Raw genomic sequence first — 55,263 nt, 5'->3', positions numbered from 1 at the left:
GCCGCCCGGCGCCATCAGATGCGGATCGGAGAGCTGGATGATTTTCATGGACCTGACCGTACCCCTTCCCGCCGGCACCGCGTGGTGCCAGCCGGAAACGCAACGCCTCGACTGACCCTCTACTGTGCCGTCCAGCCGCCGTCCATCGGCAAGGTCGTGCCGGTGATCTGCCTGGCCGCATCCGAGCACAGGAACAGGGTCAACGCCGCCAGTTCCTCCACGGTGACGAATTCCTTCGTCGGCTGTGCGGCGAGCAGCACATCGTGCTTGACCTGTTCCTCGGTCATGCCGCGCGCCTTCATCGTGTCGGGAATCTGCTTTTCGACCAGCGGCGTCCAGACATAGCCGGGCGCGATGGCGTTGACGGTGATGCCGTCCTGCGCCACTTCCAGCGCCACTGTCTTGGTCAGCCCTGCAATGCCGTGCTTGGCAGAGACATAGGCCGACTTGAACGGCGAAGCGACCAGCGCATGCGCCGACGCGGTGTTGATGATGCGGCCCCATTTGCGCGCCTTCATGCCCGGCACCACTGCCTTGATGGCATAGAAGGCCGCCAGAAGATTGATGCGGATGATGGCCTCCCACTTGTCGTCGGGAAAGTCCTCAATCGGCGCGACATGCTGGATGCCGGCATTGTTGACCAGGATGTCGAGGCTGCCGAACGCCGCCTCGGCGTCATGCACCATGGCGCTCACCGCGGCGCCATCCATCATGTTGGCGTCGGAATAGCGGCACTTGACGCCGAAGTCCTTCTCGATGCCCGCGCGCTCCTGCTCGATGGCCGCAGGATCGCCGAGACCGTTGATGGTGACATTGGCGCCCTCGGCGGCAAAGGCGCGGGCGATGGCCAGGCCGATACCGCTGGTCGAGCCGGTGACGAGGGCATTCTTCGAAGACAGGGAACCCATGATGATCTCGCGAGAAGTGGGAGGGGAATGGGAGCATATAATTGTGCGTCGCAACATGACAATGACAGAGCCATATGTCGGTGCGATTACGGCCAGACGACAGCGCCGGCACGGCCTCGCCCGCTGCGAAACCATGGTCGTTTGGCTGACACGGCACTGTCATGGTGCCGTGCAACATAATCGGCTGCGCATTCGCGCGGTCATTCCTGAACGAAATCCGTCTGACAGAACCTTGGGGGTGCAGCTTGGAAATCGCCGATGTCGTGAAGCGCGCCTACGCGATGCCGCTGACCAATCCGTCCTTCCCGCCCGGGCCCTACCGTTTTTTCGACCGCGAATACATCATCATCACCTACCGCACGACGCGTGAGGCGCTCGAAGCAGTCGTGCCGGCGCCGCTGGAAATCGAGGAGCCGCTGGTCAAGTACGAATTCATCCGCATGCCTGACTCCACCGGCTTCGGCGACTACACCGAGACCGGCCAGGTCATCCCGGTGAAGTACAAGGGCCAGCATGGCGGCTACGTCCATTCCATGTACCTCGACGACGACGCGCCGATCGCCGGTGGCCGCGAGCTCTGGGGTTTTCCCAAGAAGCTGGCCAACCCCAAGATCGTCCATGAAGGCGAGGTGATCGTCGGCACGCTGCACTATGGCAGCGTCCTGTGCGCCACCGGCACGATGGGCTACAAGCATCGGGAAGCCGATCATGATTCCGTGCTGGCAGCGCTCGCCGCTCCCAATTTCCTGATCAAGATCATCCCGCATGTCGACGGTACGCCGCGCATCTGCGAGCTCGTGCGCTACTACCTCACCGACATCACGCTGAAGGAAGCCTGGACGGCGCCGGCGGCGCTTGATCTCAGGCCCCATGTCATGGCCGACGTAGCCAAGCTGCCGGTGCTCGACATCGTGTCCGCCGTCCACTTCAAGGCCGATCTGACGCTTGGGTTGGGCGAGGTCGTCCACGACTATCTCAGTGATCACAGCCGGCTCGCAACCAGCACAACCCAGCCGGAGAAAATTCGTGCTTGAACGCCACCGAAACAAGGAAGCCGCCGCCACGATCGCGGAGATCTCGGCTCAGTATGACCGCATCGCTTTGGTGTTCCAGGGCGGCGGCGCGCTTGGCGCCTACCAGGCCGGCGTCTATCAGGCGCTGGCCGATGCCGGCTGCGAGCCGAGCTGGCTGTCCGGCGTGTCGATCGGCGCCATCAACGCCTCGATCATCGCCGGCAATGAACCCAGCCGCCGCCTGCAGCGGCTCGAACAGTTCTGGCAGACGATCTCGGGCCGCAAGATCTGGTCCTATACGCCGGAAGGCGACATCTACCGCGACATCCGCAACCGCACCTCGTCCTGGATGACGATGACCATGGGCCAGCCCGGCTTCTTCAAGCCGCGCAACCCCAATCCCTGGTTCGAGCCGCAGGGCGCCGAGGGTGCGACCAGCTTCTACGACACCGCAGAACTGAAAGACACGCTGGAGAGCCTGATCGACTTCGATGTGCTGAACGACGGCAAGAAGCGGCTGAGCGTCGGCGCGGTCAATGTCCGGACCGGCAACTTCGTCTATTTCGACACCGAGAAGGTTCGCATCGGGCCTGAGCACATCATGGCCAGCGGCGCGCTGCCGCCGGCCTTTCCGTCGGTCCGCATCGAGGGCGAGTACTATTGGGACGGCGGCATCGTCTCCAACACGCCGCTGCAATATCTGCTCGACCAGGAGGAGGACCGCTCGTCGCTGGTGTTCCAGGTCGACCTGTTCAGCGCCCGCGGCGTGCTGCCGCGCAGCATGCCGGACGTGCTGTCGCGCCACAAGGACATCATGTATTCCAGCCGCACGCGCCAGAACACCGACAATTTCAAGCGCATCCATGGCCTGAAGATGCGCCTGCTCGACGCGCTCAAGCGCGTACCCAAGGAACAGCTCACGCCGGCGGAAGAAGCCTTGATCGCCGACTATTCGGACGCCGGCCTGGTCAACATCGTGCACCTGATCTACCAGCACAAGGGCTATGAAGGTCACGCCAAGGACTACGAGTTCTCCGGCACCTCCATGCGCGAGCATTGGGAAACCGGCCTGGAAGACACGCAGCGCACCTTGCGCCATCGCAAATGGCTGACGCTGCCGACCAATGCCGACGGCGTTACCATCCACGATCTGCACAGAGAAGATCCGACCTGAAATCGACAGGCTAGCGTGGGCCGCGACATTTCCTCGATTCCCTAAGACCCCAAAAGAAAACGGCGCCGCAAGCGGCGCCGTTTCTGCGTAGTGGACTGCGCCCGCTCAGAACACCTGGCGGAAGACAATGAACAGCACGAAGGCCAGCGCGATCGAGCATGGCAGGGTCAGCACCCAGGCCAGCAGCAGGTTGCGTACCGTCGACCATTGGAGGCCCGAGCCGTTGGCGGCCATCGTTCCGGCAACGCCCGACGACAGGACATGGGTGGTCGAGACCGGCAGGCCGAGCCGGTCGGCCATGCCGATGGTCACCATCGCAATGAGTTCGGCCGCCGCGCCCTGGCCATAGGTCAGATGGCTCTTGCCGATCTTCTCGCCGACCGTGACGACGATGCGTTTCCAGCCGACCATGGTGCCAAGACCCAGCGCCAGTGCCACTGCGATCTTCACCCAGAGCGGGATGAACTTCGTCGCATTGTCGACGGCCTTGTGGTAGTCGGTCACCGCCTTGAGATCGGCGGCCTGCATCGGCAGCAGCTGCTTCTTGTCGATCAGCTTGAGCGCCTCGCCGATCAGATAGATGTCGTTGCGGGCGTTGCTGACCAGGTCGGTCGGCACGGTGTCGACCGACGCATAGGGCTGCAGTCCAGCCGTCGTGTTGTGGATGTAGGTCTGCAAGGCGACAGTCGTCTTGTCGCTCCAGCTCCGGGTGCGCACGGCGTCCTGGACGGCCGCCTTGGCGTCCTTGGCATCGGTCACGGTGACGCCGGGCTTCACATATTTGCCCAGCGCCGTTTCGACATTGGCCGAAGCCGACTTGTAGGCTTCGAGATAGTTGATGTCCGGCGTGCGGTTCAGCGCATAGGCCGTCGGCACGACGCCGATCAGGATCAGCATGATCAAGCCCATGCCCTTCTGCCCGTCATTGGAACCGTGCGCGAAGCTGACGCCGGTGCAGGTGAAGATCAGCAGGCCGCGGATCCACCATGGCGGCGGCGTGTTGCCCTTCGGTGCCTCGTAGAGCGCCGGATTGCGCACCAGAAGCTTCATCGCATAGAGCAGTATGGCGGCGGCGAAGAAGCCGATGATCGGCGACACCAGCAAGGTTATGCCGACATTGGTCGCCTGCGACCAGTCGACGCCGCTGGTGGCGCTGCCAGCGGGCGCCATGAACTGGTTGGCGAGGCCGACGCCTATGATCGAACCGACCATCGTGTGCGAACTCGATGCCGGCAGGCCGAGGAACCAGGTGCCGAGGTTCCACAGGATGGCCGCGACGAGCAGCGCGAACACCATGGCGAAGCCGGAGGAGGAACCGACCTGCAGGATCAGCTCGACCGGCAGCAGCGACAGGATGCCGAAGGCGACCGCGCCGCTGGAGGTGAGAACGCCGAGGAAGTTGAAGACGCCCGACCACATGACAGCGAATTCGGCCGGCAGGGAGCGCGTGTAGATGACGGTCGCCACCGCATTGGCGGTATCGTGGAAGCCGTTGACGAATTCGAAGCCGAGCGCGATCAGCAAGGCGATGCCGAGCAGGATCCACGGCACGGTCTTGGCCACCGCCAGATCCTGGCTGAGCGCGTAGCCGACATAGACCACGCCGACCAGCACCAGCACGCCAAAGGCCGGCAGAAACCATTTCGCGCCGCCCGAACTGTCCAGCGGATGATCCGGTCTCGGAATGCCCGCCTCACTAGAAACTATGTCCACCATGTCCCACTCCTATTGCATTGCAGCAAAGAACCGGGACGAACGCTATGTCCGCACAATGAACCCTGTATGACGACACAACCTCTGGAGGATATCTCACGCGAAAAGCCGGGCGGTCGACGCTTCAGGTCCCGCTGAATCGCGTCTTCAGGATCGCCGAGAACAGCGGATCGAAGGCGCGGCTGATCGGCGCCGCGGCGGCACCCAACGCGATGGACCAGGGGTCGGTGGTGCCAAGCTGTAGGCGCGGCAGGTGCCGACCTGGCCGGTCGGCGATCGACGACAGCAGCGGATGCATCGCCTCGACAAGCCGGCGCGCCAGCGCCTCCGGCGCGCCGCTGGTCAGGATCACGGTCTGCGGATCGAAGATCGTCTCGATGAGATGCACGCTCCAGCGCAAATCATGCGCCGCCCCGTCGATCCAGGCCATCATCTTCGCATCCCCGGCCAGCACCAGGGCATTCATCTGTTCGTAGATATCGCTGTCCGCCGGATTGAGGCCGAGATGCTGGTAGAGCGAGGCCAGCGAGGCGCGGTGCTCGAGCGGCGTAGAGCCCGGGCCGGCCGGCGCCAGCAGCGCCATGCCGATTTCGCCGGCATTGCCATGGCCGCCGCTGTAGAGCTCGCCATTGAGGATCAGCCCGGCGCCGATGCCGTAGCCGACATAGAGGCAGACCGCGTGGTCGACGCCGTGCGCCGCGCCGACGATGCGCTCCGCCGTGGCGCAGGCGGCGGCATCGTTCTGCAGGCCGACATTCAGCCCCGTGCCTTTGGCCAGCGTCTCCAGCAGCGGAAATTTCTGCCAGGCCGGCATCATCCATTTGTCGTCCGAATCCTTCAGGCCGAAAGGACCGGGCATGGCAATGCCGAGGCCGACCAGCCGCTTTTCCGACTGGGCCGAAATGCCGGCCAGGTCGTGGCGCACACCAGCGATCAGCTCCAGAATGATCTCGACGCCCTTCGACGGCTCATCGAAAGGCAGGTTCGCCTCGGCCCGCGCCAGCACGCTACCCATCAGGTCGACGGCCACGGCGCGCGTCAGATGGCGGTCGATATGCAGGCCGATGGCGAAGGCGCCCTCGGGCACCAGCCGGTAGGGGGTCGAGGGTTGTCCCCTGCCCTTGCGCACCGCATCGAGTGCGACGACCAGGCCATCGCTTTCGAGATCCTCGATGATGTTGGAGACAGCCTGCTTGGTGAGCTGCGTCGCCCGCGCCAGATCGGCCCGCGACAGGGCGCCATTGAGGCGCAGCGCCTCGATCATGACCCGGCGGTTGTGTGCGCTGGTGCCTTCCTGGTTGGTGCCGCTTTTGGCGCGGATCGGGCTGATGTCGTCCACCGGCTTTTCCCCTCTTGACTCCATTAGAATATTGATCGAGTAATTAAGTCAAGCGAGTTGACTTAATGCAAACCGAATGTCCCAAAACAAGATGGCCAAGGCGCTCCGCCTGTCGCCACTGGTCAGCCGGATAAAGCATCGGGTCACGCGACATGGATCCGGGAAGACGATGCGCAACGCCCGCATCGCCGACCCGTCAACACCGGAAATGGGAGAAGAAGATGCTTAGGACAATCACCAAAACACTGGTCGGCGCGGTCTTCGCCGGCGGACTGCTCGTCCCTCACGCTTTCGCCGAAACGACGCTCAACGCGCTGTTCATGGCGCAGGCCGCCTATAGCGAAGCCGATGTGCGCGCCATGACGGACGCCTTCACCAAGGCCAATCCCGACGTCAAGGTCAATCTCGAATTCGTCCCCTATGAAGGCCTGCACGACAAGACGGTGCTCGCTCAGGGTTCTGGCGGCGGCTATGACGTCGTGCTGTTCGACGTCATCTGGCCGGCCGAATACGCCACCAACAAGGTGCTGGTCGACGTCTCGTCGAAGATCACCGACGACATGAAGAAGGGCGTGCTGCCCGGCGCCTGGACCACGGTCCAGTACGACGGCAAATACTACGGCATGCCGTGGATCCTCGACACCAAATATCTGTTCTACAACAAGGACATCCTGGAGAAGGCCGGCATCAAGACGCCGCCGAAGACCTGGGAAGAGCTTGGCGCGCAGGCCAAGATCATCCAGGACAAGGGCCTGCTGAAGACGCCGATCGCCTGGAGCTGGTCGCAGGCCGAGGCCGCGATCTGCGACTACACCACGCTGGTCAGCGCCTATGGCGGCGACTTCCTCAAGGACGGCAAGCCGGACTTCCAGAATGGCGGCGGCCTCTCGGCGCTGAAATACATGGTCGACAGCTACAAGTCCGGCCTCACCAACCCGAATTCCAAGGAATTCCTGGAAGAGGACGTGCGCAAGGTCTTTGAAAACGGCGACGCCGCCTTCGCGCTGAACTGGACCTACATGTACAACATGGCCAACGATCCGAAGGACTCGAAGGTCTCGGGCAAAGTCGGCGTCGTGCCGGCGCCGGGCGTCACCGGCATCAGCGAAGTTTCGGCCGTCAACGGCTCGATGGGCCTCGGCGTCACCGCGGTCTCGAAGCATCCGGACGAAGCCTGGAAATACATCGAATACATGACCTCGCAGGCGACGCAGAACCAGTATGCCAAGCTGTCGCTGCCGATCTGGGCCTCGTCCTATGACGACCCGGCCGTCACCAAGGGTCAGGAAGAGCTGATCGCCGCCGCCAAGCTCGGCCTGGCAGCCATGTATCCGCGTCCGACCACGCCGAAATACCAGGAACTGTCGACCGCGCTGCAGCAGGCCATCCAGGAATCGCTGCTCGGCCAGTCCTCGCCGGAAGACGCCCTGAACACCGCTGCCAAAAACAGCGGCCTCTGAGCACTTTTCTCCAGTTACGGGCGGCCTTGTGCCGCCCGTGCTATGTCTGAAACCAAGATCGCTAGGGAGAGGCTGCTCTGATGTCGAGCACCTGGATGACGACTCGTGCCTGGTTGCTGATGCTGCCGCTGCTCGTGGTCATGGTCGCCGTCATCGGCTGGCCGCTGGTCGATACGGTCGGTCTTTCCTTCACCGACGCCAAGCTGGTCGGCACCGGCGGCAATTACGTCGGCTTCGACAATTACACCAACATGCTGTCGAGCTCGAATTTCTCGCGCACGCTGGTCACCACGACATTGTTCGCGGTGATTTCCGTTGCCGCCGAAATGGTGATCGGCGTTCTCGCCGCCCTGCTCCTCAATCAGCAGTTCCACGGCCGCGCCATCCTGCGCGCCCTGATGATCCTGCCCTGGGCGCTACCGACGGTGGTCAACGCCACGCTGTGGCGGCTGATCTACAATCCCGAATATGGCGCGCTGAACGCCGCCCTGACGCAACTCAACCTCATCGACGCCTATCGCTCCTGGCTGGGGGAGCCGGGAACGGCGCTGGCCGCCCTGATCGTCGCCGACTGCTGGAAGAACTTTCCACTGGTGGCGCTGATCGCGCTCGCCGCCCTGCAGGCGGTGCCGCGCGACATCACCGCCGCCTCGCTGGTCGACGGCGCCGGAGCCTTCAACCGCTTCCGCTTCGTCATCCTGCCCTATCTCGCCGGCCCGCTGATGGTGGCGCTGGTGCTGCGCACCATCGAGGCCTTCAAGGTCTTCGATATCATCTGGGTGATGACCCGCGGCGGCCCGGCCAACAGCACGCGCACGCTGTCGATCCTCGTCTACCAGGAAGCCTTTTCGTTCCAGCGCGCCGGCTCCGGCGCGTCGCTGGCGCTGATCGTCACCTTGCTCGTCACGGTGCTCGCCGTCGCCTATGCGGCGCTGGTGAGAAAAACCGCCGGGAGTGCCGCCTGATGGAACGCAGAAGCCCCGCCTTCACCGTCTTCGTCTATGCCTGCGCGCTGCTGCTCGCCGCCGTCATCCTGGCGCCCATCGCCTGGCTGTTCATCATGAGCATTTCGCCGGCCGCCGATCTCGCCGCCAAGCCGCTGCGCTGGTGGCCGCAGGCCGCCGACTTCTCCCGCTACCAGACATTGCTGTCGACCGTCGAAAACAGCGCCGGCGCCGCCTTCACCTCGTCGCTTCGCAACAGTCTGGAGATCGCAGGCATGGCGACGCTGGCAGCGTTGGCCCTGGCCATCCCAGCCGGCTGGGCGGTGTCGCGCACGCCTGCGATCGGCTGGTCGCTGTCGATGGTCATCGCCACCTACATGCTGCCGCCGGTGGCGCTCGCCGTGCCCCTCTATATGGGCCTGTCGCACCTTGGCCTGCTCAACAATGTCTTCGGCCTGGCGCTGGTCTACCTGACCATCCTGGCACCCTTCACCACATGGCTGATGAAATCGGGCTTCGATTCCATCCCGCGCGAGATCGAGGCTGCGGCGATGATCGACGGCGCCGGCCTGTTCCAGACGCTGCGCATCATCACGCTGCCGCTCGCGGCACCCGTGATGGCGACATCGGCGCTGTTTGCCGTGCTCCTCGCATGGGATGAATTCTTCTACGCGTTGCTGTTCACCTCCGACCAGCGCGCCAAGACCTTGACCGTCGCCATCGCCGATTTGGCGGGCGGCCGTGTTTCCGACTACGGGCTGATCGCCACCGCCGGCGTGCTGGCCGCTCTGCCGCCGGTGCTGATCGGCCTAGTCATGCAGCGCGCGCTGATTTCGGGCCTGACCAGCGGCGGTGTGAAAGGATGACAATGACTGCAGAAGAACCTCGGCCCGCCGGACTGGTCGCCATCGACCGCGAGATGGCGCGCCAGCATGCGGATGCGCGTGCGTCGTTCGAGAACAACGCTGCCATGGCGGCAGACGTCGCCGCCTCGATCAGGAAGACCGGGCGCCTGCTGCTACTCGGCATGGGCGGCTCGCACGCCGTCGGGCGCGCCGTCGAGCCGCTCTACCGCGCGCTCGGCATCGGTGCGCTGGCACTGCCGCTGTCCGAACAGCTCGGCCAGCCGGTGCGGCTGGACGGCAGGACGGTGCTCGTCACCTCGCAATCCGGCGAGAGCGCAGAGGTCGTCAGGTGGTTTGCGGAAGCTGGCAGGACTGCCGATGTTTTCGGCTTGACCCTCGAAGGCGGTTCTTTCCTGGCCCGCACCGCGCCTTGCCTGGTCGGCGCCGGCGGCACAGAACAGGCCTTCGCGGCCACCCGCAGCCTGACCGTGAGCTTCGCCTTGCATCTGGCCATCCTTGCTGCATTGGGTGAGGACCCAGGCGCCGCTCTTGGCGCGCTGGATCAGCCACAGGACAACGACATCACGCTGGCACTCGCCGCTCTGGAAAAGGTGACAAGCATCGTCACCTCGGGGCGCCGGCTGCAAGGCGTGGCCGAAGCGCTGGCGCTCGGCCTGACGGAACTGTCGCGGCTGCCGTGTTTTTCCCTCGAGGGCGGCCAGTTGCGCCACGGACCGATGGAGATGCTCGGGCCGAAAATCGGCGTCATCCTGTTTCGCGGCAACGATCCGACCGCGGAGCTGGTGACAGCGATGGCCCTTTCCGTGGTCGAGGCCGGCGCGCCGCTCCTGATCTTCGACGCTTCCGGGCAATCGCCGATCGCTGGCGCGGTCACGCTCTCCTTCAAGCCGGCTACGGGTCTGGCCGCGGTCTTCGCCATGCTGCCGGTGGCGCAGCGCCTGATGATCGCCTTCGCCGACAGCCGCGTCGACAATGCCGGCACGCCCGTGCGCTCCACCAAGATCACCAGGAGCGAGTGATGCGCCCGCTTGCGGTGATCGGCAATGTCAATGTCGACTTGATCGTCGGCCCGGTCGCGCCTTGGCCCAAGGCCGGAACGGAAACCGTCGTCGACCATGACGATCTGCGCGTTGGCGGACAGGCCGGCAACACCGGGCTTGCCTGGCAGGCGTTGGGTATCGATTTCGAAATCGCCGCCAATGTCGGCGACGACCAGTTCGGCCGCTGGCTGCGTGAGGCGTTCGGTGCCCGCGCCGACAAATGGCCGGTGCGCCCGGAGAGCACGACGCTTTCGGTCGGCATGACCCATCCCGACGGTGAAAGGACGTTTTTCACCACGCGTGGCCACCTGCCGCGCTTCAGCCTAGCCGACGTATTTTCGGTGCTCGACGGCAAGCGGCTCGCCGGTGGCTATGCGTTGCTGTGCGGCTCCTTCCTCACCGATGATCTCACCCGCGACTACGAGGCGTTCTTCGACTGGGCGAACGGACACGACATAGCGGTGGCGCTGGACACCGGTTGGCCGATGGAGGGTTGGACCCCGGCCAACTGCAAGGCGGCCCGTACCTGGCTCGCGCGCTGCGACCTTGCCTTGTTCAACGAGGTGGAGACCGTGACCCTGGCCGGCCTGCCCGATCCGGTTGAGGCCGCGCGGCAAATCCAGTCCACTATGAAGAAGGGCGCGACCGCCGTCGTCAAGCGCGGCCCCGAAGGGGCGATCGCCATCGGCCCGGGCGGAGCGCTGGTCACGGCGACCGCGCCCGAAGTCAAGGTCATCGACACCATCGGCGCCGGCGATGTCTTCAATGCGGCCTTCCTGGCCGCACTGGCGCAGGACCAGACGCTGACTGCCTCGCTTGCGGCCGCGACGCAGGTGGCGTCGCGCGCCATATCAACCTTGCCCCGTCACTACGGCGAACCGATGCATCCAAGGGAAGCTACGCATGAGCGCGCTTGAAATCCGCAACGTCCGCAAGAATTACGGCAGCGTCGAAACGCTGAAAGGCATCGACATCGCGCTGCAGAGCGGCGAGTTCCTGGTGCTGCTCGGCTCGTCGGGTTGCGGAAAGTCGACGCTTCTCAACATCATCGCCGGCCTTGCCGAAGCGACGAGCGGCGACGTGCTGATCGGCGGCCGCTCGATCCTCGGCGTCCACCCCAAGAACCGCGACATCGCCATGGTCTTCCAGTCCTACGCGCTCTATCCGAACCTGACCGTGCGCCGCAACATCGGCTTCGGCCTGGAGATGCGCGGCGTTGCCGCCGACGAGCGCGAAAAGGCGGTGAACGAAGCGGCAAGGCTGCTGCAGATCGAAGCCTTGCTCGACCGCAAGCCGAGCCAGCTTTCCGGCGGACAGCGCCAACGGGTCGCCATCGGCAGGGCGCTGGTGCGCAAGCCGCAGGTCTTCCTCTTCGACGAGCCGCTCTCCAACCTCGACGCCAAGCTGCGCCTGGAAATGCGCACCGAGTTGAAGCGCCTGCACCAGATGCTGCAGACCACCGTCGTCTACGTCACCCACGACCAGATCGAGGCCATGACGCTGGCGAGCCGCATCGCGGTGATGCGCGACGGCAGGATCGAGCAGCTCGGCACGCCTGAGGAAATCTACAACGAGCCGGCAACGCTCTATGTCGCGGGCTTTGTCGGTGCGCCGTCGATGAACATGCTGCAGGCGACGGTTCAAGGGGCCATGCTGACCATCGATGGCGCCAATGCGAGCCTGCCCTTGCCCACGCGGTTCCGCAACGCGGTGCGGGACGGAGCGCGGGTCGTGGTCGGCATCAGGCCCGAAGCACTGCGGGTCGCGGCGGATGCAGCCGCGCCGTCACTGCCGGTGGAAATAGAAGTCGTCGAACTGACCGGTCCCGAACTGGTCACCACCGCGCGGATCGGCACACAGCGGCTGACGGCCTCCCTGCCGCCGGCGTCCCGCGTCGCGAAAGGCCAGGCAAGCAGCTTCACCTTCAGCGAGGACGCGCTGCGGCTCTTCGACCCCGACACGGGCAAGGCTTTTTGAGTGCAAAAACGGCGCCTGCCGGCTGAAGGCCTTCAGGATTGCGTCCCGGAGGCATGCTCGGCATCGGGTGATCCCGCGATTTCCAGCAGGGACGCCACCAGCAATTGCCGTTCGTCCTTCGACAACACGTCGGAATCGAAGAGGTTCATGCTGCGCAGCCCCTCGATGGCGAGATAACAGACCAGCAGCGATTTGAGGTCTGATGTTTCGCCCTTCAGCCGTTCGAAAAGCTGCCGCTTGTATGTCTTTATCGGCGTCATGAAATCGGGATCCTCGGCGATCGCCGAAAAGATCCACGAGGCCGAGGGTCGCTTTTCCTCGCAATCATCGGCCGACAGCCTGATATAGACGGCGAGCGGATTTTTGCCATCGTCGTTGCTGTTGGCGGTTTCCAGCGCCTGCTCGAAATCGCGCAGATAGCCTTCGACCAGCCCCTGCATCAATTTGGCCTTGGTTGGGAAATTGTAGAGCAACCCGCCCTTCGACACGCCGGCGCGGCTGGCCACCGCATCCAGCGACAGGCTGCCGGGCCCGGATTCGCGGGCAACATCAGCCGCCGCCGCGAGGATCTTCTCGCGCGAGTTCGGTCGTTGGGCTTTCATGGCGCCTCCCATCGCAAGCATAGGCCCAATTGACAAGACCGTCCAGACGGTACAGTAAAGCCGCCACTATTTGAAATCGGGACCCGCAGTCGATATGTGTCCCGATGTCCGAGCTTCGCGCCGGATTTCGACTGAGGGGAATTCCTTGTTCAAGCGCATACTTCGTATCTTTCTCGTCATCGTCGTTCTGGCTGTGCTGGTCATCGTGGTCGGCGGCATCGTCGGCTTCAACTTCCTGCGCGACAACGGCATCAAGCAGTATTTCGCCACGATGAAGCCGCCGGCGGCGACCGTTTCAACGACCATCGCCAAGCCGTCGAGCTGGACGCCGGGCGTCGAGGCGATCGGTACGGTGCGTGCCGTGCGCGGTGTCGACCTGACGGTCGAGACCACCGGCATCGTCAAGGACATCCTTTTCCACGCCAACCAGAAAGTGGCGGCCAATGCGGTGCTGCTGCAGCTCGACGATGCCGTCGAGCGCGCCGATCTCGACGCACAGAAGGCGCAGGCCGCCCTCGATCAGGTATCGCTGACCCGCGCCATCGAACTGACCAGGCGTGGCGTCGGCTCCGACTCGACGCTGGACACCGCACGTGCGGCGGCCTCGGCTTCGGCGTCCCAGGTCACCAAGCTGCAGGCCGTGCTCGACCAGAAGCAACTGACGGCGCCTTTCGGCGGCACGGTCGGTATTCCGAAGATCGATATCGGCCAGTATATGGCGCCCGGCACCGCCGTGGTGACACTGCAGGATCTCGACACGATGCGGGTCGATTTCTCGGTACCCGAACAGCAGCTCCCGCTGCTCAAGATCGGCCAGACGGTCCGACTGGGCCTGAGCGGCGCGGACATGCCGTTTGCCGGCGAAATCCGGGGCATCGACCCCAAGATCGACCCGTCCAGCCGGCTGGTGAACATCCGGGCGGAAGTCGCCAATCCCGACGGCAAGCTGACCCCTGGCCAGTTCGTGCAGGTGCGTGTCGAACTGCCCGAGGAGCAGAACGTGCTGTCGCTGCCGCAGACGGCACTGACCACCAGCCTCTATGGCGACTATATCTTCGTGGTGCAGCCGGCCAAGCCTGCCGACGCGGCCCCGGCGCAGCCCGCCAAGCCGGAGGAAAAGCCCGCTGCTGCTGCAAGCCCCAAACCGGCGGACACCAAGCCGGCGGATGCGATGAAACCGGCAGCCGATGCGATGAAGCCGGCGGCTGACGCCATGAAACCTGCAGCCGATGCTGCAAAGCCATCCGACAAGGCCGCTTCCGATGCCACCAAGCCGGCTGCCGACCCGGCCAAGCCGGCGGCGGAAGGCGACAAGCCCGCGCTGGTGCTGTCTCAGGTCTTCGTCAAGCCCGGCCGCCGCAATCAGGGCATGGTCGAGATCGTCGAAGGGCTGAAGGCCGGCGACGAGGTCGTCACCGCGGGTCAGAACCGCCTCTTCAATGGCATGTCCGTCAACGTCGACAACACGATCGACCCGACCAAATCGGCGAACAAGCAGGCCGACCAGCAATGAGCTTTTCCGATCTCTTCATTCGCCGGCCCGTCCTGTCGACGGTCCTTGGCTGCATGATCCTGCTCCTGGGTTTCCAGGGCATCTTCAACCTGTCGATCCGGCAGTATCCGAAGGTTGACGAAACCGCGATCACCATCACGACGGCCTATCCGGGCGCCAGCGCCGACCTGATCCAGGGCTTCATTTCCGCCCCGATCGCGCGCGCCGTCGCCTCGACCGAGAACATCGACTACGTCACCTCGTCCAGCCGCCCGTCATCCAGCACCGTGACGGTGCAGATGAAGCTCGGCTCCAATCCGGACGTGGCTCTGACCGAAGTGCTGTCCAAGGTCCAGGGCGTGCGCGGCACCTTGCCGGACGCCTCCAAGGATCCGGTCATCGTCAAGGGCACCGGCCAGCAGTTCGCGATGATGTACATCTCGATGCAGAATCCGAACATGACGAAGGAGCAGTTGACCGAATATATCGAGCGCGTCATCCGGCCCCGCATGTCGACGGTCGAAGGTGTCGCCGACGTGCAAATCTTCGGCGCCCAGCAATACTCGATGCGCGTCTGGATCGACCCGATCCGACTTGCCGCGCGCGGCGTGACGGCGGCGGAAGTGCTGACGGCGATCAACAATTCCAACTTCCTGTCGGCGCCCGGCAACACCCAGAACGAATATGTCGTCTCGTCGATCACCGTGCGCTCGACGCTGCAGACGCCGGAAGCCTTCGCCGAACTGCCCCTGCGCTCGACCGACGGCAATGTGGTGAGGCTGCGCGACGTGGCGCGCGTCGAACTCGGCGCGGAGAATACCGACACCAGGGTCTCCTTCAACGGCAAGCCCGGAACCTTCCTCGCCATCTTCCCGACCCCGGCGGCCAACCCGCTGACCACGGCAGCAGCGCTCACCAAGCTCGTGCCGCAGATCCAGGAAACCCTGCCGAAAGGCATGACGATCGAGGTCGTCTACGACGCGACCGGGCAGATCAGCGCCTCGATCGAGGAGGTGTTCAAGACCATCGGCGAGGCGGTTGCCATCGTCGTCGTGGTCATCCTTCTGTTCCTTGGTTCATTCCGTTCGGTGATGATGCCGATCATCACCATTCCGCTGTCGCTGATCGGCGTCTGCTTCCTGTTGTTTTCGGTGGGCTATTCGATCAACCTCCTGTCGCTGCTGGCCATGGTGCTGGCGATCGGTCTTGTCGTCGACGACGCCATCGTGGTGGTGGAGAACATTCACCGCCACATGGAAGAAGACCACATGTCGCCAATGCAGGCCGCGTTCAGCGGCATGCGCGAAATCGCCTCGGCCATCGTCGCCATGACCATGACGCTGGCGGCCGTGTTCGCGCCGCTGGCCTTCACCGGCGGCCTGACCGGCGCGCTGTTCCGCGAATTCGCGGTGACGCTCGCCGGCTCGGTCGTGCTGTCGGGCGTCATCGCCGTCACCATCACCCCGATGATGTCGGCGCGCCTCCTGAAGTCCGGCACGCCCGGCCGTTTCCAGCGCATTGTCGACGGCATTTTCGCGCGGGTCGAGCACGTCTATGAGCGGGCCGTCACCGGCTCTCTGAACTATCGTCCTTTGACGCTGATCATCGTGCTGGCGCTTGTCGGCGTGACCGGTTTCATGTTCACCAAGACCTCGAGCGAACTGGCGCCGGAAGAGGATCAGGGCTTCCTGCTCTCGCTGGTGACCGCGCCGACCTATGCGACATCGGATTACACCGAAACCTATGTGAACCAGATGCTCGGCCTGGTGAGGGATATTCCGGAAACGCGGGCGCAGTTCTCGGCGGTCGCCTTCGGCGGCTCGACGAACAGCGCCTTCGTCGGTTTTGCCTTCAAGGATTGGTCGGAGCGCAAGCGCAATTCCAAGGAACTGCAGGCCGACATCACGGCTCGTCTCGCCAAGGTGGCGGGCGTGCAGGCCTTCGTCTTCGCACCGCCGACGCTGCCGGGCTCCGGGGGCGGCCTGCCGATCGCCCTTGTGGTGCGCTCGACCGGAGATTCCGCGGAAGTGTACAAGGCGGCCGAGCAGATCAAGAACAAGGCGCAGGCCTCCGGCCGCTTCATCGTCGTGCAGAACTCGATGTCTTATGACTCGCCGCAGGTGACGGTGACCATCGACCGCGACCGCGCCGCCGCGCTGAACCTGCCGATCGCCGACATCGGCCGCACGCTGACGCTGCTGGTCGGCGGCGCCGAAGTGGCGCAGTTCGACCGCGACTCCAACAGCTATGACATCATCCCGCAGGTGCCGCAGCAATTCCGCGACAATCCCGACAAGCTCGGCGAGTATTTCGTGCGGAGCGTGACGGGCGAGATGGTGCCGCTATCGGCCGTTGTGAAGATTTCCAACAATGCCTCGCCGGCGGCGATCGAACAGTTCAACCAGCTGAATTCGTCGACCATCTCCGCGCTGCCGCTGCCCGGCGTCACCACAGGCGACGGGCTGAAGGTCCTCGAGGATATTGCCAGGGAGAGCCTGCCCGACACCTTCTTCATCGACTATTCCGGCCAGTCCCGGCAGGAGAAGGAACAAGGCAACACCATTCTGATCGCTTTCGGAGCGGCCGTCATCGTCATCTACCTGGTGCTGGCGGCTCAGTTTGAAAGCTTCCGCGATCCGCTGATCATCATGATGGCGGTGCCGCTGTCGATCTTTGGCGCCATCGTGCCGCTCAATCTCGGCCTCGGCACGCTCAACATCTACACGCAGGTGGGTCTGATCACGCTGATCGGCCTGATCACCAAGCACGGCATCCTGCTGGTCGAATTCGCCAACCAGCAGCGCGAGGCGCATGGCATGCGGCGGCGCGACGCCATCATCGCCTCGGCCAAGGTGCGCCTGCGGCCGATCCTGATGACGACGGCGGCGATGGCGCTGGGCGTCGTACCGCTGATCACGTCGAGCGGCGCCGGTGCCGCGGCCCGTTATTCGATGGGCCTGGTCATCTTCACCGGCATCCTCGTCGGCACCATGTTCACGCTGTTCGTCGTGCCGATGTTCTATACCTTCATCGCCAGCAAGGACCTGCCGCATCTTGCGGAAAAGCCAGATCCGAAGCTGATGCCGGCATTGCCGGACTGAACAGAAAAGAGGCCGGGAAAATCCCGGCCTCTTTTTTTGGCTGCGCTCTATACCGCCGGGATGTTCCGGTGGGAGTCCTGAGCGGGCGCGGCAGTCCGCCGGCCTGCCCGCAGCCTGCTACTTGACGATGACGATGCTGGTGTTGGCCGGCCCGAAGGTCTCGACCAGCTGGTAGAAATCGGCCGCATTGTCCGGGTGCAGCCGCACGCAGCCATGCGAGGCCGGCTGGCCGAGGCGCTTGATGGCATAGGTGGCGTGCACCGCGTAGCCGCCGCTGAAGAACACCGAGTGCGGCATCGGCGCGTTGTCATACTTCTTCGAATACCACATCTCATGCATGCGCGTCGGCTTGAACGAGCCCGTCGGCGTCACATGCGCCCGGTCGCCGGTGGAAACCTTCCAGGCGAAGGTCGGCCGGCCGTCGACCGAGACTTCCATGATCTGCTGCGAAAGCGAGACCCGCGCCACGATCTTGTTGGCGGCGTGCGCTGCGTTGGCGCCGAACAGAAGTGCAGCACCCGTGAGCGCGGCTGCGGTGATGTTGATGAGCTTGGCGGAAATGGTGGTGTGCATGACGTCCCCTCTCTCTGCCGGTCAGGCCGGCTCCAATTCGATGAGCGGCTTATCGATGCGGCGTGTTTCGGGGAGATTTCGCGAAATGCTCGTTTCTGTTTCGAATCTGTTTCCTCTGGTTAACAAGCCAGGCGACCACGGCGACGACGATCACGCTGGCAGACGGTGGTGAGATGCCGCACATAGGTATTCCCCGCAAAACGAAAGTTCGAATTGTTTCAATATGAAAGATCAATGGGCAATCCCGAAACCAACCGGCAACAAAGCGCGGCTTCAGGCGGCATGATCCGGATACCGGCCACCCGCAAGGTTGACGTAACGAAAGCAGACGGCAACGACCATGGGAACGAAAACGAACACGCGGTCCTGGCTCTTCAGGATCAGCATCGCGGCAGCAGTCACAGGTGGTGTCGGCACGGTTGCCGGCGGTCCGGTGGCAAGGCTGGCGGCGATGAGTTCGAGCGAAATCTCTACCCTGCACGTCGCCCTGTTTTCCGCCTCGGTCTGGATTGTTTCCAGCCTGCGCATCACCCGGCTCAAGGCCCTCTGGCGGGTTGGCCTTCGGTTGCTGGCATTGCGCGGCCCCTCCGGCAACTTGCTGCCGAGAGGACCGAAGGCCCGCGCCGCAGCGGGGGGCTCCGTGGGCGGCGCGGGCACTTCGGGAGTTTCCTGAAGCGACCCGCGACATACTACTCATTTTGAAGAATTGGCATTTCTGGGGAGTTGGAACGATGAAGACGAAATTCGCCGCCTCTGTACTTTCCGCCCTGCTCTACGCGCAGGGCCTGCTTGGCTTTGCCGCCCTGGCCACCGTGCTCCTCAAGGAGCGTGCCCACGCAAACGAATTCGTCGTGAGCAGCGACATGCCATCCGGTCCGTCGCTGCTGGTGGTGCGCTGACCGCGGGAGCATCGGCAGGAGGAAAATCCGATGCTCAGCCAGAAAGACAGCCCGGTTACGCTAAAGTCAGTCGGCGAATTGCTGCGGCGGATCGAACCTGTAGCCCGCGCCACGTATGGTGGTGATGGTCTCTGTGTCGAGCTTGCGGCGCAGCCGCACGATGCGCGAATCGATCGAACGATCGAAGGCGTCGGCGTTCTCGGCCGGTGCGGCTGCGATGATGTCGTCTCGCGTCAGCACCTTGCGGGGGCTCGCCAGGAACAGCCTGAGCAACGCCACCTGACCGGGCGAAAGCTGTTCCTCCGTACCGGAACGGTGCATGACGATGGCCGATCTCAGATCGACGGTTGCGTTCTCCAGCACGATCAGTTCCTGCGTGCCCCTGCCCCGACGCGACAGCAGGCCGCCGACCCGGGCAGCCAATTCCCTGACATTGAGCGGGCTTTCGACGACGTCGGCCGCACCCAGTTCCAGCGCCAGCACCTTGTCGACGAGATCGGACGGCCGGCAGATCAGGATGAAATCGGGCCCGTCCCGGCCGCCCTCGCCCTGGCCGCCATAACGCCTGAGCAGGTCCCGCCCTTCCGCCTGGCTGAGACTGTCACCGACGACGACGACATCGATGCCTGCGCCAGCCAGCAGCGATTCCGCCTCCCAGGGCTGTCGCGCCTGGCGCACATCATGGCCACGCCGCTCGAGATGGTCGGCAAGTTCGGTCGCGACCACGTCGGCGACGGAAACAAGTGCAATGACGGCTCGTGCAGCCATGTTTTCCAACCGTTCCCTTGCAACCCGATATGAGTGCTGGACATGATGTTTATACCCAATCTACTTTCCACTGAAAGTGGGAGCGAGAGCATCGTGCGGGCAAGAATAGTGATCGTCGAGGACGAGCCCGACCTGAGGGACGCGGTTGCCGAATATCTCGGCGCCGCCGGCTATGATGTGGCGACTGCCGAAACCGCCGCCGCCGCGCGCAGCCTGATCGAGACCCAGGCCTTTCATCTCGCCATTCTCGACATCGCCATGCCCGGCGAGGACGGGCTGTCGCTCGGCCGCTGGCTGCGCTCGAGAATGCCGATCGGCATCATTTACGCGACCGCCGCCGGCACGGCGCTCGACCGCATCGTCGGACTGGAGCTCGGCGCCGACGACTATATCGTCAAGCCATACGAACTGCGCGAAGTGCTGGCCAGGGTCCGCAGCGTGCTGCGCCGCGTGCCGCAGCCGACGGAACCGCTCGACAGGAAGACCAGGACGGACCGCCGTTCCGTCGCCTTCGGCCCGTTCCAGGCCGATCTTGACGGCAGGCTGGTCACGGGCGCCAACGGCACCGTGATCGACATGGCCAAGAGCGAATTCGACGTGCTGGAGGTTTTCCTGACCCGCGCCAACCGGCTGCTGACCCGCGCCGCGATCTCGGAGGCGATCGGCTTCACCGAGGATCCGGAATCATCGCGCGCCGTCGACATCCGCATCATGCGCCTGCGCAAGAAGATCGAGGCGGATCCGGCCAACCCGAAATTTCTGCGCACGGTGCGCGGCGAAGGCTATATCTTCTCGCTGCCGACCGGCGACAGCAACTGAGCGCCAGGGCCTGAAGGGCCTCAGGTTCACAGCCGTTGCTCGCCGGTCGAATGGGGCCGATCGGATTGGCCCGACCGAACTGGCATGATTTTGGAATAGCGGCTGAAAATGACGGGCGAAGCAACAAGCGCGGACATGCAGGGTTTCAGGCAGGGCGCGGCAATGGCGGCCGTGCGCGTCGTTCGCCGGCTGCGCGAGGCTGGCGACTGGCAGCGCGAGATGGACGGCATACTGGAAACCCTTTGCCGGGCCATCGAATGCCAGCGCGGCATCCTGTTCCGCTTGCGCGAACTGCCGGGCCAGGGTTTTGCCCAGTCGGTAGCCGCTTACTGGATCGACCCAGACTTCGGCGGCGAACTGGCCTCGCCGACCGTCATCATGCAGTCGATCGTCAATTCGGACCCGCTGCTGGAGCGCGTGGCCGAGGACGAACGGCAGGGCAAGATCTTTGCCGGGCATACGCGCAACCTCGAAGGGTTCCTGAGAACCGATTTCGAAAAGCAGAACATCAAGTCGTTCCTGTCGGTGTCGGTCTTCGCCCATGGCCATCTGTGGGGCACGCTCGCCGTCAATGACTGCGTCGACGAGCGCGAGTGGACCGACGAGGAAGAGGCGACGCTGCACATCATCGCGCTCGCCATCGGCGACGCGATCGAACATTCGCCCTCCGACGCCCACGCCAGCGAGGTGATCCGCCGCACCATGCTGCAGGCTTCGCTCGATGCCATCATCGTCATCGACGAGGCCGGATCGATCATCGAATTCAATCCTGCCGCCGAAAAGATGTTCGGCTTCCAGCGCAGCGACATCCTCGGCAAAGACCTGCTCGACACGGTCGTGCCGGAATACTACCGCAAGGGTTATTCCTCGGGCGCCGACTACATGTCGGGCCGTGGCGCGCCGATGGTCGGCCAGCGGCTGGAGACCGTGACGCAGAATGCCGCCGGCGAGGTGTTTCCGATCGAGCTGACGGCGACCGAGATGCGGGTCGCCGACCGCCGCCTGATCTTCGGCTCGATCCGCGACCTGCGCGACAGGCTGCGCGCCGAGGAAGAGATCAACCGGCAGCGCGAGAAGCTGCACCAGAACGAGAAGATGGCGGCGATGGGCTCGCTGCTTGCGGGCGTTTCTCACGAGCTCAACAATCCGCTGGCGGTGGTGGTCGCCCAATCGACGCTGCTGCACGAATTCGCCTCCGACCCGCAGACCAAGGTCCGCGCCGAGAAGGTGCGTGCCGCGGCCGAGCGCTGCGGCCGCATCGTCAAGAGCTTCCTGTCGATGGTGCGTCTGCATCCGGCGGCGCAGGCCGAGACCGATCTCAACCAGGTGATCCGCGCGGCCCTCGAAGTGACCGCCTATGGCGCACGCTCGAGCGGCATCATCATCGACACCGATTTCGCGTCCGGTCCGCTGCTGGCCATGGCGGACGCCGACCACGTGACGCAGGTGGCGGCCAATTTCCTCATCAACAGCCAGCATGCGCTGGCCGGCATTGCCGGCGACCGGCTGATCAAGGTGCGGACCTTCCGCGGCGAGCGCGGCAATCCCGGCTTCTCGGTCGAGGACAACGGGCCGGGCATTCCCGAAGCGATCCGCAACCGCATCTTCGAATCCTATTTCACCACCAAGCCGGTCGGTGTGGGCACCGGCATTGGCCTGTCGATCTCGAAATCGATCATCGAACGGCACAATGGCAATGTCTGGTTCGAGGAAGTGCAGCCCCGAGGCGCGCGTTTCGTTGTCCAGTTGCCGGCCATTTCGGCGGGCATCGCCGCTGCCGGCGAGAGCCAGCCGCGATCGAGCGGCCTGCGTCATGCCTTGATCATCGACGACGAGCCTGATGTCGCGGGCTCCTTGTCCGACATTCTCGAATTGATGGGCATCAAGTCACGGATCGCGCCGGTCTGGGAATCGGGCGCCGCCACCTTGAGCGGCCACATGCCGCCCGACATCGTCTTTTCGGACCTGCGCATGCCTGGCACATCAGGCATGGCCATCTACCGCGAGTTGCTTGCCGAGCGGCCCGAACTGGCACGGCGTTTCGTGCTGGTTACCGGCGATCTGATCGGCGCCAAGGCGGAGATCGAAGCCTTGCCGGCACCGCAGCGGCCGCAGATCCTGGAAAAGCCGTTCAGCACGCTGGACGTGCGCAGCGTGCTTTCATCCATCGCCGAGCAAGCTGCGTTGAAGGGCTAAAAAAGAAGCTCCCGGCCGACTTGCGGCGGGAGCTGAAAGGAGCGCTGGAGGGAGCGCTCGGGGAGGTCAGAGCAGGATCCCGAAAGGGAACGGTTTCGGGACCACGCTTCGACGGAAATCTAGAAAACGTTTGGCGTGTTGGTCAGCGGCGCGGCATTGGCGATCATGCGGATCGCCCGGGCCTTGTGCGTCCCGGACTGTTCGGCGATGGCGCGTAGGCAATCGATGCTTTCAGCACCCCATGCCTGCCCCTTGCAGGCGAAATCGAGCGTCGGCACCGGCAGGCGAGCGGTCTTGGTTGTCGTCGGCGCACCGTCGACCACATTGGCCGGCGGATTCAGCGAGGCGAAGGCCGGCCCGACTGTCGGCGTGAGCGCCATGCCGATGAAGGCGCAAGCAGCCAGCCCCATGAACATGGCCATGGGGTGGTCGCTGGCGCGTTGGCGTAGCGCCAGTTTCGGGCGGCGGTCAGCGCGCTCTGGAGCCTGGAGGCGGTGGTCGCTGCTGATGGTCTCGATTTTCGCATGCATTGCCTTCCCCTTCGCTGCGTTTCTTTTTGATGATGAAACGAACTTATTCGCACTTTGTAACAGCACAAAATTGGCGTAGCTCTGGCAATGTAACGAGATTGAAACGGCGCTATCGGGCAAAACCGGTCATGATCGGTCAGCCGGCTCGCCTTCGCCGATACAAGCCAACCTCAGCCCGACTCCGCCGGGCGGCCCCAACCCAAGCGCCTGCCGAACAGCAGATTGGCCAGAGCGCGGCGAGCTTTTTGCCGTTGGCAAGGCATCGTGTTCGTCAGCTTCCGCGCTTCGTGAAATGACGTGAGAACAGCATTTCGGAACCGGAGCTAACGCCCGGATTCTCCGAGATTTTCTCGGGCAGACGCCGCCTCGAATTCAGTTGCGAGCGACGCCTAGACTCAGGCCAAGAATCATTCCGTTTTTCACAAGCCATTGCATTTCAATGCAAAATATGATTTTATTGAATGATTATTCAACAAAAAGAAGAGACGTTTTATGAACCCGCACCTCCGTGACGTGGCGATCCCCAACGATTGGGACCGGCGGGGACTACCGGGCTGGAGTTACCATTCCGATGCCCTTCTCGAGCTCGAGAAGGAACATGTTTTCCGAAACCACTGGCAGATCGTCGGTCATGTTTCCGACGTCCCGAACGCCGGCGACTATCTGACCATGGACGTGGTCGGCGAGCGCGCCCTGATTGTGCGCGGCAAGGACGGCGTCGTGCGCGGCTTCAACAATATGTGCCGCCACCGCGGCAGCCGTGTCGTCGCCGACAGCCAGGGCAATTGCAAGAACGCGCTGGTGTGCCCGTTCCACGGTTGGGTCTACAATCTCGACGGCACGCTGCGGGGCGCCGCGCGCCCGCGCTCCTTCCCCGATCTCGACAAGACCGAGTTCGGCCTGATGCAGCTCGACCTGGAAGTCTGGATGGGCTTCATCTTCATCCGCTTCCGCAATGGCGGGCCGCAGCCTTCGGTCGCCGAGCTGATGAAGCCGATCGAGCCTGAATTCGCGCATTACAAGGCTGCCGACATGGTGCCGTCCTGGGGCATCTGGACCCAGAAGACCCCCGTCAACTGGAAGTCGGTGCGCGATGTCGACAATGAGGGCTATCACGTCGCCATGGCGCATCCCGCCCTGCAGGATCTCTATGGCGCGACCTATTTCGACGAGCCCTTCATCAACGGCGTGTCGCGCTCCTTCGCCACTTACAATCCGCATGCCGGCCGCCGCTGGAGCGTCAAGAACTACGTCAAGATCGCGCCCGAGCCGACGCATCTGCCGGACCATCTGAAGAAGGCCTGGGTCTATTACGGTATCTTCCCCAATGCCGTTATTTCGGTGATGCCGGAATCCGTGCAGTTCTATCAGGAGTTTCCGCTCTCGACGGGTGAAACCCTTTTGCGCGGCGCCATCTACCGCTACCGCGACGAAAGCCGCGAGCAGGCCGCCGCCCGCTACCTGTCCTTCCGCATCGACCGTGACACCATGTCGGAAGATGTCCAGCTGTCGGTGTGGTCGAACGAATCCATGCTGTCCGAAGCCTTTGAGGGCTTCTATCTCTCCGACCTCGAATATGGCGTGCGCACCCACCACGACCATCTGCGCAAGATGCTGCCCGTTCTAGGCTTGGAGACCGCGCCGGAGGAGAAGGACATGTGGAATCTGAACGACGCGCTGAGGTCGCGGTCGTAGCTTCCTTCTCCCCGTTCTACGAGAAGGAAGAAACCTCACCCTCGCCACACACCTTCACGGCGCAGATCATCCATGGTCCGCGAAATGCCCTCGCGCAAAATGCCGACCATGTCGTCGATCTGCTCGCGCGTGATGATCAGCGGCGGCGACATCACGCACATGTTGATCAGCGGCCGCACCAGCAGGCCGAGTTCATGGCAGTGGGCGTCGATGCGCTTGCCGACATCCTTGTCGAGTTGCAGCGGGTCCTTGCTTTCGCGGTCGGCGACACATTCGACGCAGCCCATCAGCCCGGCGCCGCGCACCTCGCCGACCAACGGCAGTTCTTCCAGCGTCTTGAGCTGCGCCTGGAAATAGGGCGCGACCGCTTGCGTGTGAGCGAGCACGCCCTCTTCCAGCAGGTCGAGATTTTTCAGCGCCACGGCACAGCCGACCGGATGGCTGGTGTAGGTCAGGCCATGGCCGAACATTGCGTCTGGATGGTTCGAGCGGCGCAACTCTTCCAGCAGCCGTTCCGAGATGATGACGCCGCCGAGCGGGAAATAGCCTGAGGTGACGCCTTTGGCGAAGGTGATCATGTCGGGATCGATGCCGAACACCTCGCCCGAGGCGAAGACATGGCCAAGCCGGCCGAAGCCTGTCACCACCTCATCGGAGATGTAGAGGATGTCGTTGTCGCGGCAGATCTCGCGGATGCGCTTGAGATAGCCGTCCGGCGGGATCACGACGCCTCCCGATGCCTGCACCGGCTCGCCGACAAAAGCGCCTATTCTGTCGGCGCCGACACGGGCGACCGTGTCGCGGAACTGATCGACGAGGAAGTCGGTGAAGGTGGCAACGCTCATGCCTTTCGGGCGGCGGAACGGGTCGGGCGAGGACAGCTTGATCACCAGCTCGTCGGCGCCGTCCATCCAGTCGCGGTCGCGCGGGCGGCCGTTGAGCGAGGCCGACAGATAGGTCGAGCCGTGATAGGCGCCGCCGCGCGACAGGATCAGCTTCTTTTCCGGCCTGCCGCGCACATTGTTGTAGAACTGCATGAAGCGCAGCGCCGTCTCCACGGCCGAAGAGCCGCCGGTCGTGTAGAAGACATGGCTGAGATCGCCCGGCGCATGGCCGGCGATGCGCATGGCAAGTTCGGCCGACGGCGCGTTCATCGTGTACCAGGGCGTGTTGTAGGACAGCGCCATCGCCTGATCGTACATCACCCTGGCGAGTTCCTCGCGGCGGTGGCCGACATTGACGCACCACATGCCGGCAGGCCCGTCGATCAGCCGCTTGCCGGTGTTGTCGGTGATGTAAATACCGTCGCCTTCGCCGATCAGCGCGCGGGCTTCGGCGCCGACGGAACCGGCATAAGGCCAGGGCTGAATGAGATGGCGCTTGCCCAGTTCAATGGCATCGTCGCCGCCTGCCGCCGCCATTTCGGTCGCCTTCAGATCCCTCACCGCAGCCATCGTCGTCTCCACATCTCTTTCGATTTTTTCAAGGACCTCGAATTCGGTGGCAATACCGCAGATGGCGGCTTTCTTCACCTGATTTTGAATGTCCGTTCAATCAATATCTCAGAAATAGCGCTTGATTTCAATCCACGGATGCGCGCATGATGAAAGAAAGCCGGCAAGCTAGGAACGCGACCAGCAAAAGTGGTCACCGGTTTTGCGTCCGATCGCGTTCCGAGGATAAAGTGGGAACAAACAGCCGGCGCCAGCACGATGGGATGCGCATGGCGGAACAGTCCAGGCCAGCAACCGAGATCACGCCCGGAGCCCTGCCCTCCGGAGTCTGGCAATGACGGCGGCCGTGGAAGGGTCGCCTCCATTGCGCATGACGCGGGCCAGACGAAATGCCCTTCTGCAATCCGAACCCGTCCAGGGTTTTGCCCTGATCAGCCCGACCTTTCTCTACGCCCTTATCCTTCTGGTCCTGCCGATCCTGGTGGTCATCGCCCACTCCTTCTGGACGCAGCACTATCTGACCATCGACCGCACCTTCACGCTGGAAAACTACCGCGTCGCGCTGACCGAGCCGATCTACCGCGATCTGTTGTGGCGCTCGCTCTACATCTCGCTGACGGTCAGCCTGTTCACCGTCATTCTCGCCTACCCGATCGCCTACTTCATTTCCTTCCATGGCGGCCGTCACAAGAGCCTGTGGCTGTTCCTCATCACCATCCCGTTCTGGACCAGCTATCTCCTGCGCGTGATGTCGTGGAAGGTCATCCTCGGCTACAATGGCGTCTTGAATTCCGGACTGATGGGCCTCGGCATCATCGACGAGCCGTCGACCGCACTGCTCTACAATTCGAGCGCCGTCATCATCACCCTCACCCATGCCTGGGCGGCATTCGCCATCCTGCCGATCTTCGTCTCGCTGGAAAAGGTCGACCGCACGCTGGTCGAGGCCGCCACCGACCTCGGCGACGGCCCCTTGCGCTCATTCCTGCGCGTGACCTTGCCGCTGTCGGCGCCGGGCGTCATTTCGGCGGCGCTGATCGTCATGATCCCCACCGTCGGCGACTATGTCACGCCGAAACTGGTCGGCGGCAAGGACGGCGTCATGATCGCCAACGCCATCCAGGCGCAGTTCGGCAAGGCGGCCAACTGGCCGCTCGGCGCCGCGCTTTCGGTCACCACCATGCTAATCGTGACCCTGATGGCCGGTGCCACGGTGCTGATCATCCGCGCCCTGCAGAGGCTGGCACGATGAGGGCGCGGCGCTTCCTGTCCGGCGGCTGGCTGTCCGTCTATGCGTTCCTCTATATCGTCTTCCTCTATCTGCCCGTGATCTTCCTGCCGATCTTCTCGATCAACACGGCGCCGACGCCGAAATTCCCGCTCACAGGCTTCACTTTGCAATGGTATGCGGACCTGCCGCACACGCCGGCTTTGCTCGACGCCGCCTGGAACAGCCTGAAAGTCGGCGTCTCGGCTTCGATCCTCGCTACGGTGCTAGGCATCCTCGCCGCGCGCTCCATCACCCGCTACCGCTATCCCGGCCGCCGCACCATCAACGGCCTGATCATGGCGCCGCTGGTGCTGCCCGAGGTGATCGTCGCCATCTCGATGCTGCTGGTGATGCTGCAGCTGGGCCTCAGCCTCTCGCTGTTTACCGTCGTGCTCGGCCATGTGCTGATCTGCATTCCCTATTCGATGACGGTGCTGACCTCCGGCTTCGAGGGCTTCGACCGCAGCCTGGAGGAAGCCTCCGCCGATCTCGGCGAAAGCGCCTTCGGCACCTTCCGCCGTGTGACGCTGCCGATGGTGGCGCCGGCCATCATCTCCAGCCTGCTCGTCTGCTTCACCATCTCGCTCGACGAGTTCATCATCGCCTTCTTCCTGACCGGCACCGAAGCGACACTGCCGATCTATATCTGGGGCCAGTTGCGTTTCGCCTCGAAACTGCCCGGCGTGCTGGCGCTGGGCACGCTGCTGCTCGTCGCCTCTTTCCTGTTGATGACAATCGCCGAAATCCTGCGCCGCCGCGCGGCCAGACGCACCCAGAACGAGGGAGGCCTCTATGCCTGACCAGTCGCAGATCGAGCGCCCCCAATCGGATCGGGCCCAGTCTGATCGATCCATGATCGCGATCCGCAACGTCACCCGCAGCTATGGAGCGTTCAAGGCGCTGGACGATGCCTCCCTGACCGTAAGGGAGGGCGAATTCTTTTCGCTGCTCGGCCCATCCGGCTGCGGCAAGACCACGCTGCTGCGCATGATCGCCGGTTTCGACAACCCGACCAGCGGCTCGATCGCGGTCGGCGGCCAGCCGATGGAAGGCATTCCGGCCAACCGCCGGCCGACCAACATGGTGTTCCAGAGCTATGCGATCTTCCCGCACCTCAATGTCGAGCAGAACGTAGCCTACGGGCTGAAGCGGCTGAAGCTGCAGGGCGGCGAGGAGAAGCGCCGCGTCGAGGAGGCGCTGGCGCAGGTCTCGCTGACCGGCCTCGGCAAGCGGCTGGCGACCGAACTGTCCGGCGGCCAGCGCCAGCGCGTGGCGCTCGCCCGCGCGCTGGTGATGCGGCCCAAGGTGCTGCTGCTCGACGAACCGCTGTCGGCTCTCGACAAGAAATTGCGCGAGCAGATGCAGGTCGAGCTGCGCCGCCTGCAGCGGGCGGTCGGCATCACCTTCGTGCTGGTCACCCACGACCAGTATGAAGCGCTCGCAATGTCCGACCGCATCGCCGTGATGTTCGGCGGCAAAATCGCGCAGGTCGCATCGCCCAAGGAAATTTACCAGCGGCCGGTCAACCGCCAGGTCGCCGATTTCCTCGGCGGCATGAACTTCGTCAAGGCCGAGATCGTCGAGGAGAGCGGCGCCTCATTGATTGTCGACACGCTCGGCTTCGGCCGCGTCAAGACCGACAAGCCGAAGGCCTTCGTACGCAATGGCGGCGCGGCGACGCTCGGCATACGGCCAGAACGTCTGCGCGTGCTGTGGGACAATGCCACGGCAAAATTCGAGGTCGCCGGCAAGGTGGTCGAACGCCACTATTTCGGCGAGATCACCCATCTGATCGTCGAGATACCGGGGCTCGAAAGGCCGCTGTCGGTGACCGAAACCAACGATTTCGGCGCCGACGACATTCCGGTCGGCACCCCGATCCGCCTCGCCTACGATCCCGAGGCCCTGGTGGCGATGGGCGACTGAAGCACAGCGATTATCTTTCTCGCCGCGATGCGCCCGGCGACGATCGCGCCTTCGACATAGCCGGGAAATGACGGCGACAGTTCCGAAGCGGCGAAATGCACCGGCGGCGCACCTGCAAGAATCGCCCTCTCGGCGTCCCTCGCCATCGCATCGACGATGAGGTCGCTGTAGGCGCCGCCGCTCCAGCGGTCATGGATCCAGTCGCGCTGGCTGAAATCGACACTGTCGCCTGCGCCCGGACCAAGAGCAGCCACCAGCCTTGCCGTCACTTCCGCGCGCAACGAGGCATCGCTGAGCGCACGCCATCGCAACGCCAGCGGCCCGCCGACGAAGACGACGAGCGCGGCATGCTCCGCGTCCTTGCTGGCGTCGCAGGCAAACAGCCCCGGCAGATCGCGCCACATCACCATGCCGCTCAAGCCCCGCTCGCGCCAGAACGGCCGGGGATAGCGCACCAGGATCTTGATCACCGCGCCGCTTTCCCAGACGCCAAGCGCCTTCGCGAGTATCGCCGGCAAGGTCGGCGCGAAATCGAGCTTGGCGGCCGTCGCCGGCGGCAGCGCGACCAGCAGCTGGCGGGCTTCGATCACGCCACTGCCCGTGACGGCACGAACGCCTTGCTGCCCATGCTCGACGCGCGTGACCGCTTCGCCGAGCCGGACCCGGTGGCCGAGGTCACCAGCCAGATCCTCGGCCAGCGACTCCATCGTCTCGCGCAGGAAATATTGCAGCTCCGGCACCTCGTTGGTGATGCGCCGGTCATTGTCGATCAGGTGCCAGAGCGGCACCTTGTCCATCGGCAGGCACCACAGGCCTTCGATCATCGAGCGGAAGGCGGTCTTGGCATCGATGGGATCATGCTGCTGTTCCAGCCAGGCCGCGACGCTCATGCCTTCTATCAAGGGGTCGTCCGGCTCGATGCCGTTCATGCGCTCGCGGATCGCCATCGCGCCGTGATAGGTTTGCTTGGCGTCCTTGGCCGGCATCGGCGGATGCGTGACGAAATCACCCTCGACAAAGGTTTCTACGAAGGTCTTGCCGCGCGCCTTCGCCAGCGCCATCACTTCCGGCATGTCCTCGCACAGGAACTGGCCGCCGCTGTCGATGCGCTCGCCAAGTCCGTTGCGGATCGCCTCGACCCTCCCGCCGACGCGGTCGCGCGCTTCAAGCAACAGGAAATCGATGCCGGCCTGCTTCAGTTCAAGCGCCGCCGACAGGCCGGTGAAGCCGGCACCGACGATGACGACGTCGGTTCTCTGGGTTTTATCGTTCAATATCCGGCCTTGATCTTCTCGAACTCGTCGACCATGCGCTTCTTCAGTTCGGGCGCGACCGGCTGCTGGAACAGCGTCTTGTCGAGGAACTTGTCGATGTCGTCGAAGCCGCGCTCGGCCAGCACCTTGTGGTCGATCGCGGCCATGCCGGCACTGTTGCCATGGCCGTAGCCGAACGTCGTGACCATGTATTTGGAAATGTCCGGCGCGTTGACCGCGTTCAGGAAATCATAGGCCTGGTCGAGCTTGCCCGGCGCGTCCTTCATCAGCACGTACCCGCACACCCAGGTCGACATGCCTTCTTTGGTATCGCGGTTCATGGCGACGGGAACGCCTTGCCCGCTCATCGCGATCAGCGTCTGGCCCCAGCCCCAGGCAAGGTCGACCTCATTGCCGGAAAACGCCTGGTCGATATCGCTCGAATCGGTCCAATAGAGACGGACATTCTTGTGCACCTGGCGCAGGAAATCCGACGCTTCCTTGAATTGCGCGTCGGTCATCTTGGTCCAGTCCTTCAGGCCGATGACCAGGCTCGCCAGCGCGTAGGCATCGTCGACATTGTCGCCGATGGTGACCCGGCCCTTGAATTTCGGATCGGCCAGAATCCGCAGCGACTTCGCCTCGTCCGCCGTCACATTGTCGGTGCGGTAGAGCAGCGCCGTGTTGCCCCAGTCGAACGGCATGAACCAAGCCTTGCCGTCGGCCGTGGTGGTGAGGTTCTTCATCGCCATGATGCCAGGATTGAGGTCTTTCCAGCCTGTGATCTTCGACGTGTCGAGCGGCTGCAGCAGGCCCGCGTCACGCCATTTCGCCACGCTTTGCGAACAGGGGTGCGCGATGTCGGCCTTGAAGCCCGCCCGCATCTTCTCGAAGGCTTCGTCCTCGTCGCCGAAGAAGGCGAAGGTCGGCTCGGCGCCATTTTTGGCGGTGTAGGCGGGATGCAGCAGCGGGTCCTCGTAGCCGGACCAGTCGAACACCACGAGATCGCCGCCGCCTTCCGCCCAGGCATAGGCCGCGCCGGCGCCGATCGTGCAGGCGGCGGCAAGCGCCAGGCGGCGTAGCATTGGCGTCATGGCGAAACTCCCCCATCGCGAAAAAGCTGCTGCGAGGTTAGGAGAAATCACCCGCTTTGGCGAGGCCCGTCCGCCCGCCATATCGGCGTCGGACGGGACGTCGAGACGAGATCAGTACCCGGCTTTGATCTTCTCGAATTCGGCGATCATCTTCAGCTTCAGATCGGACGGCAGCGGCGACTGGAAGAGCGTCTTGTCGACGAATTTCTGCACGTCGTCATAGCCCTTTTCCTTCAGGATCGCCGGGTCGACGCCGGCCATGCCCTTGGCGTTGGCCTGGCCATAGCCCCAGTCCTTGACCAGCACCTTGGCGGTCTCCGGATCGTTGACGGCGTTCAGATAATCATAGGCCTTGTCGACATTGCCGGGCGCATCCTTGAACAACACATAGCCGCAGACCCAGGTCGAGATGCCTTCATTGGTATCCTTTACCGACTTGATCGGCACGCCCGCCTTGACGGACTGAACCGTCGCGTCGTTCCAGGCCCAGGCGAGGTCGACCTCGCCACCGCTCAACAGCTGCACGATATCGGTGGTGTCGGTCCAGTAGGAGCGGACGTTCTTGTGCACCTGGCGCAGGAAGTCGGAGGCCTGCTTGAACTGGTCGTCCGTCATCTTGGTCCAATCCCTCAGGCCGATGGCAAGGCTTGCCAGCGCATAGGCGTCGTCGACATTGTCGCCGATCGACACCCGGCCTTTGAACTTCGGATCGGCGAACGCCTTCAGCGACTGCACGTCCTTGGCGTCGATCTTGGAGGAGTTATAGGTGAGCTGCGTGTTGCCCCAGTCCCACGGCATGAACCAAGCCTTGCCGTCATCGGTCGTGGCGAGATTCTTCATTGCCATGATGCCGGGATTGAGGTCTTTCCAGCCTGTGATCTTCGACGTGTCGAGCGGCTGCAGCAGGCCTGCCTCGCGCCACTTCGTCACGCTTTGCGAGCAGGGGTGGCCGAGATCGGCCTTGAAGCCCGAGCGCACTTTCTCGAACGCCTCGTCCTCGTCGCCGAAGAAGGCGAAGGTCGGTGAATCGCCGTTTTTCTCGACATATTTCGGATGGAAGCTCGGGTCCTCATAGCCGGACCAGTCGAACACGATCAGGTCCTTGTCGGCGGCGACGGCGAACGCTGCCGCCAAAGCCGCGAGTGCGCCGCCCAGCGCCAATGTCAATGTCAGGCGTCGGCTAAGGTTCTTCATGCTGTTCCATCCTCTTTTGGTCTTGCCGGTCTTGGCGGCCGGCTGTTGCTAACCGTAGTGCTTCGGGAAGGCAGCGGCCAAGAAAGCGTTGGCCGCCTGCAAGGCTGTTTCGCGCGTCGTGTCCTCGGTGCCCATCATCAGCCGCAGCCACAGCCCCTCCAGCATGGCCGACAGCGCCAGCGCCATCACCTGCGGCTCATAGGCATACGAGCCGCTCTGCTTGAGCGTCGCGCAGAGATCGATGAAGACCTGCTGGTAATAATTGTCGCGCGAACTGCTCAGCGCCTGATAGGTCGGCCGCGACTTGGCCTCGCCCCAGAAGGCCAGCCAGGCGGCGAGCTTGCGCTTGTTGCAGATCGAGCGGTCGAAGTCGGCCCACACCAGTTGCTGCAGCTGCCGCGCCGGATCGTCGCCAGCCTTCTGCAGGGAGGCGCGCCAATGCGCCGAATACTCGTCATACATGTGCTGCAGCGTCGCGATCAGCAGCTTTTCCTTGCTCTCGAAATGGAAGTTGACGATGCCCCGCGAGAGGCCAGCGCCATCGGCGACATCGGCCATCGTCGTCTCGGCGTAGCCGCGCTTGGCCAGCGAGTCGATCGTCGCCTCGATCAACTGCAGCTGGCGCACCTCCTTCGAAGCCTTGCGGCCACGCTTTTCGGCATCGCCCTTTTGCGCCGTTTCGGCGGGAATGTCCCTGGCCTCGGAAGTCTTCATGGGTGTGACGGTCTCCAGCATCGCCGGCTATCCAACCGGCCTCCAACCGCGCAGATGAGTGGGACGGTGCTCGCCGCTGTCAAGCACCTTCTGCATGGCCTCCCAGGTCTTGATGTTCTTGTCGACATAGGCCGCGCCGACCGCTGCCGCGGCTCGGGTGTAGAGCGGTCCCTTGAGCCGCGCGAGTTCCCCGCGCGCCACCTCCCGGTACCAGGGATTGCGGTCGCGCACGGTGATGTCGGCAAAGCCCGCCCGGCGCATCGCCTGCGCATAGCGCGCCGGCGAGGCCATGGCGAAGGACAGCCCCTCGGCGGCGACATAGGCCTTCATCTCGGGTGACGGTTCACCGTCATGCCCGATCATCCAGTTGGAGGCGGCAAAGACGCCACCCGGCTTCAGCACGCGAAAGATTTCGGCGAACAGGCGGTCCTTGTCGGGCACGTGCAGCAGCGCATCCTTGGAAAAGACGACATCGAAGGAGCGATCGGCGAAAGGCAACGGTCCGGGCGGCGCCTGGATGAATTCGACATGGTCCGAGAGCCCACGCGCGGCGGCGCGCCCTCTGGCTGCCTCGATCACCGGCTGCTCGACATCGAAGCCGGTGGCATGCGCCACGCCATGGCGCTCGACCAGATGCAGGATGATGCCGCCGGAACCGCAGCCGATATCGAGGACCGTCCTGCCCTCGAGCGAAAGCCCTTCGACCACCCGGTCGACCTCTTCGGGCCCGCCCGGCGACAGGTAGCCTTCGCCCCACAGCGCCTCGAGGAAGCGGATGGCGGTGTCGTCATACTCGGCATCTGCCGTTTCGATCATCAGCCCTCGATCCCCAATCGGCGAATGCTCAGTTCGAACGCCGCAAAGCCTAGCGCATGTCGGGGAAAACGCAATATCATTTGTTGAACATTCATTCAGAATGGCTGGACAGAATGACCGATGCCGTGCCAAATTCCGCGCATTCGGGAACAGATCACGCAAAATGAACAGCGGGTCGCACAGAGCAATTCCAGGAAAAGCGCGCGGCGCGGTCCCTTCGGAATTGCGTGGAAACAAAGAGACTGGGCCACAATGAAGGCATGGGACGCGATCATCATCGGCGGCGGCCACAACGGCCTGGTCAATGCCTGCTATCTGCAGCGCGCCGGGCTCGACGTGCTGGTGGTGGAGAAGAACGAATGGGTCGGCGGCGCGGCCACCAGCCGCGAGCTGACGCCGGGCTTCCTCTATTCCAACTGCTCCTATGTCTGCTCGCTGTTTCGCCCCGAAATCATGCGCGACCTCGAACTGCCGCGCTTCGGCCTGCAGGTCATTTCCTATGAGGGCGGCGCGGTGTTCACCAGGGATGGCGACTACCTCGCCAACTACCGCGACCATGACGCGCACCGCCGCGAATTCGCCCGCTTCTCCAGGCGCGACGCCGAGGCCTATGACCGCTACGCCCGCGACGTGACGCGGCAGTGCCGCTTTATCCAGCCGCTTTTGATGCGCACCGCGCCCGACCCGACCAGTCTCAAGCCGCGCGATCTCGGCGAGCTTCTCTACCTCGGCAAGAAATTCGCCGGCCTGTCGGCTCAGGAAATGGCGCTGACGCTGCGCTTCTGGACCATGTCGATCTCGGACTTCCTCGACGAATATTTCGAGACCGATGTCATCAAGGCCAATTTCGCTCTGTCCGGCATCATCGGCACCGCGCTCGGGCCGATGTCGCCCGGCACGGCCTATGTGCTCTTGCACCACTATATGGGCGAGGTCGACGGCTCGGTCGGCGCCTGGGGCTATGCGCGCGGCGGCATGGGCGCGGTCACCAAGGCGCTGGCCGCGTCGTTCAAGGCCTCGGGCGGCACCATCCGCACCGGCGCCGAGGTCGACCATGTGCTGGTTGCCAGAGGCAAGGCTAAGGGCGTGGTGCTGGCCGGCGGCGAGGAAGTCTACGGCAAGCTCGTCGTCTCCAATGCCGACGTGAAGCGAACCTTCCTGAAGCTGGTCGAGGAAAAGGAATTGCCCGACATTTTCCTGCGCCGGGTCAAGAACTTCAAGATCCGCGGCTCCTCCGGTAAGGTCAACATCGCACTCGATTCGCTGCCGGAATTCCCCGCACTGCCGAAGGACTCGCCGGTCTATCGCGGCGACATGCACTTCACCGATTCGATGGAGCGCATGGAACGCGCCTATGACGACTGGAAGGCCGGGCGCTGGTCGGCCGATCCGTTCCTCGACATGGTCATCCCGACGACGCTCGATCCGACCATGGCGCCGCCCGGCAAGCACTTCATGAGCTGCTTCGTGCAATACGCGCCGCCCAAGGTGAACGGCCGCGAATGGACCGATGCCGACCGCGACGGTTTCGCCGAAAGCGTGATTGCACAAATCGCCGAGTACTCGCCCGGCTTCCGCGATCGCATCGTCCATATGGAGGTGCGCACGCCGCGCGAGATCGAGGCAGAGGTCGGGCTCACCGAAGGCAATATCTTTCAGGGCGAACTCACCTTCGACCAGCTTCTGTTCAACCGCCCGGTGCCGGGCTACGCGCAATACCGTTCGCCGGTCGGCGGCCTCTATATGTGCGGCTCCTCGACCCACCCAGGCGGCGGCGTCATGGGCGCGCCCGGCCGCAATGCCGCCGCCGAAATCCTGCGCGATCTCGCCAAATCCACCTCGCATATGAGCCCGGCCCATGACGTCATTTGATGCAATCGTCATCGGCGGTGGCCACAACGGCCTCGTCGCCGCCGCCACGCTGGCCAAAGCCGGCCGCAAGGTGCTGGTGCTGGAGGCAGGCAACGAAGTCGGCGGCGCCGCGCGCACCGAGGAATTCGCCCCGGGCTTTCGCGCCTCGTCGGTCGCTCATCTGTTGAACCGCCTGCATCCCGATGTGGTGAAGACGCTGGAGTTGGAGAAGCATGGGCTGCAATTTACCCGCGCCGACTTCCTGCCGTCGGTGGCGCTGTCGAAAGACGGCCCGGCGCTGATGCTGCATGGCGCCTATGGCGAGGCGCTGACCGGCGCCAGCACTTCGGAACAGTCGGCCTGGAAGGAACTGCGTGCGCAGCTGCTGCGCTATGCCGGCATCCTGAAACCCTTCCTTTCGCGCCGCCCACCCGATCTCGCCGGCATGTCGCTGCTGGAGACCGCTTCGCTCGGCCAGACCGCGCTGGCGCTGAAGAAGCTCGGCAAGGAGGACATGCGCGACTTCCTGCGCGTGCTCTTGATGAACGTCGCCGACCTGCTCGACGAACAGCTCAGGGATGACCGGCTGAAAGGCCTGCTCGCCTTCGACGCGACGCTCGGCAGTCATCTCGGCCCGCGCTCGCCGACCTCGTTGCTCGGCCTTTACTATCGCCTCGCCGGCGAGACCGGCGGAGCGGCCGGTGCTCAGGTCCTGCCGCGAGGCGGCATGGGCGCCGTCATCGCCGCCATCCGCGCCTCGGCGGAAAAGACCGGCGCCACCATCCGCACATCGGCTGCCGCAGCCAAAATCATCGTCGAGAAAGGCCGCGCCATCGGCGTCGCGCTCGACACGGGCGAGGATCTGCGCGCCAGGACCATTGTCTCGGCCATCAATCCGGCGACCACCTTCCTCGACCTTGTCGGGCCACGCGAAATCGACACCGGCTTCCTCCGCAAGGTGAAAAACATCCGCATGAAAGGCGACGCCGCCAAGCTTCATCTGGCGCTCGACCGGCCGCCGCAATTCACCGGTGCCGATGCCGCCGCTCACAAGGGTCGGCTGGTCATCGCGCCCTCGCCCGATCATGTCGAGCGTGCCTTCAACCCATGCAAGTATGGCGAATTCTCACCCGAACCGGTGATGGAAATCACCCTGCCCAGCCTCGCCGATCCATCGCTCGCGCCTGATGGCGCCTGCGTTCTGTCGGCGGTGGTGCAATACGCGCCCTACGCGCTCAGGGAAGGCTGGGCTACCGGCAAGCCGAAATTCCTCGAGGCAGTCATGGCGCAGCTCGAGGCTTACGCGCCCGGCATCGGCAAGAGCGTCGTCCATGCGGAGCTTCTGACGCCGGCCGATATCGAGGCGCGCTACGGCATGCCCGGCGGCCACTGGCACCATGGCGAATTGCAGGCCGACCAGATGCTGGTCTCGCGGCCCATTTCAGGCTGGTCGGGCTACGACACGCCGCTCGAAGGGCTGTTCCTGGCCGGCGCCGGCTCGCACCCCGGCGGCGGTGTCTCCGGCGCTCCCGGCCTCAACGCCGCGCGGCGCATCATTGCGATGAAGGGATAGGCCATGGCCCAGGCAACCAGGAAGAAGCCCGCTTCGAAGACAGAAGACGCGGCCGTTTCCGCCCGCATCGCCGCGCAATCCCATTTCCGCACGCTGCGCCTCGGCACGCCCTTCCAGCCGCGCCTCGACGCGCTGGCAAAGACCCAGGACTGGTACAATTGGGCCGGCTACCGCGCGCCGCATTCGCTGTGGGACGAGGAGCTGGAATATTTCGCCATTCGCAGCCAGGCGGCTTTGTTCGACATCTCACCGATGACCAAATACCGGATAGAAGGGCCGGACGCCGAAGCCTTGCTCGATCGCGTCACCTTGCGCGACGTCACCAAACTCCAACCCGGCCGCGTCCATTACACGGCGTGGTGCGACGACGAAGGTTTTGTCCTCGACGACGGCACACTGTTTCGCCTCTCGCCGACACGCTTTCGCCTCTGTTCGCAGGAGCGCCATCTGCCTTGGCTGCTCGACAGCGCAATCGGATTCGACGTGACTGTCGAGGAAGAGACCGAGGCTATCGCTGGGCTGGCACTGCAAGGGCCGACCTCCTTTGCCGTGCTGCGCGATGCGGGCTTTGCCGGCGTCGAGAAGCTCAAGGTTTTCGACCTTGCCGATTTCCCGCATGACGGCGCAACCGTCACCATCTCGCGCACCGGTTTCACCGGCGATCTCGGCTACGAACTGTTCATGCCGGCCGACAAGGCGCTAGGCCTGTGGGACCGGTTGATGGCGGCCGGCGAACTGCGCGGCATCCGGGCCATCGGCTACACCGCGCTCAACCGCGCGCGGCTGGAGGCCGGGCTGATCGTTGCCAATGCCGATTTCACGACCGCCGAGCACGCCATCCGCGCCGACCGCTTGCGCAGGCCTGACGAGATCGGCCTCGGCTTCATGATCGATCCGGAAAAGGGCCATTTCAACGGCCGCCGCGCCATCCTCGAGGCCCGCGCCAAGCGCAGGCTGCGCCACGTGCTGGTCGGGCTGGAGATCGAAGGCAACATCCCCGCCGAACACGCCATCGTCTATCACAAGAAGCATCAGGAGGTCGGCCTGGTCAGCGCCTCCATGTGGTCGCCAATGGCCAAGCGCAACATCGCCATCGCTTCGCTGGCGCGGCCCTATGGTGATACCGTCGTGGAAGACCTGTGGGTCGAGATCTACGCCATGCGCGAGCTGCAATATCAGAAGCTGATGAAACGGGCCAAGGTGGTGGCGCGGCCCTTCATCAAGCTCGATCGCCGCACCGCCAATCCGCCGGCGGATTTCTGACCATGGCCGACGACGCAGAGCTGGAGGCCGCAGAGCAGTGGGAACTGGTCAACACGCCGCTCGGCGAAAAATGGTCCGGACGCACGCGCTATGCCGCCGCCATGTTCTTCTACAAGCGCGGCGAGATGAGCGCCGAGACACTCGAAGTCTACCGCATCTGCGCGCGGCTGGATTCCGAGAACCCGCTGCCGATCATCAGGGATCGCGGCGTCGGCAAGGATTGGCTGAAGCGCATGGACTTCGATCGGTAGCCTTCAGCCTATCGTGCGCTCGAGCATGCTCAGCCAGTTGCGGTAAGCGATCTTCTCGATCAGGGCACGGCCGAAACCACGCGCGGCCAGCGCATCGATCAGCTTCGGCAGGCCGGCGACGTCGCCGATGACGGCCGGGATCATGGCGCCGTCGAAATCGGAGCCGAGGCCGACGCCGTCCTCACCCAGCGCCTGCAGCAGGGAATCGACATGACGCACCATGATGTCGAGGCTGGTGTCGGCATTCATGCGGCCGTCCTCGCGCAGGAAGCCGGTGGCGAAGTTGAGCCCGACCATGCCGCCGGACTCGCGTATGGCGCCGAGCTGCCAGTCGGTGAGATTGCGCGAATGGGTGCAGAGCGCATGCACGTTGGAGTGGGTGGCGACCAGCGGCGCGTCGCTGAGACCGGCGACGTCGCGAAAACCCTTCTCGTTGAGATGCGAGAGGTCGATCATGATCTTCAGCTCGTTGCAGGCCTTGACCAGCGCCTTGCCGGCATCGGTCAGCCCCGGGCCGGTATCCGGGGAGGACGGAAAGCGGAACGGCACGCCGTGGCCGAAGGCATTTGGCCGGCTCCAGACGATGCCGAGCGAGCGCAGGCCGGCGGCATGCAACACGTCGAGCATGGTCAGTTCGGGATCGATCGCCTCGACGCCCTCGATGTGGAACACCGCGGCGATCGTGCCTTTGGCCATGGCGTTGTGTATGTCGCCGGCGGTGCGGCAGACGGCCAAGGCCCCGGCCCGCTCCAGCCTGAACAGGATCGAGGCCATCGCGATCGTCGAGTTGAGCGCATCGGCGCGCGGCACCTCCGGCGGCAGCGGCTCGCTGTCGCTCGGCGCCAGGGGCACGGCGCTGCGCCTGGCTTTCTCGACCGGCGGCGGAAAGATCGCGAACATGCCGCCGGCAAAGCCGCCCGCCTTGGCGCGCGGCAGGTCGATATGGCCGCCCGTCTTGCCTTCGACGAACAGCTTTTCGACGTCCCTGTCCTTCGACTGATACAGCCTGAGCAGCGTATCGTTGTGGCCGTCAAAGACGGGGACGAGGTCGGTTTCGGTCATCAGGGGATCATTCAGTTCGTTTGTCGGCACGGCGAGACATCATATCTAGGCAAGATATCTGGTCGCGGCAAATGACAAAGCCAACCGGCAGCGGGGACTGCCCCTCTATCCCCCCGCTGCCTATCGATGACGTGCCTGCGCTCCCCTTATTGCTTCAGCACGTCAGCCCATTCCGGGTGGCGGCGGAACTGGGCATTGGCGAACGGGCAAAGCGGGATGATCTTCTTGCCCGCCGCGCGCGCATCCTCGACGGCGCGGGTGACGAGCCGAAGCCCGGCGCCCTGGCCGCGAAACGCGTCCGGCACTTCGGTGTGGTCGATGATGATCTGGTGTTCGCCGATCTTGGTGAAGGTCATCTCGGCCTCGGCGCCGCCGGGTCCACGCAGCACGTAGCGACCCTTGGAGCCGCGGTCTTCCAGTTCGATTTCAGGCAGTTGGTCGGGCATGTCTAAACTCCCTAGGCGACGCCGGCAAAAAGCCGCCGGGCCGCTTCGATTTCATTTGGCCGCACCTCGTGCCCGCCTTCGTGCCATTCCACTGTGACATCGGCGCCGTCGGCACGCAAATAGGCCTCGAGCCGCGTCGTCAGGTTCGGCGGGCAGATCGGATCGCGCTTGCCGGCGGTCAGCAGCATGTGGCGACCGGCGAGGCTGCCCTTGACCTCCGGTTCGAACGGGATCAGCGGATGCATCAGCACCGTGGCGTCGAACAGCGCGGGCTCGGCGAACACCACGGACGCCAAAATGTTGGCGCCGTTGGAATAGCCGAGGCCAAGCACAGCCGAGGGTTTCGCCGCCTCGACATGTGCCTTGACGAATTCAGCCATCTTGCTCGTCCCCCGCGCCAGGTCGTCCATGTCGTAGACGCCCTCGCCGGTGCGACGAAAGAAGCGTGCAGCGCCATACTCGGACACATCGCCGCGCGGCGAGATGATGGTGGCCTGGGGCACGAGATCGCGTCCCGGCGAGAGAAGCTGGCTCTCGTCGCCGCCGGTGCCGTGAAAGACGAAAAGCATGGGGCCGCCCGGCGAACCGGGCAGCACCTTGTGGATGTAAGCGTCCTTGCTCATGACCTCAGCCTTCCAGCTTCTGCAGATGCTGTTCGAGATAGGGCCGCAAATGCTGGTGCTGCGTCGGCAGCTTCAGCGCTTCGCCCAGATGCGCGGTGTCCTCATCCCTGTCGAAGCCCGGCTCGTTGGTGGCGACTTCGAACAGCACGCCGCCCGGCGTGCGGAAATAGATCGCCCAGAAGTAGTCACGGTCGATCACCGGCGTCACCCCATAGCCCGTGTCCATCAACGCCTTGCGCACTTCGAGCTGCTTGGCTCGGTTCTCGACGGCGAAGGCGACATGGTGGACGGAACCGGCGCCGAGATCGGCGAAGGCCGTGGTCGGCAGCGATTCGATATCGACGACATCGGCGCCATTGCCGTTCTTCACAGCGAGCCGCCTGACATTGCCTGACTTGTCGACTTCCTCGTAGCCCATGAATTTCAACAGTTCCTCGGTGGCGCCGCCATCCTTCAGCCTGAGCGAAACCGAGTGAAAGCCGCGGATCGCCTCGTCGGTCGGAATGCCGCCTTTGGCCCACGGCGCCCTGCCGTCGGCCTTGTCCTCGACAAGCGCGAAACCGTCGCCATCGGGGCCGGCAAACCTGAGCCGCTTCTCACCGAAACTCTCCTCGCGGGAAACGCCGCTCACGCCTTCGTCAGCAAAGCGCTTTTCCCAATAGGCGAGCGTGCCTTCCGGCACGGAGTAGACCGTCGTGCCGACTTCGCCGACCCCGGGACGGCCCTTGCCGATGTTGGGAAACGGAAAATAGGTCATCACCGAACCGGGGGTGCCGGCCTCGTCGCCATAATAGAGGTGGTAGACGTCGGGCGCGTCGAAATTGACGGTCTTCTTGACCCGACGCAGGCCGAGCTTGTGGGTGAAGAAGTCATTGTTCTGGCGGGCATCCCTGGCCATCGAGGTGACGTGATGCAGGCCCTTGATCTGGTCGAGCATTGTCTTGCTCCTTCCCTTGTTGTTTGTGCGGCCCTCGCCGCTGTCCACGCCAATATGAGGACACGACCGCTTGCGGCAAAGGCGCCAAACACAGAATGGACTGTGCTGTAAAAGTGAACGATGGAAAGAATTTTGTTCACCAATCGACTAACAGGGGTGGTCTTGCGCCGTTGCTGGAAATCGGTTCCATGAATGGCATTCGACGAGCCAGCGAAAGGTACAGCGAGTGACAGGAAAAGCCAGACGCCCGAACGTTCTCCTGATCACCTGCGACCAGTGGCGCGGCGATTGCCTGTCGGCTGCCGGCCATCCCGTGCTGAAGACGCCGAATGCCGACGCGCTGGCCGCCGAGGGCGTGCTGTTCAGGCAGCACTATGGCGGTGCGGCGCCGTGCTCTCCAGCCCGCGCGTGCCTCTACACCGGTCTCTACCAGATGAACAACCGCGTCTGCCGCAACGGCTCACCGCTGGACGCCCGTCACGGCAATATCGCGCAGCATGCGCGCAGCATCGGCTACGATCCGACGCTGTTCGGCTACACCGACGTGTCGCTCGATCCGCGCCCGCTGGCCCCCCGCGACCCAAGGCTGAAAAGCTATGAAGGCGTGCTGCCCGGATTCACGGTGCGGCAATTGCTGCCGGAGCATCAGAAACAGTGGCTGTCCTGGCTGAAGCAGCAAGGCATCGATGCCAGCGCCGGATCTCCGGACATCCATCGCCCCGTAGGCGATGAAGACACCGCAGACGCAGTGACAGAGGCGCCGCCAATCTATTCGAAAGACCAGACGCCGGCGGCCTTCCTTGCCGGTGAGTTCATCCGCTGGCTCGGCGAACAGGAGCAGGCCATGCCCTGGTTCGCGCATCTCTCCTTCATCAGCCCGCACCCGCCCTTCATCGTACCGGAGCCCTACAACACGCTGTACGATCCGGCTGACGGCCCGGTCTTTCATCGCGCCGAGAGCTGGCGAGCCGAAGCCCAGAGCCATCCCTATATCGCCTATGATCTCAGCCGGCAGAGACGCGCGAAGTTCCGCCCCGGCGCGACGGGCAAGGTGCACGATTGGAGCGAGGATGATTTCCGCCGCATCCGGGCGATTTATTACGGCATGATCTCGGAGGTCGACGCACAACTCGGTCGGATATGGCAGGCGCTCAAGCTTTCAGGCGCGTGGGACGACACCATCATCGTTCTCACCTCGGACCATGCCGAGATGATGGGCGACCATTTCATGTTGGGCAAGGGCGGCTACTTCGACGGCAGCTACCACATCCCGTTGATCATCCGCGATCCGCGGCATGGCAAGGCTGCCGGCAGCACGGTGGATCGTTTCACCGAAGCGGTGGACATCCTGCCCACGCTTATAGATCTGCTTGGCGAGGCCCCCGAATCGCATCTCGACGGATGGTCGCTCAAACCATTCCTGAGCGGCGGAACCCCCGCCGTCTGGCGCGACGCCGCGCATTGGGAGTTCGATTTCCGCTCTATCGCCGACGGCGAGGCCGAGGCGCATTTCGGCATCGCCTCGCGCCAGTGCAACCTGGCTGTCATCCGCACAAAGAAATTCAAATACGTGCATTTTGGCGGCGCCTTGCCGCCTTTGCTTTTCAACGTCGAGACGGACCCTGGTGAACTGACCAACCTCGCCACCAGCCCCGCGCATCTGTCCATTCGTCTGGAATTCGCCGAGCGGCTGCTGGGCTGGCGAGCCGAGCACCTCGACCAGTCACTGGCGCTGGCGGAGTTGACGGAAACCGGCGTGGTGGGACATGTGAGTAAGGCAACAAGGGAGTAGGGCAGTAAGGCAGTATGTTTGGATATGCCGGCATCGACGCCGCACACCCTACTGCCCTACTGCCCTACTGCCCTACTGCCCTACTGCCCTACTGCCCTACTGCTCTACTTCACAATCAACCGCTGCTGGTCGCGCTTCTCGGCATAGCTGCCCTTGTCATAGGCGGGCTGCGCCTCGAGTTGTTCCTTGGTGAAGGACGTGTAGAGATACTTCTTGCCGTCCTTGTCGGTCATGAACTTCAGATTATCCAGGCCAACCGCCACTTCCTTCTCGCCAATGCCGAGAAAGCCTCCGACATTGACGATCACTGCATCGGTCTTCTTGTCGGATGTCAGCACGACATCGCCGATCTCCCCGACCTTGGCGTCATTGGCGCCATAGACCGTCGCGCCCTTCAGGTCTTCACCTCTGATTTCTCCCATCGGCATCTCGGTCAGCGTCGACTTGTCGATGGCTGCCGTCTTTGTCTGGTCAGGAGCGGTGGCCGCCGGTGCCTGGGCCGTCTTATCCGTTGGGGCCGCGGCAGGAGCCGTTGTCTCGGCCGGAGCTGTTGCCGCCGGCTCATTGGATGCCGTCGTCGCCGGCACCGGATCATAGGCTTTGCGGTTGAAATCAGGCTGCGCCTGCAGCTCTTCCTTGGTGGTCTGGGCCACCAGCCAGCGGTCGCCGTTCTTCTCGGCCCACTGAGCCTTGTTGAAATCATAGGTGACATTCTTGGCGCCGAGGCCAAGGAAGCCGCCAACGCCAATGACCAGGGATTGCGCCTTGCCCTCCTTGCTCAGCACGATGTCGTTGACGCTGCCGATGTTCTGCGCATCGTCGCCGGTGCCGTTGTAGACGGTCTCGCCAATGATGTTGGTGGCAAGATTGCCATCAGCACGCTTCACAGGCTCGGCCGGAACGGCGGCAGGCGCTTGCGCGGTATCCGTGGCCGCGGGTGCCGTGGGCGCTGCAGCATCCGTCGAAGCGGCAGGTGCCGGCGCGGGCCCATAAGGCTTGCTGTCGAATTCCGGATGCGCCGTCAGTTCATCCTTGCTTGTCTGGGCAACCAGCCAGCGGTCGCCGTTCTTCTCGGCCCATTGCAGCTTGTCGTAATCGAAGGCGACATTCTTCGCCCCGACGCCCAGAAAGCCGCCGACGCCGATGACGACGGATTTGGCCATGCCGTCCTTGTCGAAGACGACATCGGTCACCTTGCCGATGTTCTCGGCATCGTCGCCGGTGCCGTTATAGACGGATTCGCCGATGATGTTGGTGACGATGCTGCCTTCGGCGCGTTGCACCGGAGCGGCTGCGGCCGGCTCCTGAACGGCAGGGGCGTCGGCGGGAGCCGGAGTCGTCGCGGTCTGCGCGAAGGCGCCCGTCGCGATCAGCGTTGCGAGTGCGGTCGTGGCTAAGAGGGTGCGGATCATGATGGTCTCTCCTGACGTGTGATTTCGTGCGCGCCGCGTCCGGTTGGACCGTTCTCGGAAAGGTCCGGCGCGGCACCTCTACGGGTTCACAACGTCGTGACCATGCTGTTGTTCCGACAAAATTGGCGTGGATTTCGCGGACGGGAAAACACGGAGCAGTTGCACTGTGACGGGAGAACACGCCAGCAATAGCACCGCCCCGACGGAACCTTTCCCGCACTGCTACGTTTCAGCCTGCGGCTGGTTTCCTCCGGCCGTTTTGGACTGACACAACGGAGCGGGGCATGAAATTTGCAGCGGTGCTGAACCGGGATGGCGGCACCTTGCGCACCACCGACCTCGCCGCCTTCTCCGACAGGATGCATCAGACGCTGGAAGCCGCGGGACATTCCTTGAGCATCGATGTGGTTGCCGGCAAGGACGTGGTGGAGGGTCTCGACAACGCTGCCTCGCGCCGCACCGTCGATGTGGTGCTGGCGGGTGGCGGCGACGGAACCATTTCAGCGGCGGCCGCGAGGCTGATGGACAAGAAAAAGGCGCTTGCCATCTTGCCGGCTGGCACCATGAATTTGTTCGCGCGCGGTCTGGGAATCCCGCAATCCCTCGATGCGGCATTGAAATCCTTCGCCGACGGCGAGATCATCGCCGTCGACATGGCCACCGCCAACGGCCGGCCCTTCGTTCATCAATTCTCGATCGGCATGCATGCCAGGATGGTGCAATTGCGCCAGGGAATGGAATTCGGCTCGCGCCTGGGCAAGATCCGGGCTTCGGCCAAGGCGGCATGGGCGACAATCAACAACCCTCCGGCGATGAACGTCACGCTTGCTATAGGCAAGGCCGAGATGACGGCGCGCATCTCGGGCATCGGCGTCACCAACAATCTGTTCGGCGAAGGCCACTTGCCCTATGCGGACAACCCTGCAGGTGGCGTGCTCGGCATCTATGTCACGGTGGCGCAGCAGCGCGCCGAACTGGTGAAATTCCTCTTCAATGTGGCGCGCGGCAGATGGCGCGACAATGAGCATGTGGAAATCCATCAGGCTGACCGAACCGTCCTGAAGATCCATTCCGGCAGCAGGAAGTTCCGAGCCGTCATGGATGGCGAACTGGTCAGGCTCGAGCGTGAGACGACGATCGAAATCCGGCCCGGCGCGCTGAATGTCCTGGTGCCGGCCAGCATCGCGCAAGCAAAGGCTGCCTGATGCGATCTCCAACGATGACGGCCGATAATCTAGCCGCTCGGGGGGCTTCCTTGCTGCGTCGCCGGTGTCTTGGCGACCTCGCCATAGATTTCGGCGATACCCCAGGCCGCGAAGGCCAGAAGCAGCGCGGCGATCAGGATGCGCAGGCCGTGCCAGCCCCATCGCCCCTGCCGCGCTTTGTCCTGAGGAATGATCTTGGGCATGGCCGGTCCTTGTTTCGTTTTGCGCCTGGCGCACTCCGCAAATCACGGTCGGGTAACGGTTCCTCGTTAGGATGGTTCCGGGAGGCCTGCTTGGCAGGCCGATCGGCAGGACGGCGAAGACCGTCACGGGCCTTTGGGGATTGGGGTGGATAGCAAGGCGGAAATAGGGGCAAGCCTGCCGGCCGAGGTGTCGCTCGCGGTCAATGCCGAGGACCGGCTGGCCGTGCTGCACGGGCTGGAGATGCTGGATACGGCGGCCGACCCGGATTTCGACCGCATCACCAGCCTTGCCGCGGCCGTGATGCAGGCGCCCACGGCCCTCGTCACGCTCGTCGATATCGAGCGGCAATGGTTCAAGTCGTGCTTCGGTCTCGATGAGAGCGAAACCGCGACCGGCATTTCCTTCTGCGCCCATGCCATCGCTGCCGGCGACGAGCCCATGGTGGTGACGGACGCGACGACGGACCCGCGCTTCAAAACCAACCCGCTGGTCACCGGCAAGCATCATGTGCGCTTCTATGCCGGCGCACCGATGGTGGTGGCGGGCGCCAGGATCGGCACGCTGTGCGTGCTCGACCGCAAGCCGCATGCCTTTCCATCGCAGGCCAAGCTCGATCAGTTGAAGACGCTGGCCGGCCTTGCCGCCAGCCTGTTCACCTTGAAGGACGCGACACGCAGCGGCGCCATCGCCGAGGCAGCCCTGGCGCGCGAGGAAAAGCGCCGCGCCATTGCGCTTGATGCGGCTTCGCTCGCCAGCTGGGCCTGGGATATTCGCGCCGACATGATCGAATGCGACGTTCGATTGTCGGAACTGTTCAACCTGCCGCGGTCGACCCGGCTGCGGGYGCGCGACATCCTGACCGCCATCGATCCGCGCGACGTCTACCAGACCGAAACCCGCTTTCGCGATGCCCTGTCCGGCAGCGACGACTATTTCGGCGAATACCGGGTGAAGGACTTTCATCCGCCGCGCTGGGTGGCCACGCGCGGCCGCGTCATCGAGCGCGACGGCGACGGCAAGCCGACGCTGATCTTCGGCGTCAACTACGACATTTCCGAACGCAAGCTCGGCGAGGAGCGGCAAAGGCTTCTGCTGCGCGAGCTCAACCATCGCGTCAAGAACACGCTGGCGACCGTGCAGGCGCTGGCGACGCAGACCGTGCGTCATGCCCGCCAGCCCAGCGAATTCCTCGACGCTTTCGGCGCCCGGCTTCAGGCGCTGGGCATCGCCCACAACCTCTTGTCCGACCGCGAGTGGCGCGGCATCGGCATCCGCGAACTCGTGCAGATCGAGATCAGGCCCTTTGATACCGCAGACCAGCCGCGCATCGCGATTTCCGGCGCCGATCTCTTGCTGTCGCCCGACCAGGCGGTCGGCCTGGGGCTGATCTTGCACGAACTGGCGAGCAACGCGCTGCAATATGGATCGCTGTCGATTGCATCGGGCAAGGTCGATCTCGACTGGAAGGCACAAGGCAGGAAGGGCAACCGACGCCTGGTGCTGACCTGGCGCGAAAGCGGCGGTCCTGAAGTCGCGCCGCCGGAGCGCCACGGCTTCGGCTCGATCCTCATCCGCCGCAGCCTGGCCAAGGTCATTTCAAGCGAAGTGACCCACGAATTCCGGCCGGAAGGCGTCTTCGCCGAAATATCGATGCCGCTGGAAGATCTGTCCAAATGACGGATCTTTGATCCCAGGGCGGGGGCGCCGGGGCTATTTCCCCTCGCCGGCATCCGGATCGTCGGGCTTCACATTCTCGCGGTAGATGGCATAGGCGGCGAGCGCCAAGGCCGGCCCCAGAATGACACCGAGGCCACCTTTTCCCTTGAGCAAGGTCGGCAGCACGGCGAGCGCGGCCGTGATGCCGAGCGCCTTCATGTCGGCGCTGCGCCGCCTTGCCTCGCGGCGGGCACGGGCACCGGACATCAACCGATGGATCAGAAGAACGAGACCGGCGATCACCAGGAAACCGACACCGAAACCAAGTGCTGTCGCGAACGATCCATAGCGGGCCGCGGCCCAGATATAGGCTGCCCCGACCAGGAAGCCGAGACCGCAGAATGCCGCCAAAGCGGCAATCGCATAGATGATGGCCGCCGTACGTGCGCGACGTATGGCGGCCGCGGTTTCACCCGAGGCGAAACCCGAGAGCAGGGATGCCAACAGTCCCATCTGGGCGGAACTAGCGACGCGCGAGCAGCGCGAAGAGGAAGCCGACGCCGGCGGCGATGGCCAGCGACGTCACCGGCTTCTCGCGGACATTCGCCAGCAACTGCGCCTCGATGTCCTTGGCGCTGCCGCGCAGACTGTCAAACGCGGCTTCGCCCTGTGCGCGCAATTGCTCGACGCCCTCGGTGGCCGCGCGGCGGGCAGTGCCATAGCCATGTTCACCGGTCTTGGCCAACTGCTTGGTGAGCTTGTCGATATCGGCCTTCAGCTGCCTGATGTCGGCTTCGAGGTCCGAATTCGCCCGCGCGTCGTTGGCGGTCTTTCCTGCGGCGGTTGCCATTGCTTAACTCCTTGTGATTGCTCGATTTCAAACGCGCCTTGCGTCTCAAGGTTCCGGCATCGGGACAAACTAGAGCAACTCCAGGAGAAGTGTGAAACGGTTTTCCCGGGAAAGTGGGTAGCACTTTCCCTTGGGAGTTGCGTCAAAACAAAGAGATAGCCGAAAACACGTACGCGCGCACCAATCGCCTATGTCGAGAGGCGCTTTCGTCAGATCAGGGGGCGACGTCCCTCGCCCAGCCCTTCCCAGCCGGCGAGTTGCTTGAGGCCTTCCGCATCGACAACCTCGCAACCACCATCCCGCCAGAGGACCAGCTTGCGGTCCATCAGTTTGCGGATCGTCTTGTTGGTATGAACCAGCGAAAGGCCAAGCGTGTCGGCGATATGTTGTTGCGTGATCGGAATCTGGATCGATTGCTTGCCGTTCAGCCCCACGACCTTGGCGCGGCTGCCGATGAAGGCAATCAGATAGGCGGCGCGCTCGATCGCGCTGCGGCGGCCGACACTGAGCAGGTTCTCGTCCAGCATGCGTTCTTCGCGCGACGCGATCCAGGTGATGTCATAGGCGAGACCCGGATGGTTGCGGTAGAGCTCGTGCAGACTGTCGCGCTCGAAGACGCAAAGCAGCATTGGCGACAGGGCTTCGACGGAATGCTGCATTTCCCCCATGACGCTGCCTTGCAGGCCGATGAGATCGCCAGGCATGAGATAGTTGAGGATCTGCCGGCGGCCGTCCGGCAACAGCTTGTAGCGGAAAGCCCAGCCGGACAGCACCGTGTAGAGATGGGCGCTGTGGCTGCCTTCCACAAGGACCGTGGCGCCCTTGTCGACCGCCAGTTCCCCCTTCTTGAAGGTGCTGATGAAGGCCAGTTCCTGCTTTTCGAACTCTCTGAAAACCGGCAATGGCCGCAAAGGACAATTCTCGCAAGGATGCTGTCGGCTGGATAAGGCGCGCCTATTCTGGCCTGGCATTTCGACCCCTCTTCGAAAGCCTGCCGGTCAGCAGGCATTTTTAAACGTTTTGCCGGGTCGGGAGTTCCGGAGTAGAAGGCATGTCTTTTTTAAATGACAGCGCGCCGAATTGCGATCATGACTCCCGGCGTTTCAAGGAGCGATTGCCCGTGCCCCATTTGCTTGACGGATTGCGAATTCTTGTCCTGGAGGACGAATTCCTCATCGCCATGGATGTCGAGCAGCTCTGCCGCGACCACGGGGCCGGCGAGGTGGTGGTTGCCCGCGACCTGGCCGAGATCGATGGCGGAAAGGTCGCAACGCAATTCGACGCGGCCATCGTCGATCTGATGCTGGGCGGCACCTCGACGCTCGAATTCGCCGCCGGCCTGCGTGAAACAGGCGTGCCTTTCGTGTTCGCCTCCGGCTATTCCGATGCGGACGAGATCAAGGCATCCTTTCCAGGCGTGAGGCTGGTCACCAAACCCTATTCAGGCGAGGATCTCGTCGAAGCGGTGGCGATGGCCTATGGACGCGGCTCTCCGGGGTGAACTGAGATCGATCCGAGTCAGGTACCCGGATTCCACGTCAATGCGCCGCTGTCCCCGTCACCTGGGCCGAGATCGCATCGGGACCATATTCGTCCTCGCCGGAAATCTTGAGAATCTCCTGCAGGCGTGTACGCGCCCTGCTGACGCGGCTCTTGATCGTTCCGACCGCGCAACCGCAGATTTCGGCGGCTTCTTCATAGGAGAAGCCCGATGCGCCGATGAGAATGATGGCCTCGCGCTGGTCTTCCGGCAACTGCTCGAGAGCGCCACGAAAATCCTTGAGATCGAGCTGGCCGTGCTGGGCCGGATGCACCGCGAGCCTCGCCGTCATGATGCCGTCGCTGTCCTGCACCTCGCGGCCGCGTTTGCGCATCTGCGAATAGAACTCATTGCGCAGGATGGTGAAAAGCCATGCCTTGAGGTTGGTGCCGGGCTGGAAGCTCTCATGCTTGTCCCAGGCCTTGACCAGTGTCTCCTGAACGAGGTCGTCGGCCTTGTCGGCATTCTGCGTCAACGACACGGCAAAGGCCCGCAAGCTCGGGATTGCCCCAAGCAGATCGGTCTTGAAGCCTTGGGAGACCGCTGCCATGGCTCAGTCCTTCTTCTGTGCGGGTTCGGCCTGTTCCAACTGGCTGAGCAGTTGGGAAAAGCGATCCGGCACATCGTCGGAGACCAGCTCGTCATAATATTGTTTGAGTTTGCGTCCGATTTCGGAGTTCGGCCCGAGCGGGTCGCCGACACCGTTCCGGCGCCTGCCCTCGGCGCCAGCCAAAATATCTTTCGTCATGTCCTTCATTTCGCCCTTATATTCCCAGCACTAGGCCGCTCTGACTCAACTCAACACAAGGCAAGCGGCACCCTCGTCTGGTTGCCCATCCCCACATCAAACGCCGTTCCCGCCTTTTCGTTCCATATCGGCTGGAACTTTCTGAGAAAACCCGCGTTGTATTAGCGGGGCTTGCAATCAGCTTGACCTGTAACCAAGCAATCGCGTCATACTGAGGGAGACGTCTTATCATGAGTTTATCCGCCACCATCGCACCGCACCTGCCGTTCCTGCGCCGCTTCTCGCGCGCTGTCTCGGGATCGCAAGAGAGCGGCGACGCGCTGGTCGCTGCGATGCTTGAGGCCATCATCGCCGATGTCGACATCTTCCCCGAGGCATCGAGCGACCGTATCGCCCTCTACAAGGTTTTCGCCAAACTCTTCACGTCCGTTGCCATCCGCGTGCCGCAGGAGCAGGCTCAATCGGCGTGGGAACAGCGCGCCGCCGCCAATCTCAACGCCATCGCGCCGCTGCCGCGCCAAGCCTTCCTGCTGGTTGCCGTCGAAGGTTTCAGCGAGGATGAGGCGGCCGAGATCCTCGACGTCGGCGACCAGCAGTTCTCCGAGCTGCTTGCCCAGGCAAGCAACGAGATTTCCCGCCAGGTGGCGACCGATGTGCTCATCATCGAGGACGAACCGCTGATCGCCATGGACATAGAGGAGATGGTCGAGAGCCTCGGTCATCGTGTCGTTGGAACGGCGCGCACGCACGCCGAAGCGGTGACGATGTTCGGCAAGACGCGACCCAAGATGGTGCTGGCCGACATCCAGCTCGCCGACGGAAGTTCGGGCATCGAGGCGGTCAACGAGATCCTGTCGTCAACTTCGGTGCCGGTAATCTTCATCACTGCTTTTCCCGAACGCCTCCTGACCGGCGAACGCCCTGAACCGGCCTTCCTGGTGACCAAGCCGTTCAATCCCGACATGGTCAAGGCACTGATCAGCCAGGCGCTGTTCTTCGACCGTCAGGCCAAGGCCGCCGCGTAGGGCTGCTGCCTTTCCAGCCTGAAAGGCCGAACCCAAAGGCCGCCCCGATGCAATGCGCCGGGCGGCCTTTTGGCAACCGGAGCCATCCGTCGCGAATTTTGAGGCGCTTTGCCTCTAACGGTTTGCAAGCATCGCCTTTTTCGGCAAAGGGTGGAACAAACCGCACCCACCCACGTTTTCCCTGCAGCATTCGGAAGGAGATGAACCATGCTTTACTGGGCGCTCGTATTTCTCGTCGTGGCGATCATTGCCGGCGCGCTTGGTTTCGGCGGCATCGCCGGCACATCCGCTGGCATCGCGCAGATATTGTTCTTCATCTTTCTCGCCTTCCTGGTCATTTCGCTGCTGGCCGGCCTGTTCAAACGGGCGTGAGGGCGAATCCTACTTGAGCGAACACTGGAAGCCGCACCCCTCAAACGGTTTCCAGCCACCGCCGGACGGTGTCCTTCAAACAGACACCGTCCGGCGGACCGTTTTAGGGGACGGATTCCGCGGAAATTTCATTGGGAACCCATTTCGCAGTGAGCCGTTCAGCCTGAGTTGGGTGGACAGATCAACCGATGCGTTCCAAGACTGCAGATAGGACGGACGGCGCACGGAGCGAGGAAGTCATCGCCCTGCATCCGGCGGAAAATGGCATGCAGCTAGGCCGGGCTCTTCTCCACGCGCTGCACAATGCCGGCATTTCCGTCCTCTATCAGGATCGCGAGATGAAAACCGTCTGGGCCCGCAACATGCGCGCGCCCTGGATTTCGGACAACTCCGACGGCAATGGCATCCTGCCGACGGCGCAGGCCGACCGCATCAGCACCGCCAAGCGCGATGTGGTCGCCACAGGCAACCCAGAGCGCCTTGAGATCAGTGTTCCTGTCGAAAACGGCGTCCGCTGGTTTCAGGTTTGGATCGATGCCGACCGTGGCGACGCCGGCGACGTGCAAGGTGTCGTCACCACCATGGTAGAAACGACGGAGCAGAAGCGGCGTGAACAGACGCTGACATCATTGCTTCGCGAGGTCAGCCACCGCTCGAAGAATCTCCTGGCGATCATTCAGAGCATCGCGACCCAGACTGGCCGCTACTCAGACGGCATCGGCGACTTCCTCACGCGCTTTCGGGGCCGGCTGCAGTCGCTCTCCTCCTCGCAGGATCTGGTGACATCCTCCAACTGGCGAGGTGCGGCCCTTCATGAACTGGTGACGAGCCAGGTCGGCCGCTATGGGACGAACACATCGCACAGCCTTCGTCTGCGGGGCGCCAACCCCTATCTCAATCCCAATGCCGCGCTGCATATCGGCCTGGCGATGCATGAGCTTGCCGTCAACTCAGTCAGCTATGGCGCCCTGTCCCGGCCGGATGGATTCGTCGAAGTGACCGCCAATCTCAACGCCGCCGCCACTGGCGAGGTTGCCCTGTCGCTGACATGGGCCGAAGCCGTTGGAACCAATGGCGGCCGGGGGAGTCAAAAGCGTTTCGGCAGCGTCGCGCTCGAGCGGGTGGTGCCGGCCTCCCTGAGCGGAACCGCAAGCCTCGACATCGCGGACGGCCGCCTCGAATACCGTCTTGTCGTCCCGCACAGCAATTTCGAGACGCAGTGAGCAGCTATCCCTCTGATTTAGAGGCGGATTCATATCTTAGGTGGATCCCGCCTGACATCATCCGGCTCCGGCTGCAAGCAAAGATCCTTAACCGGCTGTTCACCATAGGAGCGGATGCTGTTTTACCCAGATACCGCTGCAATCCGCCAAGTCGCGGTACGGTGTGGGAGGAATGCTTGACGGTCGCCGACATGAACAGACTGGAACAGGCCGCCCGTGTTTCGATGGGCGAATTCCATGATCCAGAAGCATCCGCGGAACCGCTTACCTCGCCGCGTCACACATTGCTGTGGGGCATCGTCCTGGCGGCGGCCTCGACCATTCTCCTCATCGCGCTGTTCCAGCTGACCTGACCGAAATCCCCTGCTGGCGAGAGTGCGTGCCGTCAACCTCTTGCAGC

Annotated in this window: 55 protein-coding genes (1 of these 55 cut by a window edge); 29 read left to right on the top strand and 26 right to left on the bottom strand. The window is 63.6% G+C overall.

Features of this window, described 5'->3' with window-relative positions; all coding sequences use genetic code 11:
- Both AC1DPX_RS08165 and AC1DPX_RS08160 read right to left on the bottom strand, forming a co-directional pair.
- Nucleotides 1-48, bottom strand: partial view of a phosphodiesterase gene (locus tag AC1DPX_RS08165; protein ID WP_477235694.1) — the 5' portion only. The gene continues 726 nt to the left of window position 1, outside the view; only the first 48 of its 774 coding nucleotides appear in the window; it begins with the start codon at nt 46-48; the stop codon falls past the left edge of the window.
- A 71-nt stretch (nt 49-119) separates the two neighbouring features.
- Nucleotides 120-908 carry a 3-hydroxybutyrate dehydrogenase gene (locus AC1DPX_RS08160; RefSeq protein ID WP_202352457.1) on the bottom strand — a complete coding sequence of 263 codons (789 nt, stop codon included), beginning with the start codon at nt 906-908 and terminating at the stop codon, nt 120-122.
- A 245-nt stretch (nt 909-1,153) separates the two neighbouring features.
- Here AC1DPX_RS08160 and AC1DPX_RS08155 point away from each other — a divergent pair, with 245 nt between their 5' ends.
- Entirely contained in the window at nt 1,154-1,942 is a 789-nt protein-coding gene (locus AC1DPX_RS08155; protein WP_477235692.1) for an acetoacetate decarboxylase, read from the top strand.
- On the top strand, nt 1,935-3,095 hold the full coding sequence (locus AC1DPX_RS08150) for a patatin-like phospholipase family protein (RefSeq protein ID WP_477235690.1): 1,161 nt from the start codon (nt 1,935-1,937) through the stop codon (nt 3,093-3,095). The genes AC1DPX_RS08155 and AC1DPX_RS08150 overlap by 8 nt, the downstream gene beginning before the upstream one ends.
- Nucleotides 3,096-3,200: 105 nt before the next feature.
- Here AC1DPX_RS08150 and AC1DPX_RS08145 read toward each other — a convergent pair whose 3' ends face one another.
- Both AC1DPX_RS08145 and AC1DPX_RS08140 read right to left on the bottom strand, forming a co-directional pair.
- On the bottom strand, nt 3,201-4,811 hold the full coding sequence (locus AC1DPX_RS08145; protein WP_477235688.1) for an inorganic phosphate transporter: 1,611 nt from the start codon (nt 4,809-4,811) through the stop codon (nt 3,201-3,203).
- Nucleotides 4,812-4,932: 121 nt separating this feature from the next.
- A complete protein-coding gene (locus tag AC1DPX_RS08140) occupies nt 4,933-6,147 on the bottom strand; it encodes an ROK family protein (RefSeq protein WP_477235686.1) in 1,215 nt (404 codons plus the stop codon).
- Nucleotides 6,148-6,368: 221 nt separating this feature from the next.
- On the opposite strand from AC1DPX_RS08140, the gene AC1DPX_RS08135 reads away from it, so the two are divergent.
- The 6 genes from AC1DPX_RS08135 to AC1DPX_RS08110 all read left to right on the top strand — a co-directional run bounded on the left by AC1DPX_RS08135 (nt 6,369) and on the right by AC1DPX_RS08110 (nt 12,434).
- Complete coding sequence (locus AC1DPX_RS08135) at nt 6,369-7,607, top strand: extracellular solute-binding protein (protein ID WP_202357603.1); 1,239 nt, start codon at nt 6,369-6,371, stop codon at nt 7,605-7,607.
- A gap of 80 nt (nt 7,608-7,687) precedes the next feature.
- Complete coding sequence (locus AC1DPX_RS08130; protein WP_477235684.1) at nt 7,688-8,572, top strand: carbohydrate ABC transporter permease; 885 nt, start codon at nt 7,688-7,690, stop codon at nt 8,570-8,572.
- Nucleotides 8,572-9,417, top strand: coding sequence for a carbohydrate ABC transporter permease (locus AC1DPX_RS08125; RefSeq protein ID WP_202357601.1), 846 nt, complete (start codon nt 8,572-8,574; stop codon nt 9,415-9,417). Before AC1DPX_RS08130 ends, AC1DPX_RS08125 begins: the two co-directional genes overlap by 1 nt.
- The gene (locus AC1DPX_RS08120; RefSeq protein WP_477235682.1) at nt 9,414-10,436 is read left to right on the top strand and encodes an SIS domain-containing protein; all 1,023 of its coding nucleotides are present in this window, start codon (nt 9,414-9,416) and stop codon (nt 10,434-10,436) included. Before AC1DPX_RS08125 ends, AC1DPX_RS08120 begins: the two co-directional genes overlap by 4 nt.
- Entirely contained in the window at nt 10,436-11,374 is a 939-nt protein-coding gene (locus AC1DPX_RS08115) for a PfkB family carbohydrate kinase (RefSeq protein ID WP_477235680.1), read from the top strand. The genes AC1DPX_RS08120 and AC1DPX_RS08115 overlap by 1 nt, the downstream gene beginning before the upstream one ends.
- Complete coding sequence (locus tag AC1DPX_RS08110; RefSeq protein WP_477235678.1) at nt 11,361-12,434, top strand: ABC transporter ATP-binding protein; 1,074 nt, start codon at nt 11,361-11,363, stop codon at nt 12,432-12,434. Before AC1DPX_RS08115 ends, AC1DPX_RS08110 begins: the two co-directional genes overlap by 14 nt.
- 32 nt (nt 12,435-12,466) lie before the next feature.
- On the opposite strand, the gene AC1DPX_RS08105 is transcribed toward AC1DPX_RS08110, so the two are convergent.
- Nucleotides 12,467-13,036, bottom strand: a complete 570-nt coding sequence (locus tag AC1DPX_RS08105) for a TetR/AcrR family transcriptional regulator (protein WP_477235676.1) — start codon at nt 13,034-13,036, stop codon at nt 12,467-12,469.
- Between the two features lie 145 nt (nt 13,037-13,181).
- Here AC1DPX_RS08105 and AC1DPX_RS08100 point away from each other — a divergent pair, with 145 nt between their 5' ends.
- Nucleotides 13,182-14,549, top strand: coding sequence for an efflux RND transporter periplasmic adaptor subunit (locus AC1DPX_RS08100; RefSeq protein ID WP_477235674.1), 1,368 nt, complete (start codon nt 13,182-13,184; stop codon nt 14,547-14,549).
- Nucleotides 14,546-17,629 carry an efflux RND transporter permease subunit gene (locus tag AC1DPX_RS08095; protein WP_202357595.1) on the top strand — a complete coding sequence of 1,028 codons (3,084 nt, stop codon included), beginning with the start codon at nt 14,546-14,548 and terminating at the stop codon, nt 17,627-17,629. The genes AC1DPX_RS08100 and AC1DPX_RS08095 overlap by 4 nt, the downstream gene beginning before the upstream one ends.
- A gap of 117 nt (nt 17,630-17,746) precedes the next feature.
- Here the strand turns inward: AC1DPX_RS08095 and AC1DPX_RS08090 are convergent, their stop codons facing one another.
- Nucleotides 17,747-18,202 carry a L,D-transpeptidase gene (locus tag AC1DPX_RS08090; protein ID WP_069090292.1) on the bottom strand — a complete coding sequence of 152 codons (456 nt, stop codon included), beginning with the start codon at nt 18,200-18,202 and terminating at the stop codon, nt 17,747-17,749.
- A gap of 273 nt (nt 18,203-18,475) precedes the next feature.
- Nucleotides 18,476-18,730 (bottom strand): hypothetical protein, encoded by a 255-nt coding sequence (locus tag AC1DPX_RS08085; RefSeq protein WP_202357594.1) that lies wholly within the window; start codon nt 18,728-18,730, stop codon nt 18,476-18,478.
- Nucleotides 18,731-18,933: 203 nt separating this feature from the next.
- Here AC1DPX_RS08085 and AC1DPX_RS08080 point away from each other — a divergent pair, with 203 nt between their 5' ends.
- Nucleotides 18,934-19,101, top strand: a complete 168-nt coding sequence (locus tag AC1DPX_RS08080) for a hypothetical protein (RefSeq protein ID WP_202357593.1) — start codon at nt 18,934-18,936, stop codon at nt 19,099-19,101.
- 66 nt (nt 19,102-19,167) lie between these two features.
- On the opposite strand, the gene AC1DPX_RS08075 is transcribed toward AC1DPX_RS08080, so the two are convergent.
- A complete protein-coding gene (locus tag AC1DPX_RS08075; protein ID WP_202357592.1) occupies nt 19,168-19,869 on the bottom strand; it encodes a response regulator transcription factor in 702 nt (233 codons plus the stop codon).
- Between the two features lie 45 nt (nt 19,870-19,914).
- Here AC1DPX_RS08075 and AC1DPX_RS08070 point away from each other — a divergent pair, with 45 nt between their 5' ends.
- Nucleotides 19,915-20,688, top strand: a complete 774-nt coding sequence (locus AC1DPX_RS08070; protein WP_199644843.1) for a response regulator — start codon at nt 19,915-19,917, stop codon at nt 20,686-20,688.
- Between the two features lie 108 nt (nt 20,689-20,796).
- Nucleotides 20,797-22,884 (top strand): PAS domain S-box protein, encoded by a 2,088-nt coding sequence (locus tag AC1DPX_RS08065; protein ID WP_477235672.1) that lies wholly within the window; start codon nt 20,797-20,799, stop codon nt 22,882-22,884.
- Between the two features lie 119 nt (nt 22,885-23,003).
- On the opposite strand, the gene AC1DPX_RS08060 is transcribed toward AC1DPX_RS08065, so the two are convergent.
- The gene (locus AC1DPX_RS08060) at nt 23,004-23,414 is read right to left on the bottom strand and encodes a hypothetical protein (RefSeq protein ID WP_477235670.1); all 411 of its coding nucleotides are present in this window, start codon (nt 23,412-23,414) and stop codon (nt 23,004-23,006) included.
- A gap of 492 nt (nt 23,415-23,906) precedes the next feature.
- On the opposite strand from AC1DPX_RS08060, the gene AC1DPX_RS08055 reads away from it, so the two are divergent.
- Nucleotides 23,907-25,109 carry an aromatic ring-hydroxylating oxygenase subunit alpha gene (locus tag AC1DPX_RS08055; RefSeq protein ID WP_202357589.1) on the top strand — a complete coding sequence of 401 codons (1,203 nt, stop codon included), beginning with the start codon at nt 23,907-23,909 and terminating at the stop codon, nt 25,107-25,109.
- Nucleotides 25,110-25,144: 35 nt separating this feature from the next.
- Here AC1DPX_RS08055 and AC1DPX_RS08050 read toward each other — a convergent pair whose 3' ends face one another.
- Nucleotides 25,145-26,563 (bottom strand): aminotransferase, encoded by a 1,419-nt coding sequence (locus AC1DPX_RS08050; protein ID WP_477235668.1) that lies wholly within the window; start codon nt 26,561-26,563, stop codon nt 25,145-25,147.
- Nucleotides 26,564-26,897: 334 nt separating this feature from the next.
- Here AC1DPX_RS08050 and AC1DPX_RS08045 point away from each other — a divergent pair, with 334 nt between their 5' ends.
- From AC1DPX_RS08045 to AC1DPX_RS08035, 3 genes are read left to right on the top strand one after another with little or no spacing between them, the layout of a single operon-like run.
- Nucleotides 26,898-27,815 carry an ABC transporter permease gene (locus tag AC1DPX_RS08045; RefSeq protein WP_032931941.1) on the top strand — a complete coding sequence of 306 codons (918 nt, stop codon included), beginning with the start codon at nt 26,898-26,900 and terminating at the stop codon, nt 27,813-27,815.
- A complete protein-coding gene (locus AC1DPX_RS08040) occupies nt 27,812-28,633 on the top strand; it encodes an ABC transporter permease (RefSeq protein WP_477235666.1) in 822 nt (273 codons plus the stop codon). Before AC1DPX_RS08045 ends, AC1DPX_RS08040 begins: the two co-directional genes overlap by 4 nt.
- Nucleotides 28,634-28,685: 52 nt before the next feature.
- On the top strand, nt 28,686-29,759 hold the full coding sequence (locus AC1DPX_RS08035; RefSeq protein ID WP_477235664.1) for an ABC transporter ATP-binding protein: 1,074 nt from the start codon (nt 28,686-28,688) through the stop codon (nt 29,757-29,759).
- On the opposite strand, the gene AC1DPX_RS08030 is transcribed toward AC1DPX_RS08035, so the two are convergent.
- From AC1DPX_RS08030 to AC1DPX_RS08010, 5 genes are all read right to left on the bottom strand, one after another.
- The gene (locus AC1DPX_RS08030) at nt 29,723-31,033 is read right to left on the bottom strand and encodes a flavin monoamine oxidase family protein (protein ID WP_477235662.1); all 1,311 of its coding nucleotides are present in this window, start codon (nt 31,031-31,033) and stop codon (nt 29,723-29,725) included. The genes AC1DPX_RS08035 and AC1DPX_RS08030 overlap by 37 nt on opposite strands.
- Complete coding sequence (locus AC1DPX_RS08025) at nt 31,030-32,106, bottom strand: extracellular solute-binding protein (protein WP_477235660.1); 1,077 nt, start codon at nt 32,104-32,106, stop codon at nt 31,030-31,032. Before AC1DPX_RS08025 ends, AC1DPX_RS08030 begins: the two co-directional genes overlap by 4 nt.
- Nucleotides 32,107-32,217: 111 nt before the next feature.
- Nucleotides 32,218-33,300, bottom strand: coding sequence for an ABC transporter substrate-binding protein (locus AC1DPX_RS08020; RefSeq protein WP_477235658.1), 1,083 nt, complete (start codon nt 33,298-33,300; stop codon nt 32,218-32,220).
- A 48-nt stretch (nt 33,301-33,348) separates the two neighbouring features.
- On the bottom strand, nt 33,349-34,035 hold the full coding sequence (gene betI / locus AC1DPX_RS08015; RefSeq protein WP_202357584.1) for a transcriptional regulator BetI: 687 nt from the start codon (nt 34,033-34,035) through the stop codon (nt 33,349-33,351).
- Nucleotides 34,036-34,041: 6 nt separating this feature from the next.
- A complete protein-coding gene (locus AC1DPX_RS08010; RefSeq protein ID WP_477235656.1) occupies nt 34,042-34,830 on the bottom strand; it encodes a methyltransferase domain-containing protein in 789 nt (262 codons plus the stop codon).
- Nucleotides 34,831-35,082: 252 nt separating this feature from the next.
- On the opposite strand from AC1DPX_RS08010, the gene AC1DPX_RS08005 reads away from it, so the two are divergent.
- Genes AC1DPX_RS08005 through AC1DPX_RS07990 form a run of 4 tightly spaced genes read left to right on the top strand, consistent with a single transcriptional unit; the run spans nt 35,083 to nt 39,768 of the window.
- Nucleotides 35,083-36,702, top strand: coding sequence for a phytoene desaturase family protein (locus tag AC1DPX_RS08005; RefSeq protein WP_477235654.1), 1,620 nt, complete (start codon nt 35,083-35,085; stop codon nt 36,700-36,702).
- The gene (locus AC1DPX_RS08000) at nt 36,689-38,254 is read left to right on the top strand and encodes a phytoene desaturase family protein (protein WP_477235652.1); all 1,566 of its coding nucleotides are present in this window, start codon (nt 36,689-36,691) and stop codon (nt 38,252-38,254) included. Before AC1DPX_RS08005 ends, AC1DPX_RS08000 begins: the two co-directional genes overlap by 14 nt.
- A 3-nt stretch (nt 38,255-38,257) precedes the next feature.
- A complete protein-coding gene (locus AC1DPX_RS07995) occupies nt 38,258-39,517 on the top strand; it encodes an aminomethyl transferase family protein (protein WP_477235650.1) in 1,260 nt (419 codons plus the stop codon).
- A 2-nt stretch (nt 39,518-39,519) separates the two neighbouring features.
- Nucleotides 39,520-39,768, top strand: a complete 249-nt coding sequence (locus tag AC1DPX_RS07990) for a hypothetical protein (RefSeq protein ID WP_202357579.1) — start codon at nt 39,520-39,522, stop codon at nt 39,766-39,768.
- 3 nt (nt 39,769-39,771) lie between these two features.
- Here AC1DPX_RS07990 and AC1DPX_RS07985 read toward each other — a convergent pair whose 3' ends face one another.
- The 4 genes from AC1DPX_RS07985 to AC1DPX_RS07970 form a co-directional block, all read right to left on the bottom strand.
- Complete coding sequence (locus AC1DPX_RS07985) at nt 39,772-40,830, bottom strand: dipeptidase (RefSeq protein WP_477235648.1); 1,059 nt, start codon at nt 40,828-40,830, stop codon at nt 39,772-39,774.
- A 146-nt stretch (nt 40,831-40,976) separates the two neighbouring features.
- The gene (locus tag AC1DPX_RS07980; protein ID WP_140772677.1) at nt 40,977-41,276 is read right to left on the bottom strand and encodes a GNAT family N-acetyltransferase; all 300 of its coding nucleotides are present in this window, start codon (nt 41,274-41,276) and stop codon (nt 40,977-40,979) included.
- Nucleotides 41,277-41,287: 11 nt separating this feature from the next.
- Complete coding sequence (locus tag AC1DPX_RS07975) at nt 41,288-41,899, bottom strand: alpha/beta hydrolase (protein WP_477235646.1); 612 nt, start codon at nt 41,897-41,899, stop codon at nt 41,288-41,290.
- 4 nt (nt 41,900-41,903) lie between these two features.
- The gene (locus AC1DPX_RS07970) at nt 41,904-42,836 is read right to left on the bottom strand and encodes a VOC family protein (RefSeq protein ID WP_202357577.1); all 933 of its coding nucleotides are present in this window, start codon (nt 42,834-42,836) and stop codon (nt 41,904-41,906) included.
- 226 nt (nt 42,837-43,062) lie between these two features.
- Here AC1DPX_RS07970 and AC1DPX_RS07965 point away from each other — a divergent pair, with 226 nt between their 5' ends.
- Nucleotides 43,063-44,628: an alkaline phosphatase family protein gene (locus AC1DPX_RS07965; RefSeq protein ID WP_477235644.1), complete on the top strand. Its 1,566-nt coding sequence runs from the start codon at nt 43,063-43,065 to the stop codon at nt 44,626-44,628.
- A 104-nt stretch (nt 44,629-44,732) separates the two neighbouring features.
- On the opposite strand, the gene AC1DPX_RS07960 is transcribed toward AC1DPX_RS07965, so the two are convergent.
- Complete coding sequence (locus AC1DPX_RS07960; RefSeq protein WP_477235641.1) at nt 44,733-46,040, bottom strand: PRC-barrel domain-containing protein; 1,308 nt, start codon at nt 46,038-46,040, stop codon at nt 44,733-44,735.
- Nucleotides 46,041-46,324: 284 nt separating this feature from the next.
- Between AC1DPX_RS07960 and AC1DPX_RS07955 the strand changes: the two genes are divergently transcribed.
- Nucleotides 46,325-47,245, top strand: coding sequence for a diacylglycerol/lipid kinase family protein (locus AC1DPX_RS07955; RefSeq protein WP_477235639.1), 921 nt, complete (start codon nt 46,325-46,327; stop codon nt 47,243-47,245).
- Between the two features lie 29 nt (nt 47,246-47,274).
- On the opposite strand, the gene AC1DPX_RS07950 is transcribed toward AC1DPX_RS07955, so the two are convergent.
- Nucleotides 47,275-47,448 carry a hypothetical protein gene (locus AC1DPX_RS07950; protein ID WP_477235638.1) on the bottom strand — a complete coding sequence of 58 codons (174 nt, stop codon included), beginning with the start codon at nt 47,446-47,448 and terminating at the stop codon, nt 47,275-47,277.
- A gap of 145 nt (nt 47,449-47,593) precedes the next feature.
- Here AC1DPX_RS07950 and AC1DPX_RS07945 point away from each other — a divergent pair, with 145 nt between their 5' ends.
- Complete coding sequence (locus tag AC1DPX_RS07945) at nt 47,594-49,126, top strand: sensor histidine kinase (protein WP_477235636.1); 1,533 nt, start codon at nt 47,594-47,596, stop codon at nt 49,124-49,126.
- Nucleotides 49,127-49,159: 33 nt separating this feature from the next.
- On the opposite strand, the gene AC1DPX_RS07940 is transcribed toward AC1DPX_RS07945, so the two are convergent.
- The 3 genes from AC1DPX_RS07940 to AC1DPX_RS07930 form a co-directional block, all read right to left on the bottom strand.
- Nucleotides 49,160-49,618: a hypothetical protein gene (locus tag AC1DPX_RS07940; protein WP_477235634.1), complete on the bottom strand. Its 459-nt coding sequence runs from the start codon at nt 49,616-49,618 to the stop codon at nt 49,160-49,162.
- A 10-nt stretch (nt 49,619-49,628) separates the two neighbouring features.
- Nucleotides 49,629-49,955, bottom strand: a complete 327-nt coding sequence (locus AC1DPX_RS07935) for an ElaB/YgaM/YqjD family protein (RefSeq protein WP_202357571.1) — start codon at nt 49,953-49,955, stop codon at nt 49,629-49,631.
- A gap of 209 nt (nt 49,956-50,164) precedes the next feature.
- Nucleotides 50,165-50,926 (bottom strand): Crp/Fnr family transcriptional regulator, encoded by a 762-nt coding sequence (locus AC1DPX_RS07930; protein WP_477235633.1) that lies wholly within the window; start codon nt 50,924-50,926, stop codon nt 50,165-50,167.
- Between the two features lie 80 nt (nt 50,927-51,006).
- Between AC1DPX_RS07930 and AC1DPX_RS07925 the strand changes: the two genes are divergently transcribed.
- Nucleotides 51,007-51,456: a response regulator gene (locus AC1DPX_RS07925; protein WP_477235632.1), complete on the top strand. Its 450-nt coding sequence runs from the start codon at nt 51,007-51,009 to the stop codon at nt 51,454-51,456.
- 37 nt (nt 51,457-51,493) lie between these two features.
- Here AC1DPX_RS07925 and AC1DPX_RS07920 read toward each other — a convergent pair whose 3' ends face one another.
- The gene (locus tag AC1DPX_RS07920; protein WP_010911883.1) at nt 51,494-52,045 is read right to left on the bottom strand and encodes an RNA polymerase sigma factor; all 552 of its coding nucleotides are present in this window, start codon (nt 52,043-52,045) and stop codon (nt 51,494-51,496) included.
- 3 nt (nt 52,046-52,048) lie between these two features.
- Complete coding sequence (locus tag AC1DPX_RS07915; RefSeq protein WP_202357569.1) at nt 52,049-52,252, bottom strand: NepR family anti-sigma factor; 204 nt, start codon at nt 52,250-52,252, stop codon at nt 52,049-52,051.
- Nucleotides 52,253-52,473: 221 nt separating this feature from the next.
- On the opposite strand from AC1DPX_RS07915, the gene AC1DPX_RS07910 reads away from it, so the two are divergent.
- From AC1DPX_RS07910 to AC1DPX_RS07895, 4 genes are all read left to right on the top strand, one after another.
- Complete coding sequence (locus AC1DPX_RS07910) at nt 52,474-53,268, top strand: response regulator (protein ID WP_064990804.1); 795 nt, start codon at nt 52,474-52,476, stop codon at nt 53,266-53,268.
- A gap of 207 nt (nt 53,269-53,475) precedes the next feature.
- Nucleotides 53,476-53,640 (top strand): DUF1328 domain-containing protein, encoded by a 165-nt coding sequence (locus AC1DPX_RS07905; RefSeq protein WP_027031438.1) that lies wholly within the window; start codon nt 53,476-53,478, stop codon nt 53,638-53,640.
- A gap of 188 nt (nt 53,641-53,828) precedes the next feature.
- Nucleotides 53,829-54,863, top strand: coding sequence for a sensor histidine kinase (locus AC1DPX_RS07900; protein WP_477235630.1), 1,035 nt, complete (start codon nt 53,829-53,831; stop codon nt 54,861-54,863).
- Nucleotides 54,864-55,039: 176 nt separating this feature from the next.
- Entirely contained in the window at nt 55,040-55,216 is a 177-nt protein-coding gene (locus AC1DPX_RS07895; RefSeq protein ID WP_477235628.1) for a hypothetical protein, read from the top strand.
- Nucleotides 55,217-55,263: the final 47 nt, after the last annotated feature.

It is taken from the genome of Mesorhizobium sp. 01N446 (genome assembly GCF_056399285.1).
This window is presented reverse-complemented; position numbering and strand designations above follow the sequence as displayed.

What these genes read in the sequence shown, in the direction of transcription:
- AC1DPX_RS08160 (WP_202352457.1), bottom strand. Translation starts at nt 908, where the DNA reads ATGGGTTCCCTGTCTTCGAAGAATGCCCTCGTCACCGGCTCGACCAGC.
- AC1DPX_RS08145 (WP_477235688.1), bottom strand. Translation starts at nt 4,811, where the DNA reads ATGGTGGACATAGTTTCTAGTGAGGCGGGCATTCCGAGACCGGATCAT.
- AC1DPX_RS08135 (WP_202357603.1), top strand. Translation starts at nt 6,369, where the DNA reads ATGCTTAGGACAATCACCAAAACACTGGTCGGCGCGGTCTTCGCCGGC.
- AC1DPX_RS08130 (WP_477235684.1), top strand. Translation starts at nt 7,688, where the DNA reads ATGTCGAGCACCTGGATGACGACTCGTGCCTGGTTGCTGATGCTGCCG.
- AC1DPX_RS08125 (WP_202357601.1), top strand. Translation starts at nt 8,572, where the DNA reads ATGGAACGCAGAAGCCCCGCCTTCACCGTCTTCGTCTATGCCTGCGCG.
- AC1DPX_RS08120 (WP_477235682.1), top strand. Translation starts at nt 9,414, where the DNA reads ATGACAATGACTGCAGAAGAACCTCGGCCCGCCGGACTGGTCGCCATC.
- AC1DPX_RS08115 (WP_477235680.1), top strand. Translation starts at nt 10,436, where the DNA reads ATGCGCCCGCTTGCGGTGATCGGCAATGTCAATGTCGACTTGATCGTC.
- AC1DPX_RS08110 (WP_477235678.1), top strand. Translation starts at nt 11,361, where the DNA reads ATGAGCGCGCTTGAAATCCGCAACGTCCGCAAGAATTACGGCAGCGTC.
- AC1DPX_RS08105 (WP_477235676.1), bottom strand. Translation starts at nt 13,036, where the DNA reads ATGAAAGCCCAACGACCGAACTCGCGCGAGAAGATCCTCGCGGCGGCG.
- AC1DPX_RS08095 (WP_202357595.1), top strand. Translation starts at nt 14,546, where the DNA reads ATGAGCTTTTCCGATCTCTTCATTCGCCGGCCCGTCCTGTCGACGGTC.
- AC1DPX_RS08090 (WP_069090292.1), bottom strand. Translation starts at nt 18,202, where the DNA reads ATGCACACCACCATTTCCGCCAAGCTCATCAACATCACCGCAGCCGCG.
- AC1DPX_RS08085 (WP_202357594.1), bottom strand. Translation starts at nt 18,730, where the DNA reads ATGCGCAGGCTGGAAACAATCCAGACCGAGGCGGAAAACAGGGCGACG.
- AC1DPX_RS08080 (WP_202357593.1), top strand. Translation starts at nt 18,934, where the DNA reads ATGAAGACGAAATTCGCCGCCTCTGTACTTTCCGCCCTGCTCTACGCG.
- AC1DPX_RS08075 (WP_202357592.1), bottom strand. Translation starts at nt 19,869, where the DNA reads ATGGCTGCACGAGCCGTCATTGCACTTGTTTCCGTCGCCGACGTGGTC.
- AC1DPX_RS08070 (WP_199644843.1), top strand. Translation starts at nt 19,915, where the DNA reads ATGTTTATACCCAATCTACTTTCCACTGAAAGTGGGAGCGAGAGCATC.
- AC1DPX_RS08065 (WP_477235672.1), top strand. Translation starts at nt 20,797, where the DNA reads ATGACGGGCGAAGCAACAAGCGCGGACATGCAGGGTTTCAGGCAGGGC.
- AC1DPX_RS08060 (WP_477235670.1), bottom strand. Translation starts at nt 23,414, where the DNA reads ATGCATGCGAAAATCGAGACCATCAGCAGCGACCACCGCCTCCAGGCT.
- AC1DPX_RS08055 (WP_202357589.1), top strand. Translation starts at nt 23,907, where the DNA reads ATGAACCCGCACCTCCGTGACGTGGCGATCCCCAACGATTGGGACCGG.
- AC1DPX_RS08050 (WP_477235668.1), bottom strand. Translation starts at nt 26,563, where the DNA reads ATGGCTGCGGTGAGGGATCTGAAGGCGACCGAAATGGCGGCGGCAGGC.
- AC1DPX_RS08045 (WP_032931941.1), top strand. Translation starts at nt 26,898, where the DNA reads ATGACGGCGGCCGTGGAAGGGTCGCCTCCATTGCGCATGACGCGGGCC.
- AC1DPX_RS08040 (WP_477235666.1), top strand. Translation starts at nt 27,812, where the DNA reads ATGAGGGCGCGGCGCTTCCTGTCCGGCGGCTGGCTGTCCGTCTATGCG.
- AC1DPX_RS08035 (WP_477235664.1), top strand. Translation starts at nt 28,686, where the DNA reads ATGATCGCGATCCGCAACGTCACCCGCAGCTATGGAGCGTTCAAGGCG.
- AC1DPX_RS08025 (WP_477235660.1), bottom strand. Translation starts at nt 32,106, where the DNA reads ATGACGCCAATGCTACGCCGCCTGGCGCTTGCCGCCGCCTGCACGATC.
- AC1DPX_RS08020 (WP_477235658.1), bottom strand. Translation starts at nt 33,300, where the DNA reads ATGAAGAACCTTAGCCGACGCCTGACATTGACATTGGCGCTGGGCGGC.
- betI (WP_202357584.1), bottom strand. Translation starts at nt 34,035, where the DNA reads ATGCTGGAGACCGTCACACCCATGAAGACTTCCGAGGCCAGGGACATT.
- AC1DPX_RS08010 (WP_477235656.1), bottom strand. Translation starts at nt 34,830, where the DNA reads ATGATCGAAACGGCAGATGCCGAGTATGACGACACCGCCATCCGCTTC.
- AC1DPX_RS08005 (WP_477235654.1), top strand. Translation starts at nt 35,083, where the DNA reads ATGAAGGCATGGGACGCGATCATCATCGGCGGCGGCCACAACGGCCTG.
- AC1DPX_RS08000 (WP_477235652.1), top strand. Translation starts at nt 36,689, where the DNA reads ATGACGTCATTTGATGCAATCGTCATCGGCGGTGGCCACAACGGCCTC.
- AC1DPX_RS07995 (WP_477235650.1), top strand. Translation starts at nt 38,258, where the DNA reads ATGGCCCAGGCAACCAGGAAGAAGCCCGCTTCGAAGACAGAAGACGCG.
- AC1DPX_RS07990 (WP_202357579.1), top strand. Translation starts at nt 39,520, where the DNA reads ATGGCCGACGACGCAGAGCTGGAGGCCGCAGAGCAGTGGGAACTGGTC.
- AC1DPX_RS07985 (WP_477235648.1), bottom strand. Translation starts at nt 40,830, where the DNA reads ATGACCGAAACCGACCTCGTCCCCGTCTTTGACGGCCACAACGATACG.
- AC1DPX_RS07980 (WP_140772677.1), bottom strand. Translation starts at nt 41,276, where the DNA reads ATGCCCGACCAACTGCCTGAAATCGAACTGGAAGACCGCGGCTCCAAG.
- AC1DPX_RS07975 (WP_477235646.1), bottom strand. Translation starts at nt 41,899, where the DNA reads ATGAGCAAGGACGCTTACATCCACAAGGTGCTGCCCGGTTCGCCGGGC.
- AC1DPX_RS07970 (WP_202357577.1), bottom strand. Translation starts at nt 42,836, where the DNA reads ATGCTCGACCAGATCAAGGGCCTGCATCACGTCACCTCGATGGCCAGG.
- AC1DPX_RS07960 (WP_477235641.1), bottom strand. Translation starts at nt 46,040, where the DNA reads ATGATCCGCACCCTCTTAGCCACGACCGCACTCGCAACGCTGATCGCG.
- AC1DPX_RS07955 (WP_477235639.1), top strand. Translation starts at nt 46,325, where the DNA reads ATGAAATTTGCAGCGGTGCTGAACCGGGATGGCGGCACCTTGCGCACC.
- AC1DPX_RS07950 (WP_477235638.1), bottom strand. Translation starts at nt 47,448, where the DNA reads ATGCCCAAGATCATTCCTCAGGACAAAGCGCGGCAGGGGCGATGGGGC.
- AC1DPX_RS07940 (WP_477235634.1), bottom strand. Translation starts at nt 49,618, where the DNA reads ATGGGACTGTTGGCATCCCTGCTCTCGGGTTTCGCCTCGGGTGAAACC.
- AC1DPX_RS07935 (WP_202357571.1), bottom strand. Translation starts at nt 49,955, where the DNA reads ATGGCAACCGCCGCAGGAAAGACCGCCAACGACGCGCGGGCGAATTCG.
- AC1DPX_RS07930 (WP_477235633.1), bottom strand. Translation starts at nt 50,926, where the DNA reads ATGCCAGGCCAGAATAGGCGCGCCTTATCCAGCCGACAGCATCCTTGC.
- AC1DPX_RS07925 (WP_477235632.1), top strand. Translation starts at nt 51,007, where the DNA reads ATGTCTTTTTTAAATGACAGCGCGCCGAATTGCGATCATGACTCCCGG.
- AC1DPX_RS07920 (WP_010911883.1), bottom strand. Translation starts at nt 52,045, where the DNA reads ATGGCAGCGGTCTCCCAAGGCTTCAAGACCGATCTGCTTGGGGCAATC.
- AC1DPX_RS07915 (WP_202357569.1), bottom strand. Translation starts at nt 52,252, where the DNA reads ATGAAGGACATGACGAAAGATATTTTGGCTGGCGCCGAGGGCAGGCGC.
- AC1DPX_RS07910 (WP_064990804.1), top strand. Translation starts at nt 52,474, where the DNA reads ATGAGTTTATCCGCCACCATCGCACCGCACCTGCCGTTCCTGCGCCGC.
- AC1DPX_RS07905 (WP_027031438.1), top strand. Translation starts at nt 53,476, where the DNA reads ATGCTTTACTGGGCGCTCGTATTTCTCGTCGTGGCGATCATTGCCGGC.
- AC1DPX_RS07900 (WP_477235630.1), top strand. Translation starts at nt 53,829, where the DNA reads ATGCGTTCCAAGACTGCAGATAGGACGGACGGCGCACGGAGCGAGGAA.